The organism is Vallitalea pronyensis (assembly GCF_018141445.1).
Lineage (GTDB): Bacteria > Bacillota > Clostridia > Lachnospirales > Vallitaleaceae > Vallitalea > Vallitalea pronyensis.
In genome coordinates this window covers 2,742,546-2,800,216 of record NZ_CP058649.1, presented here as the reverse complement: position 1 = coordinate 2,800,216, position 57,671 = coordinate 2,742,546, and the positions used below count along the sequence as shown (strand labels likewise).

General features: G+C 36.2%; 49 protein-coding genes, 1 other RNA gene and 1 other annotated feature (2 of these 51 cut by a window edge). Of the genes, 19 read left to right on the top strand and 31 right to left on the bottom strand.

All coding sequences use genetic code 11. The features are described 5' to 3' along the window. Window positions 1-591, bottom strand: partial view of a LysR family transcriptional regulator gene (locus HZI73_RS11565; protein ID WP_212698377.1) — the 5' portion only. Its footprint begins 297 nt before the window's first position; 591 of the gene's 888 nt are visible here — the first part of the coding sequence; it begins with the start codon at window positions 589-591; its stop codon lies off the left edge, out of view. Between the two features lie 107 nt (window positions 592-698). On the opposite strand from HZI73_RS11565, the gene HZI73_RS11560 reads away from it, so the two are divergent. Continuing rightward, window positions 699-1,976 carry an adenylosuccinate synthase gene (locus HZI73_RS11560; RefSeq protein WP_212698376.1) on the top strand — a complete coding sequence of 426 codons (1,278 nt, stop codon included), beginning with the start codon at window positions 699-701 and terminating at the stop codon, window positions 1,974-1,976. A 165-nt stretch (window positions 1,977-2,141) separates the two neighbouring features. On the opposite strand, the gene HZI73_RS11555 is transcribed toward HZI73_RS11560, so the two are convergent. Together HZI73_RS11555 and HZI73_RS11550 are read right to left on the bottom strand one after the other, a co-directional pair. Continuing rightward, entirely contained in the window at window positions 2,142-2,774 is a 633-nt protein-coding gene (locus HZI73_RS11555) for a redox-sensing transcriptional repressor Rex (protein WP_212698375.1), read from the bottom strand. A gap of 330 nt (window positions 2,775-3,104) precedes the next feature. After that, window positions 3,105-3,479, bottom strand: a complete 375-nt coding sequence (locus HZI73_RS11550; protein ID WP_212698374.1) for a hypothetical protein — start codon at window positions 3,477-3,479, stop codon at window positions 3,105-3,107. 344 nt (window positions 3,480-3,823) lie between these two features. On the opposite strand from HZI73_RS11550, the gene HZI73_RS11545 reads away from it, so the two are divergent. Further along, on the top strand, window positions 3,824-5,767 hold the full coding sequence (locus HZI73_RS11545) for an ABC-F family ATP-binding cassette domain-containing protein (protein WP_212698373.1): 1,944 nt from the start codon (window positions 3,824-3,826) through the stop codon (window positions 5,765-5,767). Between the two features lie 51 nt (window positions 5,768-5,818). Here HZI73_RS11545 and HZI73_RS11540 read toward each other — a convergent pair whose 3' ends face one another. The 9 genes from HZI73_RS11540 to HZI73_RS11500 form a co-directional block, all read right to left on the bottom strand. After that, window positions 5,819-7,186, bottom strand: a complete 1,368-nt coding sequence (locus HZI73_RS11540) for an MATE family efflux transporter (RefSeq protein ID WP_212698372.1) — start codon at window positions 7,184-7,186, stop codon at window positions 5,819-5,821. Window positions 7,187-7,286: 100 nt separating this feature from the next. Beyond that, the gene (locus tag HZI73_RS11535; protein WP_212698371.1) at window positions 7,287-8,003 is read right to left on the bottom strand and encodes a YitT family protein; all 717 of its coding nucleotides are present in this window, start codon (window positions 8,001-8,003) and stop codon (window positions 7,287-7,289) included. A gap of 110 nt (window positions 8,004-8,113) precedes the next feature. After that, window positions 8,114-9,091, bottom strand: a complete 978-nt coding sequence (locus tag HZI73_RS11530) for an SIS domain-containing protein (protein ID WP_212698370.1) — start codon at window positions 9,089-9,091, stop codon at window positions 8,114-8,116. 110 nt (window positions 9,092-9,201) lie between these two features. Beyond that, window positions 9,202-10,059 (bottom strand): carbohydrate ABC transporter permease, encoded by an 858-nt coding sequence (locus tag HZI73_RS11525; RefSeq protein WP_246552477.1) that lies wholly within the window; start codon window positions 10,057-10,059, stop codon window positions 9,202-9,204. 10 nt (window positions 10,060-10,069) lie between these two features. Beyond that, window positions 10,070-10,948 carry a carbohydrate ABC transporter permease gene (locus tag HZI73_RS11520; protein WP_246552475.1) on the bottom strand — a complete coding sequence of 293 codons (879 nt, stop codon included), beginning with the start codon at window positions 10,946-10,948 and terminating at the stop codon, window positions 10,070-10,072. Window positions 10,949-11,029: 81 nt separating this feature from the next. Further along, window positions 11,030-12,367 (bottom strand): ABC transporter substrate-binding protein, encoded by a 1,338-nt coding sequence (locus HZI73_RS11515; protein ID WP_246552473.1) that lies wholly within the window; start codon window positions 12,365-12,367, stop codon window positions 11,030-11,032. Between the two features lie 131 nt (window positions 12,368-12,498). Further along, window positions 12,499-13,398, bottom strand: coding sequence for a PfkB family carbohydrate kinase (locus HZI73_RS11510; protein WP_246552471.1), 900 nt, complete (start codon window positions 13,396-13,398; stop codon window positions 12,499-12,501). A gap of 424 nt (window positions 13,399-13,822) precedes the next feature. Next, window positions 13,823-14,548 carry a GntR family transcriptional regulator gene (locus HZI73_RS11505; RefSeq protein ID WP_212698369.1) on the bottom strand — a complete coding sequence of 242 codons (726 nt, stop codon included), beginning with the start codon at window positions 14,546-14,548 and terminating at the stop codon, window positions 13,823-13,825. Between the two features lie 94 nt (window positions 14,549-14,642). Further along, window positions 14,643-15,452, bottom strand: coding sequence for a histidinol-phosphatase HisJ family protein (locus HZI73_RS11500; RefSeq protein WP_212698368.1), 810 nt, complete (start codon window positions 15,450-15,452; stop codon window positions 14,643-14,645). A 123-nt stretch (window positions 15,453-15,575) separates the two neighbouring features. Here HZI73_RS11500 and HZI73_RS11495 point away from each other — a divergent pair, with 123 nt between their 5' ends. Then, window positions 15,576-16,568 (top strand): SIS domain-containing protein, encoded by a 993-nt coding sequence (locus HZI73_RS11495; RefSeq protein ID WP_212698367.1) that lies wholly within the window; start codon window positions 15,576-15,578, stop codon window positions 16,566-16,568. Window positions 16,569-16,718: 150 nt separating this feature from the next. Here HZI73_RS11495 and lipA read toward each other — a convergent pair whose 3' ends face one another. The 5 genes from lipA to HZI73_RS11470 form a co-directional block, all read right to left on the bottom strand. Further along, window positions 16,719-17,576: a lipoyl synthase gene (gene lipA, locus HZI73_RS11490; protein WP_212698366.1), complete on the bottom strand. Its 858-nt coding sequence runs from the start codon at window positions 17,574-17,576 to the stop codon at window positions 16,719-16,721. After that, complete coding sequence (lipB, locus tag HZI73_RS11485) at window positions 17,573-18,322, bottom strand: lipoyl(octanoyl) transferase LipB (RefSeq protein ID WP_246552468.1); 750 nt, start codon at window positions 18,320-18,322, stop codon at window positions 17,573-17,575. Before lipB ends, lipA begins: the two co-directional genes overlap by 4 nt. Window positions 18,323-18,379: 57 nt before the next feature. Further along, window positions 18,380-19,075 carry a GntR family transcriptional regulator gene (locus tag HZI73_RS11480; protein WP_246552466.1) on the bottom strand — a complete coding sequence of 232 codons (696 nt, stop codon included), beginning with the start codon at window positions 19,073-19,075 and terminating at the stop codon, window positions 18,380-18,382. Window positions 19,076-19,271: 196 nt separating this feature from the next. Beyond that, window positions 19,272-20,414 carry an isocitrate/isopropylmalate family dehydrogenase gene (locus HZI73_RS11475; protein ID WP_212698364.1) on the bottom strand — a complete coding sequence of 381 codons (1,143 nt, stop codon included), beginning with the start codon at window positions 20,412-20,414 and terminating at the stop codon, window positions 19,272-19,274. A gap of 63 nt (window positions 20,415-20,477) precedes the next feature. Beyond that, on the bottom strand, window positions 20,478-22,397 hold the full coding sequence (locus HZI73_RS11470) for an aconitate hydratase (protein ID WP_212698363.1): 1,920 nt from the start codon (window positions 22,395-22,397) through the stop codon (window positions 20,478-20,480). Window positions 22,398-22,695: 298 nt separating this feature from the next. Here HZI73_RS11470 and HZI73_RS11465 point away from each other — a divergent pair, with 298 nt between their 5' ends. Both HZI73_RS11465 and HZI73_RS11460 read left to right on the top strand, forming a co-directional pair. Further along, window positions 22,696-22,902, top strand: coding sequence for a hypothetical protein (locus tag HZI73_RS11465; RefSeq protein ID WP_212698362.1), 207 nt, complete (start codon window positions 22,696-22,698; stop codon window positions 22,900-22,902). Between the two features lie 269 nt (window positions 22,903-23,171). Continuing rightward, window positions 23,172-23,330, top strand: coding sequence for a hypothetical protein (locus HZI73_RS11460; protein WP_212698361.1), 159 nt, complete (start codon window positions 23,172-23,174; stop codon window positions 23,328-23,330). Between the two features lie 215 nt (window positions 23,331-23,545). Here HZI73_RS11460 and HZI73_RS11455 read toward each other — a convergent pair whose 3' ends face one another. Further along, a complete protein-coding gene (locus tag HZI73_RS11455; RefSeq protein WP_212698770.1) occupies window positions 23,546-24,478 on the bottom strand; it encodes a S8 family peptidase in 933 nt (310 codons plus the stop codon). A gap of 552 nt (window positions 24,479-25,030) precedes the next feature. Between HZI73_RS11455 and HZI73_RS11450 the strand changes: the two genes are divergently transcribed. Further along, window positions 25,031-25,231 (top strand): hypothetical protein, encoded by a 201-nt coding sequence (locus HZI73_RS11450; protein ID WP_212698360.1) that lies wholly within the window; start codon window positions 25,031-25,033, stop codon window positions 25,229-25,231. Between the two features lie 111 nt (window positions 25,232-25,342). Here the strand turns inward: HZI73_RS11450 and HZI73_RS11445 are convergent, their stop codons facing one another. Further along, window positions 25,343-25,861 (bottom strand): hypothetical protein, encoded by a 519-nt coding sequence (locus HZI73_RS11445; protein WP_212698359.1) that lies wholly within the window; start codon window positions 25,859-25,861, stop codon window positions 25,343-25,345. A 188-nt stretch (window positions 25,862-26,049) separates the two neighbouring features. On the opposite strand from HZI73_RS11445, the gene HZI73_RS11440 reads away from it, so the two are divergent. Both HZI73_RS11440 and HZI73_RS11435 read left to right on the top strand, forming a co-directional pair. Further along, the gene (locus HZI73_RS11440) at window positions 26,050-26,583 is read left to right on the top strand and encodes a hypothetical protein (RefSeq protein WP_212698358.1); all 534 of its coding nucleotides are present in this window, start codon (window positions 26,050-26,052) and stop codon (window positions 26,581-26,583) included. Between the two features lie 124 nt (window positions 26,584-26,707). Beyond that, window positions 26,708-26,983 carry a hypothetical protein gene (locus HZI73_RS11435; protein WP_212698357.1) on the top strand — a complete coding sequence of 92 codons (276 nt, stop codon included), beginning with the start codon at window positions 26,708-26,710 and terminating at the stop codon, window positions 26,981-26,983. Window positions 26,984-27,037: 54 nt separating this feature from the next. Here the strand turns inward: HZI73_RS11435 and leuS are convergent, their stop codons facing one another. The 4 genes from leuS to fusA form a co-directional block, all read right to left on the bottom strand. After that, on the bottom strand, window positions 27,038-29,449 hold the full coding sequence (gene leuS / locus HZI73_RS11430; protein WP_212698356.1) for a leucine--tRNA ligase: 2,412 nt from the start codon (window positions 29,447-29,449) through the stop codon (window positions 27,038-27,040). 84 nt (window positions 29,450-29,533) lie between these two features. Then, window positions 29,534-29,786 (bottom strand) — a binding site (T-box leader). A gap of 59 nt (window positions 29,787-29,845) precedes the next feature. After that, window positions 29,846-31,240 (bottom strand): PH domain-containing protein, encoded by a 1,395-nt coding sequence (locus tag HZI73_RS11425; RefSeq protein ID WP_212698355.1) that lies wholly within the window; start codon window positions 31,238-31,240, stop codon window positions 29,846-29,848. Next, complete coding sequence (locus HZI73_RS11420) at window positions 31,233-31,715, bottom strand: PH domain-containing protein (RefSeq protein ID WP_212698354.1); 483 nt, start codon at window positions 31,713-31,715, stop codon at window positions 31,233-31,235. The genes HZI73_RS11425 and HZI73_RS11420 overlap by 8 nt, the downstream gene beginning before the upstream one ends. A 165-nt stretch (window positions 31,716-31,880) precedes the next feature. Then, on the bottom strand, window positions 31,881-33,956 hold the full coding sequence (fusA, locus tag HZI73_RS11415; RefSeq protein WP_212698769.1) for an elongation factor G: 2,076 nt from the start codon (window positions 33,954-33,956) through the stop codon (window positions 31,881-31,883). 695 nt (window positions 33,957-34,651) lie between these two features. Here fusA and aroF point away from each other — a divergent pair. The 4 genes from aroF (at window position 34,652) to HZI73_RS11395 (ending at window position 38,812) form a co-directional block, all read left to right on the top strand. Further along, window positions 34,652-35,668 carry a 3-deoxy-7-phosphoheptulonate synthase gene (gene aroF, locus HZI73_RS11410; protein WP_212698353.1) on the top strand — a complete coding sequence of 339 codons (1,017 nt, stop codon included), beginning with the start codon at window positions 34,652-34,654 and terminating at the stop codon, window positions 35,666-35,668. Next, entirely contained in the window at window positions 35,665-36,756 is a 1,092-nt protein-coding gene (locus HZI73_RS11405) for a prephenate dehydrogenase (protein WP_212698352.1), read from the top strand. The genes aroF and HZI73_RS11405 overlap by 4 nt, the downstream gene beginning before the upstream one ends. A 32-nt stretch (window positions 36,757-36,788) precedes the next feature. Beyond that, window positions 36,789-38,063 carry a 3-phosphoshikimate 1-carboxyvinyltransferase gene (gene aroA / locus HZI73_RS11400; RefSeq protein WP_212698351.1) on the top strand — a complete coding sequence of 425 codons (1,275 nt, stop codon included), beginning with the start codon at window positions 36,789-36,791 and terminating at the stop codon, window positions 38,061-38,063. A gap of 86 nt (window positions 38,064-38,149) precedes the next feature. Next, complete coding sequence (locus tag HZI73_RS11395; protein WP_212698350.1) at window positions 38,150-38,812, top strand: SGNH/GDSL hydrolase family protein; 663 nt, start codon at window positions 38,150-38,152, stop codon at window positions 38,810-38,812. A gap of 93 nt (window positions 38,813-38,905) precedes the next feature. Here HZI73_RS11395 and ssrS read toward each other — a convergent pair. Continuing rightward, window positions 38,906-39,084: non-coding RNA, 6S RNA (gene ssrS, locus HZI73_RS11390), on the bottom strand. Between the two features lie 520 nt (window positions 39,085-39,604). On the opposite strand from ssrS, the gene HZI73_RS11385 reads away from it, so the two are divergent. Further along, window positions 39,605-40,849 (top strand): 6-phosphofructokinase, encoded by a 1,245-nt coding sequence (locus tag HZI73_RS11385; protein ID WP_212698349.1) that lies wholly within the window; start codon window positions 39,605-39,607, stop codon window positions 40,847-40,849. A gap of 110 nt (window positions 40,850-40,959) precedes the next feature. Here HZI73_RS11385 and HZI73_RS11380 read toward each other — a convergent pair whose 3' ends face one another. Further along, a complete protein-coding gene (locus HZI73_RS11380) occupies window positions 40,960-42,051 on the bottom strand; it encodes an HD-GYP domain-containing protein (RefSeq protein WP_212698348.1) in 1,092 nt (363 codons plus the stop codon). A 366-nt stretch (window positions 42,052-42,417) separates the two neighbouring features. On the opposite strand from HZI73_RS11380, the gene HZI73_RS11375 reads away from it, so the two are divergent. Then, a complete protein-coding gene (locus HZI73_RS11375; RefSeq protein ID WP_212698347.1) occupies window positions 42,418-43,287 on the top strand; it encodes a cation diffusion facilitator family transporter in 870 nt (289 codons plus the stop codon). A gap of 99 nt (window positions 43,288-43,386) precedes the next feature. On the opposite strand, the gene clpB is transcribed toward HZI73_RS11375, so the two are convergent. The 5 genes from clpB to HZI73_RS11350 all read right to left on the bottom strand — a co-directional run bounded on the left by clpB (window position 43,387) and on the right by HZI73_RS11350 (window position 50,667). Further along, complete coding sequence (gene clpB, locus HZI73_RS11370) at window positions 43,387-45,987, bottom strand: ATP-dependent chaperone ClpB (protein ID WP_212698346.1); 2,601 nt, start codon at window positions 45,985-45,987, stop codon at window positions 43,387-43,389. A 55-nt stretch (window positions 45,988-46,042) separates the two neighbouring features. After that, window positions 46,043-46,981, bottom strand: coding sequence for a DnaJ C-terminal domain-containing protein (locus HZI73_RS11365; RefSeq protein ID WP_212698345.1), 939 nt, complete (start codon window positions 46,979-46,981; stop codon window positions 46,043-46,045). 60 nt (window positions 46,982-47,041) lie between these two features. Continuing rightward, window positions 47,042-47,719: a ribbon-helix-helix domain-containing protein gene (locus tag HZI73_RS11360; protein WP_212698344.1), complete on the bottom strand. Its 678-nt coding sequence runs from the start codon at window positions 47,717-47,719 to the stop codon at window positions 47,042-47,044. A gap of 309 nt (window positions 47,720-48,028) precedes the next feature. Then, window positions 48,029-49,519: a threonine synthase gene (gene thrC / locus HZI73_RS11355; protein WP_212698343.1), complete on the bottom strand. Its 1,491-nt coding sequence runs from the start codon at window positions 49,517-49,519 to the stop codon at window positions 48,029-48,031. A gap of 344 nt (window positions 49,520-49,863) precedes the next feature. Next, window positions 49,864-50,667, bottom strand: coding sequence for a cell wall hydrolase (locus HZI73_RS11350; RefSeq protein ID WP_212698342.1), 804 nt, complete (start codon window positions 50,665-50,667; stop codon window positions 49,864-49,866). 604 nt (window positions 50,668-51,271) lie between these two features. Here HZI73_RS11350 and HZI73_RS11345 point away from each other — a divergent pair. The 3 genes from HZI73_RS11345 to HZI73_RS11335 all read left to right on the top strand — a co-directional run bounded on the left by HZI73_RS11345 (window position 51,272) and on the right by HZI73_RS11335 (window position 55,415). Next, the gene (locus HZI73_RS11345; RefSeq protein WP_212698341.1) at window positions 51,272-52,072 is read left to right on the top strand and encodes a hypothetical protein; all 801 of its coding nucleotides are present in this window, start codon (window positions 51,272-51,274) and stop codon (window positions 52,070-52,072) included. A gap of 126 nt (window positions 52,073-52,198) precedes the next feature. Further along, on the top strand, window positions 52,199-54,118 hold the full coding sequence (locus HZI73_RS11340) for a peptidase U32 family protein (protein ID WP_212698340.1): 1,920 nt from the start codon (window positions 52,199-52,201) through the stop codon (window positions 54,116-54,118). Between the two features lie 13 nt (window positions 54,119-54,131). Next, the gene (locus HZI73_RS11335) at window positions 54,132-55,415 is read left to right on the top strand and encodes an aspartate aminotransferase family protein (RefSeq protein WP_212698339.1); all 1,284 of its coding nucleotides are present in this window, start codon (window positions 54,132-54,134) and stop codon (window positions 55,413-55,415) included. A gap of 322 nt (window positions 55,416-55,737) precedes the next feature. On the opposite strand, the gene HZI73_RS11330 is transcribed toward HZI73_RS11335, so the two are convergent. Next, entirely contained in the window at window positions 55,738-56,697 is a 960-nt protein-coding gene (locus HZI73_RS11330; protein WP_212698338.1) for a D-2-hydroxyacid dehydrogenase, read from the bottom strand. A gap of 199 nt (window positions 56,698-56,896) precedes the next feature. Here HZI73_RS11330 and HZI73_RS11325 point away from each other — a divergent pair, with 199 nt between their 5' ends. Both HZI73_RS11325 and HZI73_RS11320 read left to right on the top strand, forming a co-directional pair. Further along, a complete protein-coding gene (locus HZI73_RS11325; protein ID WP_212698337.1) occupies window positions 56,897-57,244 on the top strand; it encodes a PadR family transcriptional regulator in 348 nt (115 codons plus the stop codon). Then, window positions 57,228-57,671, top strand: the 5' portion of a protein-coding gene (locus HZI73_RS11320; protein ID WP_212698336.1) for a permease prefix domain 1-containing protein. The gene runs 927 nt beyond the window's last position; the window shows 444 of its 1,371 coding nt (coding positions 1-444); it begins with the start codon at window positions 57,228-57,230; its stop codon lies off the right edge, out of view. Before HZI73_RS11325 ends, HZI73_RS11320 begins: the two co-directional genes overlap by 17 nt.

Genomic DNA, 57,671 nt, shown 5'->3' with positions numbered 1-57,671 from the left:
TATTAGAGGATATCTTTGCAGTTTCTCTAGAGAGATACCTTCACCATTGGATAGTTCCTGTTGATATGTCTTGCCACATATGAAACAATCTTGTAGTTCTAGGGTTTCTGTTATAGTCATTTGCTGATCTTCCTCAACAGGCAGGTTCACAATACCAAAATCCACATGACCCCCTTTTAGCAGTTGGATAATCTCATAGCTTGTTCGGTTGGTCACATTAATCTTAATATGAGGATAATCTTGATGAAATTGTTCTAAATACGGCAATAAATAATGGGAACACAACGTATCACTTGCACCAATAGTAACCTCACCTGCATCCAAATTTTGCATCTCCAAAAACTTAATTTCTCCAGTAATAATCAATCCACATGCCTTTTGTATGTATTCAAATAATACCTTCCCTTCTGATGTTAACTTAATGCCTTTTGGAGTTCGAATAAAGACGTTTGCTCCTAATTTCTCCTCTAACTGCTTAATGGCTTGACTCACAGCAGGCTGAGAAATATATAATTTTTTTGCTGCTGCAGAGATTTGTCCTTCCTTAGCAACCATGTAAAAAACCTTATAAAGCTCAAAATTGATTTTCATATAATCTCTCCTTATGGAAGATATAATTAATATTAATTTTATTTATGTTCCATCATTGATTATACTATAGATGGTGATGATTTTCAAAATAAATAAGGAGTGATAATATGAGTGTAACAGCTATTGTAGGTGGCAATTGGGGCGATGAAGGCAAAGGTAAGATGACAGATTTGCTGGCAAAAGAAGCAGCGTATGTGGTCAGATTTCAAGGAGGGAATAATGCGGGGCATACCATCATGAATCAGTATGGTAAATTCCAATTGCACTTGTTACCCTCTGGTGTTTTTTATCAGAATGCTACAAATATTCTAGCACCAGGTGTAGCATTAAACATAAAAGGTTTTTTGGATGAATATGAACATTTAATGTCGCGAGGGGTCCCTGCACCACAGATTAAGATATCCCATAGAGCACAGGTGATTTTACCTCAGCACGTTCTGCTAGACCAATACGAAGAGGCACGATTAGGTACCAAGAAATTTGGTTCTACCCAATCAGGTATCGCTCCTTTTTATGCTGATAAGTACAGTAAAATTGGTATACAAGTGAATGATTTATTCACACCCGACAGATTATTAGACAAACTTGAAAGAAATATTGAAAAAAAGAATGTGCTGCTTCAACATTTTTATAAACAACCTCTTTTAGAGGCTGAAAAAATATGTGATGATCTTATTCCATTAGGCCATAGGATAAAGCCTTTTGTGTGTGATACTACAAAAGTAATGAATGAAGCGATTGCCCAACAGAAAAACATCCTTATGGAAGGCCAGTTAGGTGCATTAAAAGACCCAGATCATGGCATCTATCCTATGACGACTTCCTCTTCTCCATTAGCTGGTTTTTCAGCTATCGGAGCTGGTATACCTGCCACTTCAATTCAACATGTTGTAACGGTTGTAAAAGCTTACTCCAGTTGTGTAGGTGCTGGACCATTCGTTTCTGAAATATTTGGTGAAGAAGCCGCTCAGTTAAGACATTTAGGTGGTGATAATGGTGAGTACGGTGCGACCACTGGAAGACCACGAAGAATGGGTTGGTTTGATGTTGTCGCTACACGATATGGATGTACATTACAAGGTACAACGGAAGTTGCTTTGTCTTTGCTAGACGTACTTGGTTATCTTGAGAACATCCCTGTATGTACAGCCTATCAGATAAATGATACCATAACCCAGGCGTTTCCAGTTACCCATGAATTAGACTTAGCAAAACCCGTAATAGAACCATTACCAGGTTGGCAAAGGGATATTTCCCATATACGTAGTTACACAGATTTACCTATGGAAGCAAAAAATTATGTGAATTACATTGAGAATGCTATTGGTTTTCCAATCAAATATATATCTGTTGGACCTGAACGAGATGCTATTATTATGCGTTAGTTAGCCACTAATTGGTCTTTAAAAGGTTAATAGCAGCCTAAATAAATAATAACCATATACCAAGTTAAGCATACCCCACAGCTACTATTAACATAGCATGCATATTGGCGTATGTCTTAACATTGATATATGGTTTTTTTGACGATACATGTAATATGTATGTGCCTATATCCGCTCTTTAATATTATAGGAAAGCGTCATTAAACTATCCAGGAGATGAACGTTCTCAACCACCACATCTTTATTGGATAATTTTAAATCTACCGGAGCAAAATTCCATATACCTTTAATACCATAGTGTACCAAATCGTTGGCAATCTTAGGCGCTTTTTGCTTAGGTAAAGTCAGAACAGCAATATCAATGGCATTCTCTTTTATAAAATGCTCCATTTCATCTAAATCTTGTATTTCAATACCTCTTACTGTAATCCCCACTAGTCGCGGGTTTACATCAAACAATCCTTTTACTTTAAAACCTCTTTTATCGAAGTTTGTATAATTAGCAAGTGCCTGTCCCAAGTTACCAGCACCGATAATTATGGTATTATACTTGTTTTCAAGTCCTAATATTTTACCAATAGCATTATATAAATATTCAACATTATATCCGTAACCTTGCTGTCCAAATCCGCCGAAATTGTTAAGGTCTTGTCTTATCTGAGACGCTGTTACACCCATTCGCTGACTTAATTCCTTGGATGAAATCCTCACCACGTCATTCTCTAATAAGTCTCCTAAGTATCTGTAGTATTTTGGTAATCGCTTAATAACCGCTGTTGAAATTTTCTTTTCTACCATAAAATCTATCCCCAATCTTGATACTTTTCAGAGCAATACACTCCTTATTGTTGAAGCCCTTAAAATAATTATATATCTTGGGTATGAGCATGTCAAATAATTAACGTGTATTACTCTAATTTATATGCTTATTTTGTTGTTTCTCATTATGCTTACAGGTAATCCGTACTATGTTCATTGTATACACAGTACATTAAATAGATTATACCATAAATGCATATATATTACAAAAGGACTATCTCATAATACATTCTATACGTTGCATTCTCAAGAAACTGATTTTCCTTGATAACTATAAGTAACGCAAAAACATATTATGAAACAGCCCTACTAAAGCAGTTCTTTACCTAAGTAATTATTAATGGACTCTTTTGTCTTCTTAGAGTAATTACTCTCTGTATATAATATACGCTGTATGGTCCGTTGAGATAAATGCGAATGATGAGCCAGATCCTTAATGGTAATTCTATGTTTGACCATATATTCGCCTAACTTCTTCCTTTTTATGTCATCTTTCTTATACTGCCGATTATAAAAGTATGTGGTGTTAACTTTTGAATGAATCTGCCCTAGCTTTCTTCGATGTTGATAATCCAAACATTTCTCACATTGCTTTACACCTCGAACCAGTGTTTCATGTGATAAAGACTTACCGCATCGAATACATTGTTTTCTTTCTACACGTGCTTTTCTTAATTTCTTCATATAACCTGCATTACGACTCAAGTGATCACCCTTTCGGAATAATTCTGTTCCATTCAGGGACTCATTTTTTAATACTTATCCTTTTTATGATTATCCTTCTTGAGTTAAACTTGCCTCTAATACATTTCAGTAGACTTGTCCCTTTCTAGAACTTCAATTCTATTATAAACTAAATATATGATACTTTCAATGATTTTCCCATAATCTTCCACTTAGCCCAGGTTTTACGATTCCGTTTACAAGTCCATTCTCCTTAGAATACAAGGACTTCCTTTTCAATTAAGCGATTTGATGGTAAAATATTGTGAGGATTGAAATCACAGTTAGACAATTAGGAGGCAACAATGATTTTATCATGTAAAAATATATGTAAAGCGTTCGAAACCCATACAGTCCTTGATCTTATTAATTTTCAATTAGAAAAAGGTGAAAAAGCTGCTATTGTGGGCCTTAACGGTGCAGGCAAATCCACATTGTTCAAGATTATTACCAAAGAATTAGAGCCTGATTCAGGCCAGGTTATTATAGAAAGCGGTATCAAATTAGGTTATCTCTCTCAGCACAGTACCCTTTCTAGCCATCATACCATTATGGAAGAAATGTTAAAAACATGCCAACCCCTTATAGATATGGAAAACAAACTAAGAACATATGAAGAACAAATGGCAGAAAAACAGAACGATCCTGATACCCTTGAATCGCTCATGAAAGCATATGCCGCACTTCAACATGATTTTGAAGTGAACAATGGTTATGGTTATAAAAGTTATATTCGCGGTGTTCTTAAAGGACTAGGATTTGTAGAAGAAGAATTTGATCAAGGGATATCCACTTTATCTGGTGGCCAGAAAACCAGGGTTGCACTGGCACAACTCTTATTAACTAATCCTGATATTCTATTATTAGATGAGCCTACTAACCATTTGGATATTAAGGCATGTGAGTGGCTAGAAGGATTCTTGAGTAACTATCATGGAACAATCGTCATCATATCCCATGACCGTTATTTTCTAGATAAAATCGTGAGTCGTATTATTGAAATAGAAAATACTCATTCTCACATCTATAATGGTCATTACAGCTTCTACGTGAAGCACAAAGCCATCAATCGTGAAATAGCCTTAAAACATTATCTTCAGCAGCAAAAAGAAATCAAACGGCAAGAAGAAGTCATTCGTGAACTGCGTTCTCATGGACGAGATAAATTAATTAAACGCGCTCAGAGCCGTGAGAAGCAGCTGAGTAAATTGGACAAACTGGACGCACCTGCGGTGATGCACGATAAAATGAACCTTCGATTAGAGCCTCGCGTGGTTAGTGGTAATGAGGTGATTAATGCAACAAATCTGTCCAAAAGTTTTGATGATAAACACCTGTTTTTGGGGGTTAACTTTCACATTAAGCGTGGAGAAAAAGTAGCTCTTATTGGGGATAATGGTACTGGTAAAACAACACTTTTTAGAATCATTAATCAGCAATTAGAGGGTGACACTGGTTTTATAGACTATGGTGCAAAAGTAAAGGTTGGTTATTATGACCAAGAACATGCCACACTGAATCCTCAAAACAATCTCATAGAAGAAATTTCGGATGCATATCCCACCATGGATGTAGGACCGATACGTAACACCTTAGCTGCCTTTTTATTCACTGGAGACGATGTCTTTAAACCCATTCACACGTTAAGCGGCGGTGAAAAAGGCCGGTTAACCTTGGCAAAATTAATGCTATCCAATGCTAATTTCTTATTGTTAGATGAACCAACCAACCATTTGGACATGGTTTCAAAAGAGATTCTGGAGTCGGCTATCAGCCACTACAATGGAACAGTTTTCTTTATCTCTCATGACCGTTACTTTATTAATAAAGTAGCTACCCGTGTGCTTGAATTAACACCTACGGCATTCAATAGTTTTTTAGGCAATTATAATTATTATGTGGAAAAAAAATTAGAAGAAGAAAAAAGGCAGCTTTTAGCTTTAGAAGAAGCCTCTAACAATACAATTGTCAACAATAACCTTGTATCTGATCCGTCGCCTACAGGCAATAAAGCCGATTGGCTAAAAAACAAGGAAGAACAAGCCAATAAACGTAAACTTGAAAACCAAATAAAGCAATTAGAAAAACGTATTCATGAACTGGAAAAATGCATCACAGACATCGATGAACAACTTTGTCTAGAAGAAATCTATACCAACGCCGAAAAAGCTGAAAACCTACATAATGAAAAAACAGCATATGAAGGAGAACTGGAAGGTCTCTATGAAAAATGGGAGTCATTACTGTAATGTAATGCTCCCTATGTTCATGACGAAAATCTGTTCCATTCACTTCGTCATCTATGTTTCAGGCTGTACATCAAATTTTATATTGACCCATTTTTGATTATGGAACCTTAAGAATATGATGGCACTAAAAACAACAAAAGATGCGATTTCAGCATACCACACACCTACCAGTCCTTGTCCCATGAGTATAACAAATACATAGGAAAACGGTATGAAGACTGTCCATAAACGCAGTGCCGTTATGAGCATCACATTTCTCGTATCGCCTGCACCTCTCAAAGCACCGGACATGACAATCATAAAGTTTAATAGTGGTTGGTTAAGCCCAAGTGCAAACATAACACTTGCCGATAAAGCAATAATCTTAGGTTGTTCTGAAAAAGCTTTGACCAATACATCTGGCCATAATAGGAATACTAAACCCATAATGATACCCCATAAGATACCAACCACAGATGCTGTATAGCCTGTCTGCACGGCTTTCTTAATGTCTTTTTCACCAAGAGCTTTACCGACCAATGTAGCAGCCGCTATGGATAACCCCACTGCTGGCATGAAAGATATGGATTCAAGGTTAATTAAAATCCGAAAAGATGCTTCACGGTCAGTATCCAATTGAGATACAATGACACCGATGACAATGAAAGCCCCTTGCATAAGGGCCTGTTCAACTGCTCCAGGATAACTAATTTTCCACAGAGGTTTCACAATGTTTTTTGTCATACGTAGATTCTTTAATTTAAGGTGTACCTTTTTCTTTTTAATGAACAACACATACGTATAGAGCACTGTTGCTAAGACTCTTGAAAGTGTTGTGGATAAAGCGGCACCGGCTATACCCATTTCTGGAAATGGTCCTACACCCTTAATGAGCACATAGTTACCTATAATGTTAAGCACATTAGCAATTCCAGTGATGATAAGTGGTGTCATGGTATCACCAGAACCACGTAGAATGGCTGCATAGGAGAAGGATAAAAACATAAAGATTAAACCGATACTCACCGTATAGAAGTAATCCAGTGTCAATCCTTGTACCTCTTCGGTGACATCGTAGATGCTAAAAATATTCCGAGCAAATACAATGGCAAGTATGGATATAATCACACCAATAATAAAGTTAATGGTTACAGTTTGTCCTGCAATTTTATTGAGTTTCTTATAATCTTTCTCCCCAAACGATCGAGCTACCATGGATGTAGCACCTGTATTAAAGGAAGAAAAAACAAATATCAAAGTAAAAATAATCTGATTAGCAAAACCTACAGCAGATAGAGCTCCCTCACCTACCATACGGCTAATCATCATTGTGTCAGCCACACCTAATAGCGTATTTAAGCTCATTTCACCGATAGCTGGTAATGCCAATATAATAATAGCGATAAGAAGTTTCTTTTTTTGTTTTATGATCTGTAACATGATGTCCCCCCTTAGTGTGCATTGTAGAGATTATACTTGATTAGACCATCAAAGTCAACCAATATTTATCATGCATTATAATCCTTTTTTTATACTGGCTTCATTTACCAAACATTCCCTCATTTTTTACTTTGCGTTTTGTGTGCATGACGTGTTTATTCATCCTATTACATGCACTTTTTTTTCTTTTATAGATGGTACTTGGATGACTCCCTTCAATGAACGCACATAATCGTATGACCATATCACTCACTTTACCACTTGTAACAATCATGATTAATGCCAGAAGAATATTTTGTGGATTTCTTAAGATTAAACTGCCAATAAGTACAATACTGCCATCGATTATCATCAACATCTTTCCAATGGTTATATGATTAAGCTTGATAATAAGTAATTGTCCTAGAAGTTCTGTTCCTCCGCTCGACACATCGTACCTGTAATTCAACCCTACAGATATCCCAAGAAATATCCCCCCATATATAGCTCCTAATAAAGGGCGATGGGTCATAGCAGGCAAGAAAGCGAAAGCATCAATGAGGAAATTGAGTTGGGTTGTAACGATTAAGCATTTTATTGTAAAGCCCATGTTTTTCATTTTAAAGGACATGATCATGATAGGTATATTTAATAAATAGGCAATCAAGCCAATGCCCCAAGGGAAATATGTATGTATCAGAAGAGCCATTCCCGTTACGCCTCCGCCAACGATATGATTGGGTTTAATAAATAAGTTTATGGCTAAAGTGTAGAATATACAGCTTACCATTGCATAGAAATAACTACGAACTTTATCCGTATTCAGGTTAACACCCATGCTGCTTCCTCCTATATGATTAAAAAACGCCATACACAAAGTCAAAAACTGACACCGTAATAGACCTATTACGATGCCAGCTTATGTAAATCATGCATGGTTGCTCACAATTAGTACTCCATTTTCCACATGTATCTTCTAACCGTTAGTGGATGACCTCTAAATTCAGCTAAAGCACTAGCATATCCTCGTAGAACAACACCTACGACTATGGATGCAAAATAGCCTTTCAAATCTTCATCCATATCTTTCATATCAAAATCTGCTGCATCGATTACAATAATTTTATCTGAATATTTCTTGCAGAAAGCATGAGCTCTTTCGTCTAAAAATCTAGACTGATCAATGCCTTTTACAACAATGAACGGTACATCGTAATCCGTGATCTCAAATGGACCATGGAAATACTCACCTGCATGAATAGCATTAGAGTGAATCCATTGCATTTCCATTAATAAGCAGATTGCAAAGGCGTATGCAGGACCATAGCTACCGCCACTAGCCATTGTATAAATCACTTTTTCTCTTTTATAGGCTTCCCCAAATTCTTTTCCTTGTAAAGCATACTTTTCTATGTTTGCTTTAAAAATTTCATCCATTTTATCAATGGCTTGACACGCTCTTTCATACTTTTCATTTGGTTGTAGCACATTGAGCATACCAAATACTAAAGCATGTAAAATCGTATGGTTATGATTTCGCATATCCTGTTCATCTAACCAATCATAATGAATAGGGTATGCTGTTGTTTCCCAAAGGGGTGAACCCACACTATTGGACATTGAAATCGTTAAAGCCCCTTTTTCTCGAGCTAACCTTGTAGCTTCCACTGTCTCCGGCGTCTGTCCTCTCATGGAACAAGAGATTAAAACAGAATCAGGTCCCAATGCCTTAGGTACACGGTATACAAATTCATTAGCAGTATATACGGTGGCTGGTATCTCACATTCACAATCCAAAATATATTGTGCTGGCATCATCAATGCCATTGAGCCACCACAAGCTACGAAATAGATGTGGTTAATGTTTTTCATTTCTTTTACTGCTTCTATTGCTGCGTTAATTTGCTCCTTATGTTCTCTCTTCATTTTAACTGCTCCTTTTCTTTTTATAATTTATAATATATGTTTATATAACATTATATAACGTTATATTTTAGGGTAAAGAATTCTTCACAACCATTGAAGAATTCTCGCCTTTAACCTTTAACAGAACCTGTTGTCAACCCTCTAACAAACTGTTTTTGCATCAATAGGAAAATTAAAATCATGGGAATGGATGCGATAACAATCCCAGCTAACATAACTGTATAATTGGATCGCATATCTCCAGAAAAAGTCATTAACCCAATGGGTATCGTCATAATGGCTTTGCTTTCAAGAAAAACATTTGCGAATAAAAATTCATTCCATACAAATTTTAGGTTAATAATTGCACAAGAAGCAAATATAGGTTTACTAATGGGTACAATGATCTTATAAAATATTTGAAAACTGTTATAACCATCTATATAAGCTGCTTCCTCCAGTTCTTTTGGAATAGATAGAAAGTAGGCTCGCATTAAAAACACAGTAAAGGGTACTCTAAATGCAATATACGGTAGTATGACTGCCAGATAAGTATTATATAAGTTAAGTGTTTGCAGCATTTTATACAGTGGCACCAATGCTACTTGTTCCGAAAGGGCCATCCCCCCAAGAACAATAAAAAAGATAACATTGCTTCCTACGACTTGAAACCTGGTAAGTCCGTAAGCCAATGATGCACTGATAATAATGATGAACATGAGTGAAATTGAACTCACAATCAATGAGTTTTTAAAATAAGCAAACAAACCTGTTCCCCACGCCTGAGCATAATTACTAAATAGCCATTTACTAGGTAAAGCTAAAGAATCTTTAAAGAGTTCATTATTGGTTTTTAAACTGTTCATCAGTAACCATATCATTGGCAGGAGAATATTAATGACTAAAAGGATTAAAAAGATATGTAACATAATTTTCAATACTTGCTGCTTTGATGTTTTCTTTTTCATGATAACTTCCCTCGTTAACATGGCTACCCTCCTATACTTTGCCAGATTTTGTGACCACGATTTGTATGATTGAAATCGTAACGGTTATTACAAAGATCAAAACTCCTGTTGCGGCTGCGAGGCCCATTTTGTCATGTAAAAATGCGTTTTGATATAAATATACGCCTAAAACTTGTGAACTGTTGCCTGGCCCTCCACTGGTGGTCGCATAGACTTCTGTAAACAACTTAAATGCACCGATAATGGTGATGATAGAACAGACTAATAATTGTTCTTTAACAAGTGGAATCATAATGCTAAAAGCTTTTCTTATAGGCCCTGCACCATCAATAGCTGCTGCTTCAATATAGTCTTTTGGTACATTCTGTATGGCGACAACCATGAGTAAGGTTATGTAACCTGTAAACTGCCATTGACTCATGGCAATAATGCTAAAAATAGCTGTTTTAGAATTACCTAACCAAGCTTGTGTAAGGTTCTGAAGTCCCATGGCCCTCAGTGCAGAATTAAGAAGTCCAACTTCAGGAGAATACACAAAATTAAATAGCAAACCGACAGCTGTTAACGATATAAGAGCAGGTATGAAGTATATGTTTCTGTAGACATTCCTCAATCTACCTGTAAGTTTACTTTCTATGAATAAAGCAATGATGGTACCAAATCCAACTTGTACAATTAATGAAATAACCGCATACAACGTGTTATTTTTAATCATGATAAAAAACGTATCGCTTGTAAACAGCTTTATATAATTATCGAATCCTACAAATACCTTTCCGGAAGAATAGGAAGATAAGCGGAAAAAACTATACACAAAATTGGATATGACAGGCACATATACAAAAAATAAAATCATCAATAATCCTGGCAAAATATAATAATAGGGAACTATCTTTTTCCTTTTCAGCATGCTGTCCACCACCTCCCTGTATTAGAAAGGTGCATCTATATAAGCATTAGAGCACCTTACTTGTTGTTTATCCATGATTTACTATTCTTGAGACGTTTTCTGTGCTTCTTTTGCTACTTTTTGTATCTTTTTCATGGCCTCTTCTGGTGTGACGTCACCATTGGTTAAGTCAGAAATTGCTGTTAAATATTCATTTGCAACAGTAGAATATAATGAAGCGTCAAACCAGCCAGCCATTTTATCGGCATTTTTAATGACTTCATAAGCTTCTAAGAGTTTTTGGTCAACCAGCCCTTCAACAATACCAATGCCAGCATTGAACCAACCTACTTGTTGCACTTCTTTTTTACCCACTTCTGGTCCTGTAAAATATTTTAAGAATGCAATACTTTCTTCAGGGTATTTTGTTTTAGAAGAAATGACAAACCCTTCTGGTGAACCTGTCAAAAGGGTAGGGTCGCCCTCACCTGGAATAAGTGGAAAACCAAACATACCATAATTCAAGTCTGCATTTTCATCAGCTAAATAAGGAATCTCAACCAATTCAGCAAAAAGCATAGCTGCTTTGCTATGTGCAAAGTTATTTCTCGCCATATCATGTGGTAATCCATTTACGGAGTCATTAAAATAAGGTATAAGCTGTTGATAATATTCTAATGCTTTCACATAGTTAGGGTCGGTAAACTCCCCTGTTGTTGGGTCTAAATCTTTTAATCGTGTTTCATTATTAACCACCATCTGATTAATACTTCCTATGTAGTGAGAAGAAGGCCATTGATTTTGATTACCATAAGCTATAGGTGTAATACCTTTATCCTTAAGGGTTTGGCACACTTCAATAAACTGATCCCAAGTTTTTGGAATTTCAAGATTATAGTCGTTAAACATATCAATATTATAGAACATCATCTTAGCATCTAGTCTAAAAGGTATACCATACAAAACGTCTCCACTACGGTATTCATTCACCTGTGATGCAAGCAGTGAGTTCTGCCATTCTGTATCCTTATTATAAGCTTCAGAAAGATCCATGATTAATCCTTCTCGAAGAAATCGCTCGGAGAATTCACCTGACCAGCTAAAAAATACATCTGGACAATCATTACTGCCAACAACCACTTTTATTTTTTCTTTATAAGGTTTATTTTGTGCACTGGTCACAACAATATCAATATCAGGATTATCTGCTTCATATTGTGCGACCGTTTCTTCAATAAACGAATTAAAAGGCTCATCTGGAAATCTGTGAAACAATTTAATAACTTTCTTCTCCGCTTTTCCCTTGTCTTGTTCAACATGGACTTCTTTACCATCCTGTTCATCTTCAGGATCATTTGTCTTACTACATGCTGTAAATGATACCAGCATAACGCCTAACATCCATACCGCAATCAACCTTTTTCCCATTTTTTTCATCATGCTATTACCTCCCATAATTATAAAGTTTTTGCTCATGTTTCAAAATGATTAAATGATTTATGTAAATCTCTCTTTGAAAGTAAACACATCTTTTTCTCTAAGAGAAATCATTTTAGTTTTATTAATCACTTTCATTCTTTATAACGTTTACCAAAACCGAATGCCCCATTACATGTACATACTTTGGATGAAAATATTGCTGCTCGATATAGATTCGCTTTAATGACAAGATCTCGGTAATCTTCTATGTTTGTAATACCTTTGTCACCTGATTCCTTACGAAAGTTAACCCCGTGTTTCATATCACTTATGTAACCTGTCAAAAAAGCTGTTATGAATGAATCGCCTGCCCCCATCGTATCTGTTGCTTCAATCAAACATGGTGATTGTTCATAGAATGTATCACCAACACATACCAAAGCGCCTCTTGAACCTCTTGTAGCAATAACCATTTCCTTACAACCATAGGCCATCATGTCTTTCATCAATTGAATAATATCATGATCTTTCATGTCACTACATGAAATACTGGCACAGTCAATGTGTTGACAGCATGCTTGTAAGTATTCTCTTGTATAACGATTGGAGAAATCCATGGATATAAACTTACCAAATTTTCTTAGCTTACCAAGTTCTTTTTCTATATAGCTAAAACAACTGGTATGCACAATATCAAATTCACTGATATAAGCAAGATCCACATCACTTAATACCATTGGATGCTTAGCGGATACGCCGCCTTTATTTGATCCAACAAATACACGATCACCATCTTCTAATGTCACCTTTGCATAACCATTTTCACCTTTATCATAACGACAGTGGTCTACTGTTATACCCAATGCTTTTGTTGTTTGATACACATGACTGCCTGCTTCATCATCACCAAATATGCCTAGATAAGAAGCTTTAATGCCAATCATATTTGCATAAACTGCAAAATTCAAAGCATTACCCCCAGGGTACATGATTTTTGAATCAATGTATTTGTCCACAACATTATCGCCTAATCCAAGAACTCGTATCACCATTACGCCCCCTTAAGTGTTGTATGTTTATGCATTTATTATATTACGTTATAATATGAATTGCAATAAGAAGTTAATAAACCATGATTTTTTAGTTATGTTTAACAATAAATATTTTTTTATAATGTGCAATATGTCCAATTTTAAGTCTTAATAATTGCATTTTATCTCTCTATAAAAAACGCAAATATTATATATAATCATTAAATTGCATATAAAAAAGAACATATACCTATAATGCATTGTAAATATATGTTCTTTTTTATATTATTTTTTTTATATATTAATGTTGTATAACATATCATGTATGTATTGTATTGTCATGTATTATAATGTTTGTTCTTTTTAAGCATTGGTCAAGATTTATATAAATAGAAATGATAAAACACTGGCAACCATTATATAGTCTATTTATACCATTGTTCATTTATTTATAAATAATCATTTTGAATTTTTTTGGATTCACTACTTGTCGGGTATTATGTATGATATTCCCTGTTTTATCGTAACAAACGCTTCTTGTTAATAATAAAGGTGTAGCACCTTCTATATGCAATAACTCAGCTTCTTCATCTGTTGCAAAGCAAACATCCAGTTCTGTACAACTTTCTGAAGGAACAATATGATGTTCATTCAGTAATTTATAGAGTGAGCCTTCTAGATTATTTGTTAAGAGAAAGGAATAATCCGTTGTAAAATGTGAATCTTCAACCATCACAGCTTCGCCATCACAGTACCTTATACGCTTAATGGATAATACTTTTGTGACACTATTATCCAGCCTTAATTCTCTTCTATCTCTATCAGTAGCATCAACTAATCCAGCAAATAATAAAGTAGCAGAAGGTTTTTTTCCTAATATTTCACATGACATACTAAAGCCCATAAACTTGTTCATATTTCTTACCAGCTTAACTTCAGCTACAAAAGTACCAACGCCTTGTTGTTTAACAAGATACCCTTCTTCTACCAACTCACTAATAGCTTTTCTTACAGTAATTCTACTCACTTCGTACTTATCACTCAGTTCTATCTCTGTAAGAATCTGATCCCCAGGTTTTAAAACATTCGCCGTAATATCTTCTTTAATGGTTTCAATCAACTGTCGGTATAAAGGCACACTGGAGTTTTTATCAAGTGGTGCTTTATTCATAGCTATCACCTTTTCTTATATCATTTATGCTTATGTGTTATCATTAGTATATCATATTCATTTAAAAAAACAAATACATATTATAACGAATCCATTACAACTGGACACGCATACCTTTTCTATTATCATAATGGTATAGACGCTTCAAGCCTACAGCAGCAAGCATGTCTAGAATCATGTGGAAATCTCCACCAATATCTTCAGGGTCATGTGCATCTGAACCAACTGTTATGATCTCACCACCCATCCCTTTATACATTTTAAGTATAGCCATGGAAGGAAAAGGCTCATCCAATCCTCTTCGTAAGGTAGATGTATTAATTTCTAATCCTTTACCTCTTTGAATTAATCGTTCAAATATCTGGGCTAATTCCAATTTATAGTGTATAAGATCCACTTGTACATGCTGTCTTGCTGCATACCTCTTAATTAAATCCAAGTGAGCCAGAACATCAAAATCACCTTTATCAACAAGGGTATAGAGTTGTTCTAGATACCTTTTGCAATAGTGGTCTATGTTGTCATCATGATACACAACCTGACTAAGGTCCACATCATTAATTTTATGAACTGAAGCAAGTACATAATCAAATGCATATAAGCTTAATAACGTATTGGATCGTTGTAATTGTACATGTTGTTGTCCCAATTCAATGCCTCTTCTAATGATGAGCTGGTTCTTAAACTTCTCTCTGCATTGACCTAACGTCTCAAAATAGGTATCTAAATAAGCTTCATTAAAGGTCCTCCCCTCTTTATCTGTTGTATAAAATTCAAAGTGATCTGTGAATGCAATTTCTTTGAATCCCTTATGGATAGCTGACTGACACATTTCTTCCATGGATACATCTGTATCAGGTGACATACTGCTGTGTATATGGTAATCGAGATATATTTCTTTCATGTTATCTCCTTTCACTAAAGAACGATCATTATTAAAAGTCTTGTTTGTATTATAACATTATGATACAATATAATCTGTTACATGACAATTATATCTTTATTTTCATCAAAGGAGGTAGTTTTTGTGTTTAACTTTAATGAAAAAGTGGTTTTAGAGACAGAGCAAAGTGGTTTAGATATTATTAAAAAAGTGGAACAGTTGGTTGATCATATCTGCCAAGAGGGTTATGGTAATCTATTTTTTGTAGGTATTGGCGGCACTTTTGCCTATGCAAAACAAGCGGAAAGCATTGTGAAATGTCAGTCTACACTGAATCTTCATGTTGAAAATGCTGCTGATTTAATAGCTTTAGGAAATTATCACCTTACTGATAAAACCATTGTTATTATTGAATCTAAATCAGGGGATACTCCTGAAATAGTAAAGGCTGTCGATTATGTACATACACTTGGAGCAAAAGTTATAGGGTATATTGGCAACTCAGAATCCATCTTATGTAAAAAAGTAGATCATGTCATTCATGGCAATAGCGGACCCTATTATTTTTGGCTTAGCGTGGCACTCAGGTTTATGTATCACCATGGTGAATTTGGCGATTATCATGACTTGATGCAGGAAATACAACATCTGCCTTCCACCCTTTTAAACGTTCAAAAACATGCTGACCTGGGATGTGAAGATTATGCAGAAAAGTACAAAGATGCGCCTATACAATACTTCATAGGTTCTGGAAATCTAGAAGGATGGGCTTATTGCTATGCCATGTGCATTTTAGAAGAAATGCAGTGGATGCGTACGAAATTCGTATCCGGTGCTGATTTCTTTCATGGCACATTAGAAGTAATTGATCGGGATACATGTGTTATATTATTTAAAGGTGAAGATAATGCGCGTTCTATCATGGACCGTGTGCATAACTTTGTGGAAAAAGTCAGTGCAAATGTAACGGTTTTTGATACGAAAGATTACGCCATGGATAAAATTAATGAAAAATATAGAGGATTACTATCCCCATTTGTTATGCGAGCTATTTGCCAAAGAATATCTGTTCATCTTGAACATAAACGAAGACATCCACTTGACATTAGACGATATTATCGTTGTTTAGATTATTAATACATCTTTTATTTAGCCCATATGCTCCTGAGAAGCCTATGAAAGTCACATCTGTACATCCTATGGGTCATGTATAGATGTGGCTTTTATTTTGCTATAACACCATGGGACTTCATGGCTTACCAAGTCATGCGTATTGAATAAACCCGGTTATCGTATTATGTGATCAAATGCTTGATCAGCAAAGTATGAACTTCTTACCAAGGGGCCTGAAGCTACATATTTGAAGCCCTTTTCAAGACCTATGTTTTTATATTTTTCAAATACTACTGGTTCAATATACTCATGGACTGGGTAATGTTTGAGTGATGGTGCTAAATACTGTCCAATGGTCATCATATCACAATTAACTGAGCGTAAATCATCCATGACTTGCAACACTTCTTCTTCCTTTTCAGAAAGGCCAACCATCATCCCTGACTTACTTAAAATACCATTGGCATATGTCTTAATATGGTCAATAAGTTGAAGAGATCGTTTATATGCTGCCATGGGCCGAACAGCAGCATACAACCGTGGAACCGTTTCTATGTTATGATTAATAATATCCGGCTTAGCAGCTATAACCCTTTTCAAATCATCCACATTCCCTTTAAAATCCGGTATCAGTACTTCCACAATGGTATCTTTGTTATATGCTTTAATGTGTGTAATCACATTTGCAAAATGAGACGATCCATTATCCCATAAATCATCTCGTGTAACAGATGTAATCACAACGTGTCTTAACCCCAGTTTTTGAACTGCTTTTGCTATGTTTTCAGGTTCAGAAGTATCTACAGGTTGTGTCTCACCTTTGGTGACATTGCAAAATCGGCAATTACGGGTACACACTTGTCCAAGTATCATAAACGTAGCCGTTTTTCTATTATAACACTCACCAATGTTGGGACATTTTGCCTCGGTACATACGGTATTAAGATTTAACTTTTTAAGAAGTTTTTCCACTTCCATACCTTCATGTGCTGAATATAATTTTGCTCTAATCCATTCGGGCTTTCTTTTCATCTGTTATCCATTCCCCATTCTTTATAATCTCCATATATTGGTGTTACTTGAAATACCTCACAAAAATATGCAGCTACTTGTTTAAACAGGTGTTCCATATTTTGTTTTTCACCTGTTAAGGCATGGAGTGATGTTACCGCCTTATCATGAATCCCACAAGGAATAATATGTTTAAAATAGTTAAGGTCTGTATTCACATTGAATGCAAAGCCATGCATGGTAACCCATCTTTTAATTTCAATACCTATTGCTGTTATTTTTTTATCATGAACCCAGACACCTGTGTACTTACCTATATCTTTATGAGCAGTTATACCATAACTATCCCTTAGCAATTGAATAAATAAGTCTTGAAGACCGTAGACATAATCTTTTACACCTTTTCTCAGGTTTCTTAGATGAACAATAGGGTACCCGACAATTTGCCCCGGTCCGTGGTAAGTCACATCGCCGCCTCTTTTAATGGGGTGTACATCGATACCCTTTTCCATTAATTTTTCTGAAGGTAAAAGAATATTGGCTTCATTACCATTTCTGCCTATTGTATAGACAGGAGGATGCTCCACCAATAATAGGGTGTTTTGTCTCCGTTCTTCCATGACATCTTCACGTATCTTTTCTTGCATGTGCAGCACCTTTGCATAATCCATCTTTTCAAGAAAAACAATCTCTATTTCCACTTGTATCCCTACTTTCAGACCATTTATCACGTATATTAACAACACCAATTCTATCATCTGAACCATTAAAAAGCAATAGGAGGCATATGGCTTTCTCCTCAAAAAAACTAAGCCCCTAGGGACTTAGTTTTTTCTATCATCAATAATATCCATTAATTTATGATCCAATACATTCTTAAGGGTATTTTTTACATGCAGATTGGTTAATTCCTCTACACGCTTCTCATCACGAAGCTTAATGGCTTCGACAATGGCCTTATGCTCTTCAACGGACTTCTTAGCTCTTTCATCTGATGAAATAGATGCTCGACGTATCCGTTGTACATAGTGATGAAAATCCGATAAGACATGCCTTAGTATTTTGCTCCTAGAAGCTTGGTATAACACTTCGTGGAATTTGGTATCTAACTCGTACAATTGATCAATATGACCTTTTTTATAATGAAATTCCGATAGATAAACAATCTCCTCTAATAATTCTAATTGTTCTTCATTAATATTACAGGTAGCCCATTTTGCAGACAGCCCTTCTATCAAAGACCTAATTTCATATATATCCTGTATATCTTTCGCATCAATTCCTGCTACAACAGCTCCCTTGTTAGGGATGATGGTTACTAAACCTTCAAGTTCTAACTGTCGAATAGCTTCTCTAACAGGTGTACGGCTAACGCCTAATTCTCTGGAAATCTGTGTTTCTTTTAAAGGTTCATTATGCTTGTAGCGACCTTTTAAAATATCTTCACGTATCTTATTAAAAACCCTACCTCGTAATGAGTATTTATCCGTTACTTCCTCTTGAAGGTTATACTCGCTCACAGATGTGCCTCCTCTTAATCTATAGGATACACATGTCATTTATAATGTGCATGCTATATATATTACACTGTTCCCTTTTAATATATTATAATTTTACATTGTTGTAAAGCAAAATATTAACAATCTTTTGTATAACATATGTAATTTTACAGGAAATGGGTATGTTTTTTTGTAACATATATATTATACATTTTCTCTACAATTTTTCAATTGTTTTCATCAAATAATTTGCATATTCTTCACTGGTTGCTCCTGTGTCTCTTCCTGTAAGTACATATTTCTTCTCCGCAGCACAGATTTCAAGGGCTTTGAACAATTGATCTGCTTTCTTACCATACCCTATATGGTTAAGTAACATACCGCCTGCACGAATGATACTGGATGGGTCTGCATAGATATCCCGTCCTTCATCCACCATTCTTGGTGCTGAGCCGTGGATAGCTTCAAACATAGCATATTGTTTACCAATATTAGCGCTACCTGCTGTGCCTACACCACCTTGGAACTCTGCTGCTTCATCTGTTAAAATATCCCCATAAAGGTTAGGTAATACCATGACTTCAAATCCTGTTCGACGTTTTTCATCCACTAATTTCGCTGTCATGATATCAATGTACCAGTCGTCTACTTCAATACCTTCGTATTCTTCTCCAACAGCTTTACAAACCTCTAAGAATTTCCCATCCGTTGTTTTTACCACGTTGGCTTTTGTTACAACGGTTACTTTTTTCTTACCATTGTTCTTAGCAAATTCAAAAGCGGCTCTTGCAATACGCTCTGCACCACCTGTTGTAATAACTTTAAAATCAATAGCAATATCGTCATCGATGTTCATACCTTGGCTGCCTAATACGTAGGCACCTTCCGTATTTTCACGGAAAAAGGTCCAATCAATCCCTTGTTCTGGCACTTTAACAGGTCTTACGTTAGCAAACAAATCAAGTTCTTTACGCATAGCTACATTAGCACTTTCAATGTTTGGCCATTGATCACCTTTTCTTGGTGTTGTGGTAGGTCCTTTTAAGATAACGTGACAGGCTTTTAATTCTTCAAGGACATCATCAGGAATGGCTTTACCTGCTTCTGCACGGTTTTCTATGGTTAATCCATCTATGACTTTGAACGTCACTTTACCTTTGTTGACTTCATCCGATAAGAGATACGCTAGTATACGCTGAGCCTGATTGGTAATTGCTGGACCAATACCATCGCCTCCAACAACACCGATAATGATTGTATCCAGTTCATCATACTTAACGAAATCCCCTTGCTCCTTCATCTTTTTCACACGTTCTTTTTGTTCTTGTAGAAGCGCTTCAAATCTACTTATATAATCCATGTTATCTATTCCTTTCTATCATTTATTCTATTGTGCTTTTATTTATCCTTGTGACTCCGTTTATTAAGCATTTTTTATGAAGTTAATTTTTCCACCTTCAAGGATGATCTTTAATTCTTTATCCGATAAATCAATTGACATATCATAGGTCACATCTTTGGTTTTGTTCAACACTTTAACTTTTCCCGTTTTTACTTGTTCCAAAAGATGATCCATTACTAATTCATCATCCAGGCTTATATGGTCATAATCACCGCTGTTCTCAAAAGTAAGAGGCAGAATCCCTGAATTGACTAGATTGGCCTTATGTATCCTTGCAAAACTTTTTGTAAGTACAGCTTTTACGCCTAAATATAATGGTACTAAGGCAGCATGCTCACGGCTTGACCCTTGACCATAGTTATCCCCGCCAAGAATAAACCCACCTTTATTTTCTTTAGCTCGTGATGGAAAATCTTCATCACAAGGTGTCAAACAGAAATTAGCTAGATGTGGAATGTTGGATCTAAAGGGTAATAACTTTGCATTGGAAGGCATAATATGGTCCGTTGTGATGTTATCTTCCACCACAATCAATACCTTGCCGGCTACATGATCTTGTAAAGCTTCATTAAGTGGGAAAGGTTTAATGTTAGGACCTTTTACTACCTCCACTTGACTACCATCTTCTGCTGGTGCCACAACCATGTTGTCGTTAATGAAGAATTTCTCAGGCATCACCACATCAATATCTGCTTCACATGTCATTGGATTCGTTAGCTTACCTGTTAAAGCACTTACAGCTGCTGTTTCTGGACTTAACAGGTATGCACCTGCTGAACCCGTCCCACAACGTCCTTTAAAGTTTCGATTAAATGTTCTGAGGGTTACAGCATCTGTTGCAGGTGCCTGACCCATGCCAATACATGGTCCACATCCGGACTCTAGAATTCTAGCTCCTGCTGCAATCATATCTGCTAATGCACCATTGGCTGCCAGCATGTTTAGCACTTGTTTTGAACCGGGTGCTATCACAAGACTTACATCCGGATGTACCACATTACCTTTTAAAATCTTAGCAACTTTCATCATATCTAAGTAAGAACTATTGGTACAACTTCCAATACAAACTTGATGAACCTTTAAGTCTTTAACATTGGATACCTTCTCAACATTATCTGGGCTATGTGGCTGCGCCACAAGGGGTTCTAACTGACTCAAATCAATTTCAATGGACTCATCGTATGCAGCATCCTCATCTGCTTGTAGCGGTTGCCATTGGTCTACACGGTCTTGAGCTTCTAAGAAAGCTTTTGTCACATCATCACTTTGGAATACGGAGGTTGTCGCTCCAAGTTCAGCCCCCATGTTTGTAATGGTTGCTCTTTCTGGTACACTGAGTGTCGCTACCCCTTCACCCGTATATTCAATCACTTTTCCAACGCCGCCTTTAACAGACATGACCCTTAATACTTCTAATATAATGTCTTTAGCCGTTACAAAAGGTCTAAGCTTCCCTGTTAACTTAACGTTAACCACCTTAGGCATGGTAATGTAATAGGTACCGCCTCCCATGGCTACTGCAACATCTAATCCACCTGCCCCTATAGCCAGCATACCGATGCCACCACCTGTTGGGGTATGGCTATCTGACCCTAAGAGTGTTTCGCCAGGTACACCAAATCGCTCTAGATGCACTTGATGACAGATGCCATTTCCTGGTCTAGAAAAATAAACACCATGTTTGTGAGCAACTGTTTGTATGTACTTATGATCGTCTGCATTTTCAAAACCTTGCTGCAGCATGTTATGATCAATATATGCCACTGATTTTTTGGTTTTAACCCGATCAATTTCCATGGCTTCTAATTGCAAATAAGCCATTGTTCCTGTTGAATCTTGTGTTAACGTCTGATCTATTCGTATGCCGATTTCAGCACCCGGAATCATGTCACCTTCAACCAAATGTTCTTTAATTATTTTCCATGTCAAATTGTAGCCCAATGTGTACATCCTCCTATCTATATAATTGTGATAATAATGGTTTAGCTTATTACTGCTGTACTATTTAAAAGTCACATTGTACATCAACCATATATATGCATCACATTTTATATATATTCAATAATAGTATAATTGTATACGATTATACTATGCTTGTCAATAGCCTATATCTAAAAGGTTTGTTGACATTATGAGAAGAAGTTTTATCCCCTAACAAGGCATATTACACTTATTTCTATCATACTTTATCATAGAGAAATAATTCGAACTTGTTTGAAAGGCGTGAGCTAAGGTGATTGTGAATCCACAACGACATTTTGCGTTAACCGATATTAAAGAGCCCTTTAGTAAACCTGCTAAAACCAATAGAGACGATCAAGAACAAGATTTCTTCTTGCTGTTTCTCATGGCAATGCTAATAGTCGATGACGACGCATTTTCTTTTGACACCGAATTGCTCAATCAGTTCCTTGAAATATTTAATCCTTTACAAGAAAATAATTAAACACACTTTTTCTCCTTTTCTCATAAACTATACTATACTTACGAAAACACCTTTAGAATGTGGCATTAGACCATATAGAAGGTGTTTTAGGAAAATAATATTTCTATTTTCCTTAGCCAATATAGGGATTGCATGAAGCACTTGATTGACGCACTGCATGCTAGCATATCCCATTAGGCACAGCAACATGTGGTGCGAAACGGTATCAAGTCTATATGTAATGTCCTAGCGTAACGTATTTACAGTTTAATTCTGAAAGGAGGCCAACTATGCAAGGTAATTCTAATAATTTGTTTTTCCTATTTTTCTTTTTGTTAATGTTTAATGATGGCGGTGGCTGTGGTAAGGGAGCTTTCGCTGAAAATGGATTATTCTTCTTCTTGTTAATTTTCATGATGATGTATGGCGGAATGGGCGGTAACTACTAATCCCTATTTGTCCCCGTTCATAGAAAAATAGAACTTGTCCTAAAGGTCCAGCCTTTGGGACTTTTTTTGTCTCATCATAAACATCCATGAAATGCATACAAAAGGTATGAAGATACCGAGTGGAAATAGTATAGGGGAATGTCATCATTCCCTTATACTATATAAACCCATACCTTTTCATTACTCATGATACAATCATGGTTCAGATGTGTTATCTACTCTAATAATTTTTTCACATCAATAAGTCCCCAGCCCTGATGAGCCTGAGAGAATCCTAAATCATGTGTAGAATCTTTTAATTTCAGTTTAACATCTTTTCCTGTTAGGTTGGGATGTCTGCTCAATAATAATGCAATACAACCACTTACCATAGGGGTTGCCATGGATGTTCCGCTCTTCTTGGTATAACCTACTTTCTTACCTGGATAATACTTATCGGTAGGCTTATAGGCCTTGTCTGTGCTGCATGCAATAATATTAGCACCGGGAGCTACCACATCGGGTTTTTTAATGCACTCTTTTGTAGGTCCTCTACCCGAATAATCAGATATCAAATCTTCCATAATCTTAACGGTTTCCCCATCGTCAGAGGAACCAACTGTGATGACTTTACGACTAATACCTGGTGTGGTAATGGTACAACTATCAGGTCCATTATTGCCAGCAGCGGCTACTACAATCAAACCATTATCCCATGCAGCATTCACACCTCTTACCAAAGCAGACTTTTCACCCTCTACGTCTTTCATCCCAACTGACAAATTAAGTATCTTAATGTTAAAACGTTTCTTTTGGTCAAGAACCCATTGTATCCCTGCTAAAACATCCGATATATTTCCTGAGCCTTCATTGTTTAATACCTTCACACCGATTATATTACTATCCATAGCAATACCTTTGTACTTGCCATTGCTTTCTTCACCATCACCAGCAATAATACCCGCTACATGGGTCCCATGTCCATTATCATCATAGGGATACCTTATATTGCTTACAAAGTCTTTAAATGCAATAATTTTATTCCGCTTAGTGACAAGGTCTTTATGAGGATATACGCCTGTATCGAGTATAGCAATACCAATGCCATGTCCCGTTACGCCTCTATCATCTGCCCACGAACTGTTAATGGTTTCTCTTGCAACATCCATCTGTGCCGTAATGAGCGCATCATGTTCAACTTTTTGCACACCTTCTATACCTGTTAACTGTCCCACATAATTCTCAGGTAATTCTACAACGTAGGCATTGATCATGGGTAAGTGGTATTTCACATGACCAATTTTTTTTAGTGCACTTTCATAGCCCTTTTCTTCACTGCAATTAACAATCACTTGAACCTTTTTATTCCCATTTTTTTTCTTATCATTTACGTTAACATTTTTCTTATCATTCATGTTAGCATCACGATTTCTCCCCTCAGTGTTATGAATATCAGCTTTATGTGTAGGACACTCACCATCCCATGTCAAATTCTTTTTTAATAAAAAGGGTAAAAGAAACATCCATTTATTCTTCATGATTCACCTGCTTCTTCTGAACTATTATATTTTATTCATAGACCATTAGGTATATGATAATTAGACTGTCATAATCAAGAATTCGCTGTTTTCAAGATAAAATCCAAAGATTTATTACAAAACAATCATAGAAAACAAGCCTTATCACATAAAATATTAAGAAAGAAACTATGGAGGTTAATCATGAGTGATGTAACAGCTAATGGCTACCTAGGCGGTGGAGCTACTCCAGGAAATAATAATATGTTCATGTTATTATTACTTTTACTATTATTTAATAATGGTAGTTATGGTGGAAGCTCAGGCGGCATGGGTGGATTTGGTGACAATGGTATGTTTTTAATCCTTCTACTTCTTCTTATGGGTGGTGAAGGCGGCTATTAGAGCTGTTCTAGGAACTGATGCCCTTTAGCCTTTTGTATAAGCAAGGTAAGTGGCTTATCTCTTTTTTACATAATTAGACGTTCACTTAAGGCCACTTCTTGCTTTTTCCCTTTAGTCGTCATTATCCTGTCTTGTTGAACCCAGTAGTAATAACAACATGGCATATATATTTCCTTTATTTTGAGACATGCTCTGAGATGTAATTTGAGGTTCACATTTCTCATCGATTTCATAAACCGTATTATCATCAATAATGAGATCACCTTGTCGGTCTACTATTTTTTTTGGATTGTCTCTGGGGGAAATGTCACCTTCCATTGTGTCATCTTCTACATGATGGTTCGCAAACAATTGTAAGCCTTGCATATCACCAAAGATAGTAGACAATTGATCAATGTTATCAGCTACTTGTTGATGAACAAAAGGTTTCATGGCCTGAAGCAGATGCATGGTATCCTTTAAACTATCCTTTGATGCACCCTTATAAGCCTGAATTGTCATGGAGAGGTTATTCATTAACTTTTCTTGTGTCACTTGATAGATAGCCTCTTTTATGCTTTGCATATAATTATCCATACTCAATACTGGTTTGCTTTTCTTTGAGTAATCGGCGTCATTTTTGTCGTTCATCTTATACTCCTGAAATACTCTTTATTCTAATATATGCCTTCTTATAATCATTGGTAACAATGTGCAGCAAAATGACACTAGGCAATGTATCCCTATCATGTCTATATAAGTTTTTAAAAGTAATTGGAAATTAATGTGTACCTTTCACATAGAATATTATAGATAACCAATTTAGGAGGCATTATAGCATGAATAATGGTTCTAATTTTGATATAGGAAACATGAATAATATGCTAAATCTTGTAAAGTTATTATCAAGTGCACCGGGTAATCCAACACCCCAGACAAACCCACATATTGAGCTTGATCACCTTGTGAGTAACCAGCAAATGAATATGATTAAAGCTTCCCTTCCATATTTGGATGTAAACAAACAAAAAAATCTAGCTATTATCATTAAATATCTAGAGCTAAAAAAAACCATGACATTATACGGTCAAAACAATCTGCATGCCATATCAGATATACAAAAAAGTAACACCTCTAAGCGTGATATGTTATACGCATTACGCGCCTATTGTCCAGATAAACTTAAACAACAGCTTGATATCATTCTGAATATGCAAGGTATGTTGGCAGCTCTTAAAAACCCTGCCCCCATGTATCAAGAACCTCACCAGCAAGGAGGTTCACAAAGTAATCAACCACATGTATCTCCTCAAGATGACAATCTTAATCGAGAAGAGTTAATTCAACAACTTAAGCACTTGATGCAAAATTAACCCAAACTCTACATACTTATTTTAGAATACCTTAGGATATGTTTAGATATAAGATTAACGTATATTTAGCCATTCCTTGATTGATTATCATAAATAAATAATTCTGAGAGAAAGGGTGTATATAATGAGCGAAAAGTCTCATATTTTAAATGACGAAGCATTCCAGAATATTAGTCCACAAAAATTAAAATTAATGGTCGATATGCTCAATGATATGACTGACAAATCCATGGAGCAAAAAGTGCAAGTGCTCTTTTCATATGGTGTTCAAATGAAACAAAAGGGGTTGCAATTCACCAAAAAGGAATCGTCTCTCATTATTGACTCCATGAAAAACAATTTATCTGAATCCGATCGGAATAAATTAGATATGGTTGTAACAATGATGGAAATGATGTAGCGATAACTTAGTATGACAAAAAAAGGGGCTGAAAACAGCCCCTTGTTTTATGGATTACTTGACAACAATATTGATGATTTTATGAGGTACATAGATTTCTTTAACGATGTTTTTACCATCTAGTTTATTCTCAATAGCTGTTCTGGCTTTTTCCATGACACTGTCTTTGGCTTCGCCAACACCAATTGTAATGGTTGCCCTTACTTTTCCATTGATTTGAACAGGCATCTCTACTTCATCTTCTTTCATTTTTTCCTCATCATATGTTGGCCATCCATTGGTAAAGACAGATGTTTCATGACCTAGCATATGCCATAATTCTTCAGCAATGTGAGGAACAAATGGTGCAAGCAATGTAATAAGTGTCTCTAAGGTCTGTTGATCAATACCGTCTTTCTTTCTAGAGATATCCATGAGTTTATTCGTATATTCCATAAAAGCACTTACCACTGTATTAAGATGGAAACTATTCAATCTGTGGGTCACTTCATAGGTAAGTTGATGACGTACTTTCTCCAATTCTTTTGTAACCGTGACGTCCTTCCCTTGGTTTTCCGTAACTAAGTGCCATACCCGGTTAATAAAACGGTACACACCATCAATACCACGATCATCCCACTCTGAATCCAATTCTGGTGGTCCTACAAATAACTCATATAGTCTCAGTGAGTCACAACCATACTTATCCACTAGATCATCCGGTGATACAACGTTACCTTTTGATTTACTCATCTTAGCACCATTTTTACAAATCATACCTTGATTAAATAAACGCTTAAAGGGTTCTTCAAATTCAACAACACCAATGTCATACAAGAATTTTGTATAGAACCTAGCATATAACAAGTGAAGCACCGCATGTTCAATACCGCCAACATACATATCCACTGGTAACCATTCTTTTGCCTTCTCTTTTGATACGATAGCATCCTTGTTATCAGGATCAACATACCTTAAGAAATACCAAGAAGAACCTGCCCATTGAGGCATGGTGTTGGTTTCTCGTTTTGCATGTCCTCCACATGTTGGACATGTGGTGTTTACCCATTCGTGAATATCCGCAAGTGGCGATTCCCCTGTACCTGTGGGTTCATAGGACTCTACATCTGGTAGGGTTATAGGTAGCTGTTCTTCTGGTACGGCAACTGCTCCACATGTATCACAATGTACAATTGGAATAGGTTCGCCCCAATACCGTTGTCTGGAGAATACCCAATCACGTAATTTGTAGTTCTCCGTCTTTTTACCGATTTCATGTTCTTCTAGATAGTTGGCAATGGCTTCTTTTGACTCTGTTGATTTCATACCGTTGAATACGTCAGAATTAATCATCACACCTTCAGACGTATAAGCTTCTTGTAAATCTTCTATTTCATGACCATCTTCTGCAATAACCTGAATAATAGGAAGATCAAATTTTTTAGCAAATGCAAAGTCACGGTCATCGTGGGCTGGTACACACATAATAGCGCCTGTACCATAATCAGCTAATACGTAATCTGAAATCCAAATAGGCGTTTTAGCCCCATTTAACGGGTTAATGGCATAACTGCCTGTGAATACACCTGTTTTTTCTTTTTCTTGAAGCCGATCTACTGAAGACTTCATGGATGTATCAAATACATATTTTTCTACTTCTTCTCGCTGAGCATCCGATGTTAACTGACTAACCATGGCATGTTCTGGTGCAAGCACCATAAATGTTGATCCATACAGTGTATCTGGTCTGGTTGTAAATACTTTTAATTGTTCATCGATCCCCTCAACCTTAAAATCAATCTCTGCCCCATAAGACTTACCAATCCAATCACTTTGCATTTTCTTGACCTTGGCCGGCCAATCAAGGGTTTGCAAATCTTGAAGTAGACGTTCTGCATAAGCAGTAATCTTTAACATCCATTGACGTAGATTTTTCTTGGTCACTTCTGAACCACAACGTTCACAAGCACCATTCACCACTTCTTCATTAGCTAGACCGGTCTTACAATCTGGACACCAGTTTATGGGCATCTCTTTTTCATAAGCCAATCCTTCCTTAAACATTTTAACAAATATCCATTGGGTCCATTTATAGTAGTTAGGGTCCGTTGTGTTGACCTCTTTTGTCCAATCGTAGATGGCACTAATTTCATTAAGCTGACGCTTGAAATTTTGTACATTTTCAGCTGTAGCTTTTGCTGGATGAACCCCCATCTTAATGGCATAGTTCTCAGCTGGAAGTCCAAATGCATCCCATCCCATTGGGTGAAGCACATAATAGCCTTGAAGTACCTTATAACGGCTCCAAACATCACTGAGTACATAACCTCTCCAGTGTCCTACATGTAACCCACTACCTGATGGATAAGGAAACATATCAAGACAGTAATACTTCTCTTTGCCTTCCTCATTTTTATTGACTGGATTGTCTTTCCAAATATCGCGCCATTTTGTTTCTATTTGTTTGTGATTATAAACAACGCTCATCCTTTCTTCCTCCTTTTGCTCGTCCATGACTCATGTAATACATCAAGTCATTAAATTGAATTAAAAAAGCCTCTATGCAAGATGCATAGAGACGTCTATTTTCGCGGTACCACTCTACTTTATTTTGAATAAACACGCTACAGATGGCTTATGGATTAGGTCATTGGCTTATCAAAATACACTCTTCACTTATAACGTAAGCTAACCGTCCTAACCTACTCTTTATTTCAGCTAGGATACTCCAAGGCGAGTTCAATAAAATCAGGTACTGTTTCTCACCAACCAACAGCTCTCTTTAACCCTTTTTTCATCTACTACTCCTTTTCATCATATCTTTCATGATATGGAATTAATCGTATCATAACATAACGTCTTTAGAAAATCAAGGTGAATTTATCAAAGCTTATGTGCATAGTTATCAAATAACCGATTGCTTATATTTTTAACCGTTATATTCTTCCCTACGACTTTTCCCCAGATGTTAATGGTGTAATTACATATACTTTTCCTCTTTTGAAAAAAAGTGGTTGACATTTTCATGGACTGTATGGCATTAATTTTTAGAATGGACTGTTTTTTGGAGAAACCATTATACGACATATAAACTAAGGTATCTGACATAGCAATAGCCGTATTATGATATTGCATGTGTCCAACTAACCAAGCTACAAGCACCAGAATAAAACTTAAGAAACCGTAGGGCACATAATAACTCACTACACTAGCTATCAAAACAGTAACGACTAATTTTTTTAAAATAAACCTGGCGTATACCATAGGAAATGCCTTATCCACTTCCTGTTGGAATTGAAATTCAGGCAACAAATCACGAATGATCTTTTGACTTTCCTTGATGGTGCAAAATGGAAATAAAATCGCTCTTTCACCAGCTTCATCGCCATAACCCATACTCTCAATCTCTATGGAACAACGTTTGGTTAATTGCATGGGTAACTTTTGCCGAATATGCACACCTTTTACTTTATGTATATCAAAGCTGTAATTCTTCTTATGAATCAAACCATGACTAATATGGAGCTTACCATCCTCGGTATACACATGAAATAGAGAATATTTCAAACAATTCTTTATAAGTGACAACACCAATCCCATCATAAAAATACCTAATAGACTTAACACAACGATGTACACACTAAATTGTATCTGTGTAATATACTTTAAACCATTAAAGCTTGTAAGGCTTTCAATATCATCCAGAAAATTATACAAAGCCCAAATGATGACAAAGCTTTGAAAAATAGAACTGGATATGAATGAATACAATATTAAATGCTTAAAACTTAAATGAAAGTGACCTTCTTTTGTGTTTTCATCTTCTTGATCAGGGGACACCTGTTTATGCTTTAAAAGCTTTTCTCGCATTTCCAAGGCTTTTTCTTTTGTTAACAGCAGTGACATTTCACTCTCAAGTGTTTTGGCGCTCTCTGTATCAATTTTAACTCTGGATAGATTAAATAAACGTTCAAATATCCCTTGAGAGATATCAATGGTATTGATTTTATCCAATGGAATCTCTCTTGTCTTAACGGATAAGATACCTTTTTGGTAAATGATGACATGTTCCTTAAAGGCATATATGGTCTTGGACCACTGCAATACATGATATAAACTAAAAGCTGCAATACTGCCAATAATCAGTAATGTCGTAGGGATAAACCCTATTTTATTGCTTAATACAGTATACATAATGACAATGGTTATGATTTGCTTACCAATGCTATCGACAAGTTTTTTTACGATATATAATGGATGATTCCTTTGCTTATGCATGTGTCTCACTCGTTTCTATTATTTTGGTTAGCTTAACGGATATACCTTCTGCCTCTTGATTGGTTAGAGCTGGTATTACATGTAAACCTCCAGCAGTATTTAATTTAATAGAAGATAAACCAAATTTTCGATTAATAGGTCCACAAATAATATCTAAAAATTGAATTCTTGAGATGGGTATAATGACTTTTTTCCTCACAAAAATACCATGAATGAACTCAATCTTGTCTTCATGTATTTTATAACGCCACTCCTTGTACTCAATAATTGGAAAAACAAATGTGTACGCAAGGATATAAACCACCATAATACCTGTTAACCCATTGATGAAATACATGACATTAGCGTTATGTATAATTGGTTTGAGAAACCCATAGACACCTACGAAATAGACAGCATTAAAGACAACTAAAAAAATGGTTCTTGCAATAATCCATGACTTGACAGCTTGTCTATTAATATGGTTGTATTCCATACTTTTTCACCACCCTTTATTGATTTATTTTATTACTTATTCTTCCCCTATTTAACTTGTTCTGTAAATGCATGTTTATTATAACATATTTACTCTTTCTATCAATGGTATTTTGCATAAAAAATAAACCGCAAAGCATTGACTTTGCGGCTGATTTATACTCACTTATTGTTCATTATTCCTATCTTCTATAACCTTCTCTTGTACTTCCATTGGTGCTTCATCATAACGTTCAAACTTAAGGGTAAAAATACCTCTTCCACCTGTCATGGAACGTAAATCCGTGGAATAGCCATACATCTCAGATTGGGGTACTTCCGCTAATATTTCCTGTTTACCTTTAATAGGATTCATACCAAGGACACGACCTCGACGCTTGTTAAGATCACCTATAATATCACCCATGTAGGAATCCGGCACCGTTACTTTAACACTCACAATAGGTTCTAGTAAAACGGGTGCTGCTTCAATGATACCTTTTTTAAACGCTACCTTTGTAGCCATTTTAAATGCCATTTCAGATGAATCCACAGGATGGTAAGAACCATCAACAAGTGTTGCCTTTACACCCACTACAGGATAACCTGCTAGGACACCGCTTAGAACGGATTCCTGCAATCCTTTGTCTACTGCTGGGAAATAATTTTTTGGTACCGATCCACCAACAATTTTTGTTTCAAATACGTAAGGTGTTTCGCGATCACCAGATGGTTCAAATTCAATATGCACATCACCATATTGTCCATGACCACCGGATTGTTTTTTGTGTTTCCCTTGAATCTTAATTTTTTTCTTGATGGTTTCTCTAAATGGTACTTTGGGCTTTCTAAGATCCATGGTTACTTTGAATTTTGCTTCTAATTTACTGCTGATGACATCAAAATGTTGTCCCCCAACACCGTATAATAACTCTTGATGATTTTCAGAGTCCATGACTACTTTTATTGTTGGGTCTTCTTCAATAAGTTTATGAAGTCCCGATGATATTTTTTCTTCTTCACCTTTTTTATTAGGGAATATGGCTCTACAAGCTAAGGATTCTGGGAAATTAATGCCCTTCAACTTAACAGGTCGACTACTGTCACATAATGTATCGCCTGTACTTGTCTTATTCAGCTTAGCTACAGCGCCAATATCACCAGCTCGAATTTCTTTTACCTCTATCTGCTCTTTTCCTCTAAGGACATATATATGGGATATTCTTTCGGATGTATCCTTATTGACATTCATATAGGATGAATCTGCCTTGAGAATACCAGAATATACTCTAAAAAGTGATAACCTTCCAATGTAAGGGTCTACAATTGTTTTAAATACCAAAGCACTCATTGGTTCATTCTTATCACATATCACTTCAATTTCTTTATCATTGTCTGGATTAACCCCCATGACACTGGTATGTTCTTCTTTAGGTGCTGGTAAGTATTTCACGATTGAATTAAGAAGTACCTGCACCCCTATATTCTGAATCCCTGAACCACAAAGTACGGGTACAATACTTCCATCAATAACACCATTATGAAGGGCTGTTTGAATTTCATCAAGTGTAAATTCTTCTCCTTCAAAATACTTCTCCATTAACGTTTCATCACTTTCAGCTACTGCTTCAAGAATCATTTCACGAACAGGTTCTAATGCCTCATTCATATCATCAGGTATATCACATTGTTCTACATGATCCTTTACAAATTTCCGTCCTTGCATCTTTACTACGTTAACAAAACCCACAAAATGTTCACCATCACGAATGGGTACTTGAAACGGTGCTATACTTTTACCAAAAATTTCTCTTAACTGCTCTAATACATTCTTAAGACTTGCTTGATCGTCATCCATGTCCGTTACAAAAACCATTTTTGGAATATCCATTTCTTCAGCATATTCCCATGCTTTTTCTGTACCTACTTCCACACCCGATTTTCCTGAAACGACAATAATAGCACTATCTGCAACACGAGTTGCTTCTTTTGCTTCCCCCATAAAATCGAAATAACCAGGTGTATCTAATAAGTTGATTTTACAATCTTGCCACTCAATGGGAATACATGTTGTATTAATCGAAAAACCGCGTTTCATTTCTTCCTTATCAAAATCACTTATTGTATTCCCTTCTTCAACCTTTCCTTGTCTTTTGATAATGCCTGCAACTTTCGCCACAGCTTCTGCCAGTGTTGTTTTACCACTTCCACCATGACCTAAGAGTGCAACATTACGAATTTGTTCAGATGAGTAGATTTTCATGGATTTTCCCCCAATCATTGGAATATTTTTTGCAAATAAGAAATCGCAACAGATTTTTTCAATAAACTTCATTATATTAATCATGTTGCCGTTTAATTTTTGCCTTATAACACTAAATATGTGATATATTTAATATTCTACTATAATCATTAATTTCCTTCAATAATTTCAAAAAACATTTATTTTTTTTATGTAATTTGCATAAGATTTCTCAAGTTATTGTCTGTATATTTCTATAATTATTGGTGGCAATGGACCAAAAAATAGAATTGACATAAAATTGTCATCACTTAGTATCCATTATGTAAAGTAACAAAAAAACACTTTTAGACTTTAAAGTGTTGACATATCCATGTAATCAGCGTACAATACAAGAAACGTTTTTTTATGGTCATTGATTGCACGTTAGCAATTTACACTTAGCTACATATTAACCTTGGTACTTTGAGCAAATAAATCTTTTTTAATCTAGTTGAAGCATTATTAAAATAGGTTCTGTAGAAGATATTTTATGAAATATTGAAATAACCTTGACCACAATATGTTAATTCGCTATGATTGGAATGATACGTATATTGTGGTCTTTAATTATAGATGTTATGCAAGTATGTCTTGCATATGATCTCATTCATTTCAACATAAATCATGTAGTCAACCATAAATTGATAACGATAATAATTAGGAGGAAATTCTCGATGATAATTGTAATGAAACCCGATACCCCCGAACAGGATATTAAACGCGTCACATCGGTTGTTGAACAACATGGACTAAATGTTCATCTATCCGTTGGCGATCAAGTGACCATTATTGGTGTAATAGGTGATAAATCTAAGCTATACGATTGTAACCTGGAACTTTTTAATGGTGTGGAAAAAATTGTACCTGTAACAGAAACCTATAAATTAGCCAATAAAAAATTTCATGCCGCATCCAGTATTGTTAAGGTCCGTGATGTGGAAATTGGCGGTGATGATTTTGTTATCATGGCTGGACCTTGTGCCATTGAAAGTGAAAAACAAATTATTGAAACAGCAAGAACCATTAAAAAATCTGGTGCTTTGATGCTACGTGGTGGTGCTTACAAACCTCGTACATCACCTTACTCTTTTCAAGGTTTAGAAGAAGAAGGTCTTCAATACATGGCAAAAGCACGTGAAGAGACTGGTCTTGCTATTGTATGTGAAGTAACCAGTCTAAAAGCTGTTGAAACGGCTTATAAGTATGTGGATATGTTCCAGATTGGTGCCCGCAATATGCAGAATTTTTATCTGCTAAAAGAAATTGGAAAAACAGGAACTCCCGTTTTATTAAAAAGAGGTCTCTCTGCAACCATCGATGAATGGTTGAATGCTGCCGAATACATCATGAGTGAAGGTAATCCTAATGTAGTCTTATGTGAACGGGGCATACGAACCTTTGAAACAGCTACAAGAAATACCCTTGATCTAAGTGCTATCGCTATTGTCAAGCGTAAAAGCCACCTACCTATTATTGTTGATCCAAGCCATGCAACAGGAAAACGCATGTACGTTAATCCACTCTCAAAAGCTTCTGTTGCAGTGGGTGCTGACGGTTTAATGATTGAAGTACACCCTAATCCAGCAGTTGCTTTATCCGATGGACCTCAATCCTTAACACCGGAAGATTTTGACCAGTTATGCAAGGAGCTTCGACCCTTTGCAGAACTTTCAGGAAAGCGTTTAAAATGAAGCTATTACAAATAGGTATTGTTGGACTAGGCCTTATGGGTGGATCTTTAGCAAAAGCAATAAAAACAAAATGTACACCTAGTCGTATTACAGCCTATGATGTTCATCCTGATGCTCTCCATTTAGCCTATGAAGAAGGTATTATCGACGTCATAGCACACAAGGATTTTCATGATTTTAGCCATTGTCACATAATCTTTTTATGTGCTCCAGTTAAGAAAAACATGGAAGTTCTAGAAAAATTGGTTTCTATTGTGCATCCATCATGTATTATGACGGATATTGGTAGTACCAAAAAAGACATTACCGATTTGGCAAGGACATTACAATGCAACCAATTTATTGGTGGTCATCCCATGACAGGTTCAGAGAAAAGCGGTATATCATCCGCAGAAAGTCATCTTTATGAAAACGCTTATTATATTCTAACACCTGACCCAAGTATACCACATACCATGGTGAAAACCTTAAGGGAGCTCATTGAGCAAATTGGTGCGTTGCCAATCTTAGTAGAACCTGATGAACATGATTATATAACGGCTAGCATTAGCCATGTACCACATATTATTGCATCAGCTATGGTCAACATGGTACAGAAATTAGATAACCCAAAAGAGCAAATGCATACATTAGCTGCTGGCGGGTTTAAGGATATTACACGTATTGCTTCTTCATCGCCAGAGATGTGGCAGCAAATATGCTTGACCAATAAAAAGAATATCCTTGAAATCATGGATTGTTTCCAAGAAGATTTGGCCTCCATTCGGTCGTCGATTCAACATAACCAATTGGAAGATGTATGGCGATTTTTCGAAAGGGCCAGAAATTATCGTGATTCCTTCTCTGACCGAGAAATTGGCGCCATTATGAAGTCTTACAAAATTACAGTTGATGTGGTTGATCAACCTGGTATCATTGCAGAAATTGCAACGCTCTTATCCAAACATAACATTAACATTAAAAACATTGGCATTAATAATAACCGAGAACACCAAGAAGGTGTCTTAGAGATTCTATTTTATGACTTACATAGTCAAGAACAAAGCATACAGATATTAAACGATATGCACTACCTCGTATATCTCTAATGCATCTTACGAAGGTTTATAAGGAGGATACTATGATTATCAAGCCTAGAAAAAGCTTATCGGGTACCATGAAAGTACCAGGTGATAAATCCATCTCACATCGAGCTATTATGTTAGGTGCTCTTGCTGAAGGTACAACCACCATCAAGGGATTTCTCATGGGTGAAGACTGTCTAAGTACCATCACATGTTTTCAAAAGATGGGCGTCCACATTGATATAGAGGATGCCATTGTAACCGTTGAAGGGAAAGGTCTTCGGGGATTGAAAAAACCAACCTCTGAACTGGATGTAGGCAATAGCGGTACCACGCTACGCTTGTTATCAGGCATACTCGCTGCACAGGATTTTGAGTGTACCATTACAGGTGATGATTCCATTAAAACCCGTCCCATGAAACGGATTATAGAACCTCTATTAAAAATGGGCGCTCATATTACATCCATAAACGATAATGACCGAGCACCCCTCTATATTAAAGGTTCTACACTTCAAAATATAACCTATCATTCTCCTGTAGCCAGCGCACAAGTGAAATCCTGTATTATGCTGGCAAGTTTATTTACAGAAGGACAATCAACCATTATTGAACCTGTACGCTCTCGTAACCATTCAGAAATTATGCTGAATGTTTTTGGTGGACATATTGAAGCGGATGGTTGTGCTATTACCACTTCTCCCGTAGATCAACTATCTGCAACGGATATTATTGTTCCTGGGGATATTTCATCAGCTGCTTACTTTATGGTTGCTGGGTTAATCTTGGAAGATGCTGATATCACCATTGAACAGGTTGGTATTAATCCAACGAGAGATGGTATTATTCATGTATTACAGGCAATGAACGGTAATATCACAGTATTCAATAAACGAATCATGAATGGCGAACTGGTTGCTGATATTCGTGTTCAATCCAGTCAGCTAAAAGGGACCATCATCGATAAGCCTCTTATTCCTACACTCATTGATGAAATCCCAGTCATTGCTGTTGCCGCTTGTTTTGCAGAAGGGACAACCCTTATAAAAGATGCCAGCGAACTACGGGTAAAAGAATCTGACCGTATTGCTACCATGGTATCTGAACTTACTAAAATGCATGCAGATATCCAGGGAACCGAGGATGGCATGATTATCCATCATTCACCTCATCTCATCGGTAACGATGTGGAAAGCTATCATGACCATCGTGTGGCTATGTCACTTGCTGTAGCTGGCTTAGCTGCTAAAGGCATCACGACCATTCATCATAGTGATTGTGTGGACATTTCTTTCCCTCATTTTTTTAAGTTAATCAATGGAATTTCGTAAAAACTATTGGCATGATGCCTATTTTGTATTATGATATAAGAAGATTTTATATCAAGTAATAGGTTAAACAAACTGGAGGTAATCATATGATTAAGACAACAATTGTTGGGTTTGGCGATAGTATTTCTACTGGTTTTGGTGTTGGCAAGGTTCATAGTTACATGAATCGACTTGAGAAATTTGTACCAAGTTACTACCCCTCTATATCTTGGAATATGATTAATTCTAGCAAAAATGGTGTGACAACTCAGGAAGCTCTTCATGGTATTCAGGCTTCTGTATTGGCTCATCGACCTAATGTGGTTTTTATGCAATTTGGTACCAACGATAGTGCCAATGATCACCGCTATCGTTCACTAGAAGACTTTGAACAAAATTATGATCAGATGATTAGACTTATCCTTGAACATAATAACCGAACTGGTTTAAACAATTGCATACCCATACCTGTGCTGATAACCCCTCCTCCAGTTAATGAAGCCATCGCAAAACCTCTTCGAAATAACTCAAGGCTTAATCAATATGTACATATCATTAAAAGCCTGGCACGACAATATCATTGTCCTCTTATCGATTTTTATCATAAGGTATTGTCCCAAGATAATGACTTAGACTATATTTCAGAAGATGGGGTGCATCTTAACCAAAAAGGTTATGACCTATTATTTGACGTGATTTTTGCAGAGTTTACTAAATTGATAAATTATCAAGGTGTTTTGAAAGAGCATACCTTTAAGGATATTTCTTGAATGGATATCTCGTATCACCATACGTTATGACATGGCTTCTGCCAATACATGCAATCAAAAAAGCTACTATCACTAGTAGCTTATTTTTGGTATGTATTACCCGGATATGCCGTTTCCTGAATTTTGATCCCTAACTCACGTTAGGTGGGTGTTCGCAACATAGCTTCTGTCTTCCTCTGCAATTGAAGGCTTGACATCTGCTAGGAAATGTAGAACTCCCGTATTCAAATTGTAGGTTCAAAATGCAGGGTTATCGTACATCCCAGGAAATTCATCAATCTTTTGTTGTGACCTTATTATACTATAAAACGTTGTAATTTGCAACATATATTAGTAAGAATAATGTTTAAATAACATTTTTAAAGGACGTTATTATGCATATCTACTACTTCATATTGTACAAGTATCTTGCAAATGAAAAGCTACAATGATTGCTTCGTGCAATATTATTATGTGCAGTGCTCATAAAACTCATACTAATATTTTTTTCCTTTCTAGCAATATAATAGCATTTGACATAATACATAATAGTCTCTTTTTACCTTGTGATTAAACCTTAGGTTTTCTTAATCATTGTATAGAAAAAATGCTTTACACTTTAAGATATAAATTTTTATTTGATTTTTAAGTGTATCTATTGTATCATATTGAGCTGTGAGGAAAATCTTACACATTTGGAACTGGCTTTCATCCTTAAGGCTTTGGTTCCATGTTGTTCATGCTATTTAAAGTATGGTGTCATGATGCGACACCACTACACGTTTTGTTAAAACAGAAAAGGAGTTTCTTACTATGTGGAATTGTCTTATTGCACAGTCGGGTGGTCCAACATCCGTTATTAATGCCTCATTAAGCGGTGTCATTGCCTCAGCTATTGATAGTCCTAAAATTCATACCGTTTATGGTGCCATTAATGGTATTCAGGGTGTCTTGAAACATCAACTGATTAACTTAACTTCTATATTTGCTAATGAAAAGGGTAAACTGGAAACATTAAAAACCACACCAGCCATGTTTTTAGGTTCTTGTCGGTATAAACTAAGTAACATTCAAGAAGATGAAACCGAATACAACTTAATTTTTGATGTCTTTGCCCGACATAAAATCAAATATTTCTTTTATATCGGTGGTAATGACTCCATGGATACCGTATTGAAGTTATCCAGGTATGCGAAAACCCATCACAAAGATGTTCAAATTGTAGGCATACCTAAAACCATTGATAATGACTTATTTGGTACGGACCATACCCCTGGTTTTGGATCGGCTGCCAAGTTTGTCGCAACAACCATGCTTGAAATATCCTATGATACTTATATTTACGATTTACCCAGCGTGACCATTGTTGAGATAATGGGACGTAATGCCGGTTGGTTAACCGCTTCATCTGCTCTAGCTCGAAATACCTATAACGCATCTCCTGATTTAATCTACCTTCCTGAAGTACCCTTCTCAACTTATGATTTTTTAAATGATCTTAAATGTCTTCAAGAAACGAAAAAAAATATTATTGTAGCCGTCTCTGAGGGTATAAAAGATAAAGATGGTCATTACATATCTGCTACAAATAATCCATGTTCGGATGCATTTGGACACGCCAAATTAAGTGGAACAGGCAAAACACTTGAACATATTGTTAGTAAATCCCTAAAATGTAAAGTCCGATCCATTGAATTGAATGTATTGCAACGAAGTGCTATGCACATTGCATCACTTACAGACATTGATGAAGCCTGCTCTGTGGGAAATAAAGCCGTTCAATACGCACTGGATGGATTAAGTGGTATTATGGTCACCATTATTCGTACAAACAATGACCCCTATACCATAGAAGTGGATTATGTGCCTATAGAAAAAGTAGCGAATAAAGAAAAAAATATCCCTAAGGATTGGATTAATGATGCCCATAATGATGTAACACATGATTTACTAGATTATATGTCACCACTTATTCATGGGGAACCACAAATTGATTATAAAAATGGTCTTCCCGTATATCTTGATATTCAACACTTACATTCAGATTGCAAGTCATAAACAGTTGAATACATCATTTTTCTTAACAGTAATCATAAAAACCATATAAATAAGGCACCTAATAAGCTCCTTCTTATCATAACCGTTCTGATTAGAAGGAGCTTATTTATTTAACCTGTTTTTTCTTCATGGACAGATGTAATGGTTACATTTCTTAGATTTCTTTCATCCTTTAAGTTCCAATAATGTGGATCAACTTTGTTGTTTTTTTCATCAAGTAAAACCTTTATTTTGGGTCTAAGGCAAGCTTCCTCATAATTTTCTACAACAATACCTTGATAGCAATTACTCAACTGTACCCATGTTCCCACTGGGAATGGCGCAACTTTTTGAACAAATTTTCTTGTTAAATTCAGATCAAACATGACACCGCCATTAGCCATAATATACTCCATTGCTTCAGACGGTAACAGGGCTTTTCGGTAAGGCCTTGTAGATGTTAACGCATCATATACATCTGTAATACCAATAATCCGTCCATAAAGGGATATGTCGTCTTTCCCCTTTCTATGGGGATAACCTGTACCATCGAATTTTTCATGATGCTGTAATACGGCAATATAGGCAGCAGATGGTATGGCAAAGGTCTCTTTTAGATACCGATAACCATACTCCGAATGCATCTGTATATGTTTGTACTCTTCTTTTGTTAAACTGCCTTCTTTATTCAGTACATTGGTATCCACAAACATTTTACCAATATCATGCAATATGGCACCTAAACCTAAGTCCAGTAATTGATTTTTATTTAAATGAAGGGATGTGCCAAGTAAAATAGATAATACAGCTACATTCACACAGTGATAGAAGGTATAATCATCAAACATTTTAAGGTCAATGAGATTCACAATGGTATCTTCATTCTCTAATATTTGATCCACAATATTCATGATTAAATATTTTGTTTCATCAATGCCTGTGTCGATTCCCTTAGGATTTGCATTCCCTGTTTTAATGAAAACGTCTTTAATGGTACTAATCGTATTACGCCTTAATTCATCACATATAATATCTTTCACTTCAATATCCGATGATATCTCATCGTCTACATAAATTCCCTGATAACCAAGGGCAGAAATTTTATTAATGTATGATTTTTGGATCATACTGCCCTTACCTAATAACAATTGATTGTTTTTATCGTATAAGCTTTTGCCAACGTACATGCCTTCTGCAAGACTACTAACAGGTACAAATCTCATTATATCATGTCACCTCAACTCCGAAGTATATCCCTGAGCGTACTCATTCATGGCTACATTTTTCAATATACTTATCATGGTTAATCTACAAAAGTAACAATGACTAAACTTCCAACAAGATATATATACCCCAAAAATCAACAATATCTTGTAGTAAAAGTCATACTCAACTATTTTTTGTGGTTTAACTTTATTATTACATAAAAAGAAATAATTTGAATAGTCAAAAAGGACTATAATTTTTATCCTTGCATAATTCTTTTCATATCATATATAATAAATAAAGATAGTATATAACAACCCATATTATCACGTTACATATACAAGCTATAAAAATATAAATCATACAAAATGTAGGTGAAATGATTGAAAAAACATATCCATGTTGAACGTGTAGCTATATCAGGTATTATAGGTAATATTCTATTACTGATTATGAAACTAATTGTCGGATTCTTATCAAAAAGTCAAGCCATGATTGCAGATGGTCTTAATAGTGCAGGTGATGTTTTTGCTTCTACAGTTACGTATATAGGCAACCGTATATCATCTACCCCTGGCGATGATGAACATCCTTACGGTCATGGAAAAGCAGAGTATATCTTCTCCATGGTTATTAGTTTCTCTTTATTTTTTGTGGCCTTTTCCATCTTTAAAATGTCACTTGATTCATTACTCAATGCACAGCATTTTAAATACTCACCATGGTTGGTATATATTGCCATTGCTTCCATTATAGCAAAAATTATACTATTTTTCTACGCTATTCGTGTTGGAAGACAATATAATAGTTTATTAGCTATAGCAAATGCCCAAGATCATCGGAATGATATTATGCTTTCTTCCCTTACTTTGCTGAGTGTTGTACTGGGTTATTTTAACATCTATTTCGTTGATAGCATTGTTGGATTATTGATTTCTTTATGGATTGCTTATACAGGTGTTTCTATTTTTTATCAATCTTACGTGGTATTGATGGACACTAATATTGACTCAAAAGTTAAAAAAGAAATGGAAAAACATATTGTAACCATTGAAGGTGTCGATCATCTTGATACCATTACTTCCAAACCCATAGGGCTTAATTTTGTTTTGATGGTAAAAGTATCGGTAGATGCCAATATGACAGTATATGAAGGGCATGCTGTCAGTGCTAAAATTAAAAAAGCACTTTTAACTTTTGACCATATTGAAGATGTCATTGTCCATGTGAATCCAGCACAATATCATCAGTAATCTAAAGGGGCTGTCTCTTTAAAGCAAAATAACGTCAATAGCGTAAGAAACTTCTATCCGACAAATTTGCTTTAATGAGACAGCCCCAATATAAATGGACTAATGAATTTGTAGTTGGTCATCTTTATAATCAATGACGATTTCTTCGCCTTCTGACACATCACCTGCTATGATTGCTCGACCAATCATGGTTTCAACGTTTCTTTGCAAATAACGCTTGAGAGGCCTAGCGCCATATACAGGGTCATAACCTTCATCAACAATATGCTGCCTTGCTGTATCGGTGACATGAATGCTCAGACGTTTTTCTAATAATCGCTGTCCAACTTCGTTAATAAGCAGGTCAATAATAGCCTTCAGGTCTTCTTTAGAAAGCGGTTTATAGAGGACGATATCGTCAACCCGATTTAGAAACTCTGGTCTAAAATATTGCTTAAGAGACCCTAGTACCTCTTTTCTAGCCTCTTCACGAATACCACCAGATGCTGTAATGCCTTCTAATAAATATTGTGACCCAATGTTGGAGGTCATAATGATAATGGTGTTTTTGAAATCAACTGTACGCCCCTGAGAATCGGTAATACGTCCATCATCCAATATCTGCAAAAGAATGTTGAACACATCCGGGTGGGCCTTTTCAATTTCATCCAATAGCACCACAGAGTAAGGCTTCCGTCTTACGGCTTCTGTTAACTGTCCGCCTTCCTCATACCCAACATATCCTGGAGGTGCGCCAATAAGTCGTGATACAGAGAATTTTTCCATGTATTCACTCATATCAATACGTACCATGTTATCTTCTGTATCGAAAAGTACTTCTGCTACAGCTTTTGCAAGTTCGGTTTTACCTACACCTGTTGGCCCCAAAAAGATGAAAGAACCAATAGGACGTTTTGGGTCTTTAATACCTGCCCTTGATCGTATAATCGCATCTGTCACCGTGACGATTGCCTCATCTTGGCCAATGACACGTTGGTGTAAGATATCCCCTAGTTTTAGTAACTTTTCCCGTTCACCTGATACTAATTTACTAAGAGGTATTCCTGTCCATCTGGATATAATCTCAGCTATTTCTTCTTCTGTTACCCGTTGACGCAACAAAGAGTTGTTATCTTTTCCTGCTTCAACATCTTTTTCCATACTTGCCATCTGAGCCTGTAATTCTGGAAGGCGTCCGTATTTCAACATAGCTGCTTTATTGAGATCGTATTCTCTTTCAGCTTTTTCAATTTCATGATGTACTTTTTCCAGTTCCTCTTTAATGCCCTGTACTTTTTCAATGGCTTGTTTTTCATTATCCCATTGTACTTTCATGGTATGATAAGCGTCTCTATATTCAGCCAGCTCTTTCTGCAAACGCTTGAGACGGCTTTTACTCATATCATCTTTTTCTTTGATAAGCGCTGCTTCTTCTATTTCCAACTGAATGATTTTACGGGATACTTCATCCAGTTCTGTTGGCATGGAATCCATTTCCGTTCGAATCATGGCACAAGCTTCATCCACTAAATCAATGGCTTTATCCGGTAAAAAACGATCCGTAATATAGCGATTGGATAGCACTGCGGAAGAAACCAAGGCATTATCTTGTATTTTAACCCCGTGAAATACCTCGTAGCGCTCTCTTAAACCTCTTAAAATAGATATGGTGTCCTCTACTGTAGGTTCACTAACCATAACTGGCTGAAATCGCCTTTCAAGGGCCGAGTCCTTTTCAATATATTGTCGATACTCATCCAGGGTGGTAGCCCCTATACAATGGAGTTCACCTCGAGCCAACATGGGTTTCAGCATATTACCTGCGTCCATGGCACCTTCTGTCTTACCTGCCCCAACAATGGTATGTAATTCATCAATGAATAAGATGACCTGACCATCGCTTTCTTTGACCTCTTTTAGAACAGCCTTCAAACGCTCTTCAAATTCCCCTCGGTACTTCGCACCAGCGACCAATGCTCCCAAATCCAAGGAAATGATCTTTTTGTCTTTGATGCCATCTGGCACATCACCTTTGACAATACGATGAGCCAACCCTTCTGCTATAGCTGTTTTACCTACACCAGGCTCACCAATCAGCACAGGATTATTCTTGGTCTTTCTGGATAAAATACGTATGGTGTGACGTATTTCTGAATCCCTTCCGATAACAGGGTCTAACTTATTCTGTCTGGCTTCCTCAACCAAATCATGTCCATATCGAGTAAGTGCTTCATAGGTCGACTCTGGATTATCCGATACCACTCTTTGATTACCTCGAATGGCTTTTAAAACATTCAAGAGTTCCTTCTTCGTAATATGAAACCTTTCAAGCAGCGTCCTTGTGTAATCATTTTTAGGTAATTCATAAAATGCAATAAAAATATGTTCTACGGACACATACTGATCCCCTAACTTATCTGCTTCTTTCACAGCAGACGTGAGAACCTTATCCGTTGTTTTACTGACATAAATCTTACCAGCTTCACGCCCTGGCCCGGAAACCTGAGGCATATTGTCCACATAGCGTGTCAGTTCCAGGGTTAGTTCGGAAACGTCTTTACCCATCTTTTCTAATATTCTTTTAATTAATCCGTTTTCTTGTTTTAGCAATGCTAACAAAAGATGTTCTGTTCCAATCTCTATGTTACCATTGGAAATGGCCAATGTTTCTGCTTCCTTAATGGCTTCTAAACTCTTTTGTGTGAAATTGTTCATATTCATTCTTATCACCTCATATTCTCTCATAGCAGCTTTTAATCGTTACGTGTATGGTTATTTATGACTGATGCATGTCTTTCCATTTTTTAATTAATTGAATTTCCTCTTTACTGAGCTTCTCAGGTACCATCACTTTTGTTATAAAATAGAAATCACCTGTTTTCTTTCTATTTTTTAGTCCTTTAGCTTTTAAACGAAATTTTTTACCTGATCCTGTTCCCTTGGGAATACTGAGCTTGAATGTTTTATCAAGTGTCTGCACTTCCATCTCAGCCCCTAAAGCAGCATCCCATGGCATAATTTCTAAATCTTTGTAGATATCCTGACCATTTAAACTATACTGAGCATCGTTGACAATGTGTACTTGAATGAGCATATCCCCACTAGGACCACCATTATAACCGCTGCCACCTTGACCTTTTAAGCGTATTTTCTGTCCTTCAACAATACCTTTTGGTATGGTGACATCTAATTGCTTCCGATGACCTGTTTCATCACTAATAGTAATTTTCTTGGTTGCACCATAATAGCTGTCAGCGATGGATATATCCAATTCTGCTTCTACATTGCCGCCTTTCATGGTTTGGCTTCTGCTGGTAAAGCCTCCTCGAGATGTAAAGCCTCCTAAATTTCCAAAACCACTAAATGACGTTCTACCGCCGCCTTCACCACCGAAACTATTGGCTCTAAATATGGAATCAAAAACGGAACGTAATATATCCTCGTCTCCAGTCCAACCACTTGTATCTTGGGAATAATAACCGCCACCACTCTCCCATTGATTTCCGAATTGATCATATGCTTTTCGTTTTTCTGGGTCTTTTAACACGTTATAAGCTTCATTAATTTTTTTAAACTTCTCTTCTGCCTCCTTACTTTTATTTGAATCAGGATGATATTTATGAGCAAGTTTTCGAAATGCTTTTTGGATATCCTTATCCGTAGCCTCTTTGGATATACCAAGTACTTTATAATAATCTTCCACTTGACTTTGCATCACTGCACCTCCTATAATCATTTATTGGTTTGTCATTTTTTTAGATTGTTATGTTATTGATTATTTTTTTATAAAAAGCTCCAGTTCACCAAGGTGATGGCAATAGATTTTATCCATTTGTTGAAAAACATTGTCATGATCATAATGACCGAAATAATAATTCAACGCATGATCCATCATTAACAAATAACAACTTAAGTATTCTGCCACAGCTTCATCATCCACCTTATCTAAAGGTATCCCTCGTAAAAATTCTCTGGAAAAGCGATTATTAGAATTCACATGGGTCTTGTTAATAATTTCCCGCTGATATATTTCAGGAAAGCGCTTTTGGTCAATATAACACATGGCATTAAAAAATCGGTCCAAATGTTTATTCAACTCTTCGGATTTCGATCTCGATTGAATCTTTAACACGGCATAACGCTCATGTTCATTGCTCACATTAAATTCGAAACTGTAGCGGATACTGGGCTTATATTTATACTTAATAAAGGTGCCGAATTGCAAACTACCGTAGTCATTTTTGGATTTTACCTGTATCTGTTCGTTTCCCACCATGTCTGATATACGTTCCATTACATGCATGACTTGTTGTCTTGGCGTTAATAAGCCTAGTCTTTCTGCTAATAGATCATTAATCAGTTGGGAGCGATTTGTATTTTTTCTATAAGCCAATTGATCCACAGCTTCAACTACATCGTCTAATAATACTAAGCTATAGATGCTTTTTTTCATGACGGTCCAACCCTTCTTCTACATTCGGATGTTTAGAATGACATCATCATGTATTCTTTTATACTTTTCATTCCATTATAATAGTATACCACTATTAATAATTTGTCAACTACATTATATAAATCGACACACAAGTTTCGTAATCGTCCTTACTATTATTCTATAGTTTACCCATTTTCTTATTCCAAATTACCGGTTTTTCTATTCAACCCATGTTATGTAGAAAGTTGATTTGCCTACAAAATGGCAGAACAAAAAGAACCCTGAGTGGGTTCTCTTCATACGTTCATCCTATTTTTAAAATTCCTCTTAGTTTAAGCCCAATATGTCCTTCACTGTCTCTTGCATCTTATTTTTGTCACATATACGTGTATGCCTTACTTCTGCATCCAGTATCTCCTGAATAGCTTTAGGTATCGGTACCCCAGTTAATTCATGCATCTTATGAATCAGGTCAAAATCAGTTTCTTGATCATGACGTTTATCAATGGCCTTCATAACGCTACGGGTGAATTTATAAGGACTTGCCGTTGATACAATAACTGTCTTATGAGAGTCCTTTGTCTCAGTCTTATACTTTTTATAAACAGCATGGCCCACAGCTGTATGCGAGTCCATGAGATAATGGGTTGTATGAAAGACGTCTTTAATCGCATCATAGGTCTCATCCATGGATGCATATTCACCATAGAAGTCATCAAGCCCAGACCGCATAGCATCTGAAATGATATATTCACCTTCTTGGCTTAGAGCTGTCATCAGTTCACGAATCTTCTGATGGTCACCATCTGCTAAGTTATAGAGTAAGCGTTCCAAATTACTGGATATGAGAATATCCATGGATGGGGAAATGGTTAAAATAAAATCCCGTTTCTTATTATAAACACCTGTCTGCATAAAATCATACAACACTTTATTATCATTTGAAGCGCAGATAAGTTGATGAATGGGCAGTCCCATATTTTTGGCGTAATAAGCTGCTAAAATATTCCCAAAATTACCTGTAGGTACAACCATATTGATGGTCTCGCCCTTTGTAATATCGCCATGCTTTAACATGTTGCAATAGGCATAGAAATAATAGACCACTTGTGGAATCAATCGTCCTATGTTAATGGAATTAGCTGAAGAAAACTGATAACCTTGGCGATTCATGGTTTCTGCTAATGCTTCATTGCTAAATATTTCTTTTACACCATTCTGGGCATCATCAAAATTCCCTTCAATCCCTACCACATAGGTGTTGTCCCCTTTTTGTGTTACCATCTGGTGCTTCTGTATAGGGCTTACACCGTCTTTTGGATAGAATACAATAATCTTGATACCCTCTACATCTGCAAAGCCTGCTAAAGCTGCTTTACCCGTATCGCCTGACGTAGCCGTTAAAATAACAATGTCATTATCGATCTGTTGTTTTTTAGCTGATACTTTCATTAAATAAGGCAAGATGGATAATGCCATATCCTTAAAGGCTATGGTTGCCCCATGAAATAGTTCTAAATAATAAGCATCCCCTTTTTTGACTAAGGGTGCAATAGCATCTGTGTCAAATTTCTTATCATAAGCATGTTCGATGCAATATGTTAACTCATCTTTTGTAAAATCAGTAAAAAATAAAGACATCACTTCATAGGCCAGTTCTTTATATGTAAGACCAGAAAGGTCTTCTAATGACTTATTCATCTTAGGAATCTTATGTGGTACAAATAAACCTCCATCACATGCCAAACCTTTGATGATAGCCATGGAAGCAGGAACATTGCTCTCGCCACCTCGTGTACTTCGATACATCAATCCCATACGCTTTCATTCCTTTTATGATTTTTTCAAGATTATATCACACTATTCGCTTTAGCACAATAGTGAATAGAACATTTTTGTATCTCACCATAAGCCATATGTATCCAATACAAAGACATTTTATTTCGATATTCTACTGAAATATGATGCGTAGTAGACCATTTTTATTTTCACAATGTGGTTGAATAGGATAATCATGAGATTATTACTCAGGTGAGATGGTATTGCATGCATAGTTTCTACATGATCAATCCACCCTATAAAGACATTTGTTCTTTATAAAAAAATTGAAAAAAAGCAATCACCCTTCGTCAGAGCGATTGCTTCATTATATCATCTATATGTTATTTAAAAAATTCATGAGCACCATGTTGTGTTACCTTCGTCAAGTTATTGTCAAACCAGCTCACTGCTTTTGATGATGCAAGTGACCTCGCCATAAAATACAAAGCACCTTTTGAGTAATCCTCACCATTGAAAGCTTGTTCTAAAGCTTTCTTGGTACTATTTGTTACACTAAGTTTGTAGTAACGTCCATCACTAATAGGTGAAAATTGGACTCTACCTTTAATCCTTTGATGTATTACATCGTAGATATTATTCGGAAACTTAGAACTCTTAACTCGGTTCATTACAACATTAACGATCAAAATTTTACCTTTAATATCTTCATCTGTTGCTTCAGCCTCAACGATTCGTGTTAATGCTTCATAATCTTTAGCTGAAAGGCTTACTAATTTACTTGCTTGTTCCTCTGCTTTAAAACTAGCTGTATGCATTACCCGTTCATCGCTCTCTTCTTCTGGCGCTTTCATAGGTGTTAATGCTTCTGCCTTTATCCCATTAGTTGCTTGCTGATTAGCTTCTGCCTTGTATGCTTTATACCGACTAATTTCTAGCTCCAATTCAGCAATGCCATCCTCTTCTTCCACGGACTTGCTATCAGAAACAGCTGTTTCTTCTTCTACATTTCTACCTAAAGCCGCTACCGCATTTGCTTCTGTACCTGCAAATCCGTTAACACCCATATACACGATTGCTAATACCATGCAGCCTGTTACAATAATCAAACCACTTGTATAAGCTTTCTTGGATATATGCTTTAGAGATAAAAATAAGTCCTTTAGAAGATTCTTTACTTTAAACATAATTTATCTCCTTTTTAATTGTATCAATTCCACTTATCATTTGTGTGTGCTCTTTCTACCTGTGAAACTGATTTTATTAACAAGCTGTTAATCTTTGCGTAACATTTTCTTAACGATTGCTTGTCATAGCGATTATAGTAAAACTTACAGAACGTGTCAACTAATTCCATATTATTTTGGTAGTATTTACTTTGTTTCAAAATATTCAATTATTTGTTTTGTGTTTTTTTGCTTTAAATAGAGCATAAAGTTTTTTATTTTTGTACACTATTGTTGTCATAACCTTATTTTTGTCTAAATCAACTAAATTCAATTTTGTAAACTATTATATGTATAATTTTGGTATATTTATTATTTTTTACTATTTTTCTTCATCCATTAGACCTAAGGTCATCAGTTTGTTCATCCGATATATAGGATGATAACCATTATAATAACCAGTTGACACATGCTATGTCTCATTTCGCGTGATCAAGACCTTAGCATTTATAGTATGACCCATTCTTATTCGTCTTATACATCAAACCTCAATTTTTTTTATTTAGGGGTAGCAGCTTAATCTATCCATTACGCTGAAGCGTAATATGTAGAAAGGAATTTACATATGACTTTATTAAAAGGTGTCTATCAAGCAACTAAAAAAAATGGGACAATTTATTATCGTGCATCCATCACCTATAAATCTAAACATATAAGCTTAGGCAGTTATGATACGGAAACTGTGGCACATGATGCTTATCAAGAAGCTTATGACTTACTTAATGGTTCCATGCCAATCCCTTCGTATGGACTTGATTCTTTACTGTCTTTTGAAAAATGGGTGATTCTCATTAACTATCGGGATAACGGTCACTATATTAAAAATCCTATCTACCTTCATAAATATTATTTTTCCTACTATCTCAATCAAACAACGGAGCTAATTTTTGACGTGGACGACCTCTTTTATTATTCGCATCATAAGATTTTTAGAAAAAACGGGTACTTATTTGTAAATGATTATGGCATGCAAGTCAATATTCTATCCCGATATGGTATAAAAAACTTTGCCGTAAAGGGTAAAGATTATTACTTTAAAGACGGTGACGCCTCCAATTTTCGTTATCACAATATCCATGTGGTTAACCCCTATTATGGTGTTGAAAAAATTGAAAAAAATGCCCGCCCAGCCTATATCGCTAAAATTAATCTAAGAGGCTACTATAAAATAGGTACCTATACATCCGATACAGAAGCTGCTATCGCTTATAATAAAGCAGTGGATTTTGTATTAAATCATGGTATAACGACAAAAAACTTTACAAAGAATTATTTGACTGAATTGAATACAGCCCAGTATCTAGCTCTATATCAAAACATTTCTATCTCTCCACATATACTTTCATTGAAGAAAAATGTGATTTAATAAAATGAACAAATGATAAATGCCATTGCATTTCATACTGCGTCTTGTTAAGATAGATGAAAGGGCGCTTTTTTTTGCGTTCATTTTTATCATGATAAAACGTAGCTCTAAAACGAGGTGAATAACATGAGTAGACATATCAACCATCAAACAATTGAACTGCTGGCACCTGCTGGTACATTTGACATATTTGAAGGTATTATTGAAGCCAACTGTGACGCTGTCTATTTTGGCGGACAAGTACTGAATATGCGTATGATTCGTAAAGGGTATAATTTTTCTAATGATGACATAAAAAAAGCCATAGCCATTGCCCATAACCTTGGTAAAAAAGTATACATTACCGTTAACAATTTATTGAGTCACACCGATCTTCAGGTGGCAAAAGACTACTTATTGTTTCTAAATGATGTACAACCAGATGGGTTAATTATACAAGACTTAGCTGTCTTACAGTTGACAAAAGAACTTTCATTGACACTTCCATTACATGCTTCTGTTATGATGAATGTCCATAACTTAGCCATGATTGAAACATTAAAAAATCAGGGCATATCCCGTGTTGTTTTATCCCGTGAAATGTCACTGGATCAGATCAAATATTTGAAAACCCAAACAGACATGGAAATAGAATACTTTACACACGGAGACATGTGTATAACCCACGGCTCTCAATGCCATTATAGCGGCATGCTGTTCGGTATGAGCAGTAATCGAGGCCGCTGCCTTAAGCCTTGTCGTTGGGACTACCTTATTAAAAAAAATAATCAGCACTATCAAACGAAGTTCCCACTAGCTGTAAAAGACATGTGCATGTATCCCTATCTGCCAGAAATGATTGATGCAGGTATTGATTCTTTTAAAATAGAAGGCCGTATGCGTCAAAAAGCATTCATTGTGGATTTAATTAACCTCTATGGTGATGCCATTGACCGTTATATAAATGACCCTACTGGTTACGACCGAAGGAAAGATTTTAAAAAAATTGTAGATACCCGTAAAAGAGATTTATCCACCAACTACGCTTTTGGCAAACCTGGTCTTGCTAATATCAATCAACGTTATGAAGGAACAGGTAAATTCTATAGCACGGGTAAAGTCTTCAGTGCACCAACTGAAGAACCTGAAATAACCGACGATCTTGTGGATGCCATTGCCCACAAAATTAATGGCTATTTGGCTAACCATACCATCCAGGCTCCCACTAAACACATTAGTGTCAAAGTAGGTAACATGGAACAAGGGATGATGGCCATAGAAAAAGGTGTGAACACCATCTATCTTTCCGGAGATATCTACCGACCTCATCAACCTTTTACAAAAGCCGACGTCCAATATCTCACCAAACATAAAGGAAACAGTCGTATCATTCTTGGTCTACCTAAAATGATGAGTGACTTGGATATGCTCAACTACAAAAACCTATTGGATGTATGTGCTAAAGATTTGGATGGTGTATTAGTCACACACTTAGGAAGCCTATCTGCATGCTCAAACTACGGCATACCCCTGATTGGTGATTATTCGCTGAATATCTATAACCATAAGGCAGCTACTTACTATAAGGGACTTGGGTTAGCTCAATATACTCTATCCATTGAATCCAACTTATCGGATATACTTCATACGTCAACACATAGCATCCTACCCTCCGAGATCATTGTTCATGGACAGCCTTGTGTCATGTATATGGAGCATGATCTGTTTGCTAATACCAAACCTTCAACGGATAATGGAGATGAAGACACTTATTATATAGAAGATACTGTCTTACACCTGGTGACACCTGCAGGTGAATATCCTGTCTATAAGGACCAATATGAACGTTGCCACATGCTCCCAAGCAAAGAAATATCCCTTTACCCCATTTTACCCTCTCTAGAGCCACTAAATATCATAAGTTATCGTATTGAGGGTATGAGCTACACCACAAAACAACTGGCATACCTCATTGATGTTTATCAACAAGCACTGCACCATGAAACCATTAACCACCTTCAACATTTTTCCGAAGGTCATACATTGGGCGCTCTCAGCCATTTTTAAGGAGGTTATAACCATGTTTAAAAACTATATAGGACCCGAAGCTATTATAAACAAGAAAAAAGAACACCTCTACCCATGTACCAATCACTTTTATAAAAACCCTCCCCAACTTGTAAGAGGTGAAATGCAGTACCTCTATGACCAAAAAGGCAACCAATATCTGGATTTCTTTGCAGGTGTATCCGTGGTTAACTGCGGTCACTGTAACCCTATTATATTAGAAGCAACCATTACCCAGCTTAAACAATTACAACATACAACCACCATCTATCTCAGCCAACCCATGGTTGAATTAGCAGAAAAATTAGCCTCTGTCTTACCAGGCAATATAAAACATTCATTTTTCTGTACCTCAGGATCAGAAGCTAATGAAGGCGCATTGCTTCTAGCCAGACTCTATACAGGTCGACAATCATTTATTGCACTGGAAGGCTCTCTCCATGGTCGTACCCATCTAACCGCAAGCGGTACAGGTATTGACATGTGGCGTACCGACCCTTATATGGATGACAGCTTTCACTTCATCCCCAATATAGCTGCCTTTGACGAACCACCAGAAAAAGCTGCCAAACTTTCTATTAAAGCCCTTAAAAAATTACTCAAAGAAAAAGGCAAAGACATAGCAGCTATGATCATCGAACCCATTCAAGGCAATGGTGGCATCATCACACCCCCCCTTAACTATTTCCAAGACATCCAAAAACTCCTTCATAAATACGGCATTCTATTGATTGTGGACGAAGTACAAACTGGATTTGCCAGAACAGGTAAAATGTTTGCCATCGAACATTATCAAGTTATCCCCGATATCATCACCATGGCAAAAGCACTGGGCAACGGCATACCCATCTCAGCCTTCTGCACCAATCCTACCATTGCCAACGCTTTTAATAAACCATCTGCCTCCACCCTAGGCGGTAATCAAGTAGCCTGCGAAACAGCCCTCGCCGTCCTAAAATACATCGACGAGAATCACCTATGCCAACGTACCCAAGAATTAGGCACAACCTTACACCAAGGTCTCCTAAAACTCAAAGACAAATACCCCATCCTAAAAGAAGTTCGAGGCATCGGTCTTATGTTAGGCGCTGAACTCATAAAAAAAGACGGTACCCCCGCCACCAATGAAACTGACACCATCCTCGAAACCTTAAAAGATAACGGCATCATCCTAGGCAAAAACGGTATCCACCGCAACGTCCTAGCCTTTCAACCCCCACTCATCATCACCCAACGCGACATCAAAAACCTACTAAATCAACTAGACTCAGCCCTCAAACAAGTTTCATTCAATTAAACAAAAGCTCACCCCCTAAACATATACACCACCACCCAAACAAACCAATCTACACCCAAACGTGGCACTAACTCCAAAGTATATGGTCTATTAAAAGGATGACTTTTGTGGCTTGTTGCACGCTCTTCGCAACAAACACAACGAGAATCCGTTAATAGACCATATACTTCACCCCACCATCCGTTGTCCACTAACTCTTTTTCTTTTATTTTCGTATATATTATGAAGCAAAAATTTCAAATCAAAACTTCTTCCATCCACATACTTTTCTACACAAAAAAAGCCTAGCATCACCAAAACAACACTAAGCTCCTTCTCCTATTTACTTCATCACCTGATTACGAGGCTTACCTACCTTATAAGAAGCAATATTCTCCTTCACCTCATCCACCACACGTTTCCTAGCCTCCACACTAGCCCATGCAATATGCGGTGTAATCAATAACTTCGTGCTATCCTGAATACCTAACAATGGATTATCCTCATTAATAGGCTCATATTCCAACACATCTAGTCCTGCTCCAGCAATCTGATTCTGATTCAATGCCTTACACAAATCATCCTCTACAACAATTCTACCTCGACCTAGATTCAATAATACAGCTGTTGCCTTCATTTTCTCAAAAGCCTCATCATTAATTAACCCATCCGTATCTTCATTTAACGGCGCATGAATGGAGATAATATCTGACGTCATCAATAATGTATCAAAATCCACCTGTTCATAAGCTTGTTGATTATTCTTACCTGAAGTAGAATAATAAATCACTTTACAACCAAATGCCTCAGCGATGGTGGCTACTTTTCTACCAATATTACCAAGTCCAATGATCCCCCATGTCTTTCCCACTAACTCATGAAACTTACGATCAAAATGAGTAAATATCTCATCCCCTACGTATGTCCCAGACTTAACATAGTTATCATAATAAGCCAGCTTTTCATACAGGTAAAACAATAGTGCAAACGTATGCTGTGCTACACTATCCGTTGAATAACCCACCACATTTGAAACAACAATACCTCTACTGTTGGTATAGACCTTGTCCACATTATTGGTACCTGTTGCCGTTAAGCAAATGAGTTCAATATGTTTAGCGTGCTGTAAATTACTCTCGTTTAATACAACCTTATTGGTGATAATCACATGTGCATCTTTGATTCTCTCTACCACAACCTCAGGGGCAGTAAAGCCAAATACTTCCACATCTCCCAACGTATCAAATACACCCAAATCTAAATCATCACCAAGGGTATTGGCATCTAAAATAACAATCTTCATATGTTCTCCTTCCTAACTGTACTTGATGATATGTTGACCATCTACTATAAACCCATCATTTGTACACTTATTCTTACCCTATTATCATAACGTTTATCTTTCTTTTAAGCAATACAATAATACGTAAAAAATTAGATTGACATATATAGATTATCTATATATAATATATGTAGATAATCTATATATAAGGAGTGATTATATGAATATTGATAAGAGCCTGCGAACTGGAAGTACTGGTATGCTTATTTTAAAATTATTATCCATAGAAGATATGTATGGTTACCAGATTATTGAAGAATTAGAACGACGTTCAGAGAATGTTTTTTCCCTTAAAGCAGGCACACTATACCCACTACTTCATACGCTAGAACAAAAAGAGATCATTGTCTCTTATGAAAAAACCTCGGACATTGGTCGCAGCAGGAAATATTATCATCTAACTGAAATCGGCAAAACTTTTTTTGAAGAAAGAAAGGCCACGTGGCACACTTACATGACATCTGTGAATAAAGTTTTAGGAGGCTATAACCATGACCCCATCACCTAATATTGCAATATTTCTTGATGCTGTCTGTCGTGAGATTAAGTACAAGAAAATACATAACCCTATTAAAAGAGAATTATCAGAACATATTACGGATCAAACAGAGGCTTATTTGGTAAAGGGTATTTCTCAAGAAGAAGCTACTTATAAAGCCATACAAGATATGGGTGACCCTATTCTCATAGGGCAATCACTGAACAAAACCCATCGACCGCGTGTGAATTGGACAATTATCATACTGATTTCTGCGATTATTCTATTAAACTCTTGCTTTTTTTATTTTAGGCTTTTTAACAATACCTTTGTATGGAATGGTCATTCGCTTTTTATGCACTATATCTTCTATGTACCTATAGGTTTACTTATATTTTTATTTTTTTACTTTCTAGACTATACGCTAATATGTCGTCATATTGTTTTATGTTATACA

Bases quoted from the DNA above. Each gene is read 5' to 3' on its own strand.
- HZI73_RS11555 (WP_212698375.1), bottom strand. From the start codon at position 2,774: ATGGTAGAAAAGAAAATTTCAACAGCGGTTATTAAGCGATTACCAAAA.
- HZI73_RS11525 (WP_246552477.1), bottom strand. From the start codon at position 10,059: ATGTTAACGAGGGAAGTTATCATGAAAAAGAAAACATCAAAGCAGCAA.
- HZI73_RS11325 (WP_212698337.1), top strand. From the start codon at position 56,897: ATGAATATTGATAAGAGCCTGCGAACTGGAAGTACTGGTATGCTTATT.
- HZI73_RS11460 (WP_212698361.1), top strand. From the start codon at position 23,172: ATGCAAGGTAATTCTAATAATTTGTTTTTCCTATTTTTCTTTTTGTTA.
- HZI73_RS11340 (WP_212698340.1), top strand. From the start codon at position 52,199: ATGAGTAGACATATCAACCATCAAACAATTGAACTGCTGGCACCTGCT.
- HZI73_RS11450 (WP_212698360.1), top strand. From the start codon at position 25,031: ATGAGTGATGTAACAGCTAATGGCTACCTAGGCGGTGGAGCTACTCCA.
- HZI73_RS11405 (WP_212698352.1), top strand. From the start codon at position 35,665: ATGAAGCTATTACAAATAGGTATTGTTGGACTAGGCCTTATGGGTGGA.
- HZI73_RS11500 (WP_212698368.1), bottom strand. From the start codon at position 15,452: ATGAAAGAAATATATCTCGATTACCATATACACAGCAGTATGTCACCT.
- HZI73_RS11545 (WP_212698373.1), top strand. From the start codon at position 3,824: ATGATTTTATCATGTAAAAATATATGTAAAGCGTTCGAAACCCATACA.
- HZI73_RS11345 (WP_212698341.1), top strand. From the start codon at position 51,272: ATGACTTTATTAAAAGGTGTCTATCAAGCAACTAAAAAAAATGGGACA.
- HZI73_RS11380 (WP_212698348.1), bottom strand. From the start codon at position 42,051: ATGAGATTTGTACCTGTTAGTAGTCTTGCAGAAGGCATGTACGTTGGC.
- HZI73_RS11350 (WP_212698342.1), bottom strand. From the start codon at position 50,667: ATGTTTAAAGTAAAGAATCTTCTAAAGGACTTATTTTTATCTCTAAAG.
- aroF (WP_212698353.1), top strand. From the start codon at position 34,652: ATGATAATTGTAATGAAACCCGATACCCCCGAACAGGATATTAAACGC.
- HZI73_RS11435 (WP_212698357.1), top strand. From the start codon at position 26,708: ATGAGCGAAAAGTCTCATATTTTAAATGACGAAGCATTCCAGAATATT.
- HZI73_RS11385 (WP_212698349.1), top strand. From the start codon at position 39,605: ATGTGGAATTGTCTTATTGCACAGTCGGGTGGTCCAACATCCGTTATT.
- HZI73_RS11455 (WP_212698770.1), bottom strand. From the start codon at position 24,478: ATGGATGTTGCAAGAGAAACCATTAACAGTTCGTGGGCAGATGATAGA.
- HZI73_RS11330 (WP_212698338.1), bottom strand. From the start codon at position 56,697: ATGAAGATTGTTATTTTAGATGCCAATACCCTTGGTGATGATTTAGAT.
- lipA (WP_212698366.1), bottom strand. From the start codon at position 17,576: ATGAAAAGAAAGCCCGAATGGATTAGAGCAAAATTATATTCAGCACAT.
- HZI73_RS11475 (WP_212698364.1), bottom strand. From the start codon at position 20,414: ATGGATTATATAAGTAGATTTGAAGCGCTTCTACAAGAACAAAAAGAA.
- HZI73_RS11445 (WP_212698359.1), bottom strand. From the start codon at position 25,861: ATGAACGACAAAAATGACGCCGATTACTCAAAGAAAAGCAAACCAGTA.
- HZI73_RS11505 (WP_212698369.1), bottom strand. From the start codon at position 14,548: ATGAATAAAGCACCACTTGATAAAAACTCCAGTGTGCCTTTATACCGA.
- HZI73_RS11510 (WP_246552471.1), bottom strand. From the start codon at position 13,398: ATGGTGATACGAGTTCTTGGATTAGGCGATAATGTTGTGGACAAATAC.
- fusA (WP_212698769.1), bottom strand. From the start codon at position 33,956: ATGAAAATCTACTCATCTGAACAAATTCGTAATGTTGCACTCTTAGGT.
- thrC (WP_212698343.1), bottom strand. From the start codon at position 49,519: ATGGGATTGATGTATCGAAGTACACGAGGTGGCGAGAGCAATGTTCCT.
- HZI73_RS11530 (WP_212698370.1), bottom strand. From the start codon at position 9,091: ATGAAGAGAGAACATAAGGAGCAAATTAACGCAGCAATAGAAGCAGTA.
- HZI73_RS11540 (WP_212698372.1), bottom strand. From the start codon at position 7,186: ATGTTACAGATCATAAAACAAAAAAAGAAACTTCTTATCGCTATTATT.
- HZI73_RS11365 (WP_212698345.1), bottom strand. From the start codon at position 46,981: ATGCAAAGTCAAGTGGAAGATTATTATAAAGTACTTGGTATATCCAAA.
- HZI73_RS11425 (WP_212698355.1), bottom strand. From the start codon at position 31,240: ATGCATAAGCAAAGGAATCATCCATTATATATCGTAAAAAAACTTGTC.
- HZI73_RS11360 (WP_212698344.1), bottom strand. From the start codon at position 47,719: ATGAAAAAAAGCATCTATAGCTTAGTATTATTAGACGATGTAGTTGAA.
- aroA (WP_212698351.1), top strand. From the start codon at position 36,789: ATGATTATCAAGCCTAGAAAAAGCTTATCGGGTACCATGAAAGTACCA.
- HZI73_RS11440 (WP_212698358.1), top strand. From the start codon at position 26,050: ATGAATAATGGTTCTAATTTTGATATAGGAAACATGAATAATATGCTA.
- clpB (WP_212698346.1), bottom strand. From the start codon at position 45,987: ATGAATATGAACAATTTCACACAAAAGAGTTTAGAAGCCATTAAGGAA.
- HZI73_RS11520 (WP_246552475.1), bottom strand. From the start codon at position 10,948: ATGCTGAAAAGGAAAAAGATAGTTCCCTATTATTATATTTTGCCAGGA.
- leuS (WP_212698356.1), bottom strand. From the start codon at position 29,449: ATGAGCGTTGTTTATAATCACAAACAAATAGAAACAAAATGGCGCGAT.
- lipB (WP_246552468.1), bottom strand. From the start codon at position 18,322: ATGGTTCAGATGATAGAATTGGTGTTGTTAATATACGTGATAAATGGT.
- HZI73_RS11420 (WP_212698354.1), bottom strand. From the start codon at position 31,715: ATGGAATACAACCATATTAATAGACAAGCTGTCAAGTCATGGATTATT.
- HZI73_RS11335 (WP_212698339.1), top strand. From the start codon at position 54,132: ATGTTTAAAAACTATATAGGACCCGAAGCTATTATAAACAAGAAAAAA.
- HZI73_RS11395 (WP_212698350.1), top strand. From the start codon at position 38,150: ATGATTAAGACAACAATTGTTGGGTTTGGCGATAGTATTTCTACTGGT.
- HZI73_RS11515 (WP_246552473.1), bottom strand. From the start codon at position 12,367: ATGATGAAAAAAATGGGAAAAAGGTTGATTGCGGTATGGATGTTAGGC.
- HZI73_RS11535 (WP_212698371.1), bottom strand. From the start codon at position 8,003: ATGGGTGTTAACCTGAATACGGATAAAGTTCGTAGTTATTTCTATGCA.
- HZI73_RS11550 (WP_212698374.1), bottom strand. From the start codon at position 3,479: ATGAAGAAATTAAGAAAAGCACGTGTAGAAAGAAAACAATGTATTCGA.
- HZI73_RS11560 (WP_212698376.1), top strand. From the start codon at position 699: ATGAGTGTAACAGCTATTGTAGGTGGCAATTGGGGCGATGAAGGCAAA.